Origin of the sequence: Antarcticirhabdus aurantiaca (genome assembly GCF_009765365.1) — a bacterium.
Lineage (GTDB): Bacteria > Pseudomonadota > Alphaproteobacteria > Rhizobiales > Rhizobiaceae > Antarcticirhabdus > Antarcticirhabdus aurantiaca.
On record NZ_VTOM01000018.1, the window covers coordinates 55,639 to 110,940 of the forward strand.

A 55,302-nucleotide genomic window follows, 5' to 3' on the forward strand; every position below is an offset into this window, starting at 1 on the left:
CCCGACGGCGCCTTCGACACGCTCCTGAACCTTCAGGGCGACTTCCCGACCATCTCGCCGGAGACGGTGAAGCGGGCGCTCGCACCGCTGTCGGGGAAGGGGTGCGACATCGCGACCCTGGGCGCCGAGATCCACGACGAGGCCGAGAAGACCAACCCCAACGTCGTCAAGGTCGTCGGCTCGCCGATCGGCGAGCGGCGGCTGCGCGCGCTCTACTTCACCCGCGCCACCGCGCCCTGGGGCGAGGGGCCGCTCTTCCACCACGTCGGCGTCTATGCCTTCCACCGCGCCGCGCTCGGCCGCTTCGTGTCGCTGCCGCCCTCGGTTCTGGAAACGCGCGAGAAGCTGGAGCAGCTGCGGGCGCTGGAAGCGGGCATGCGCATCGACGTCGGCATCGTCGACGAGGTTCCGGTGGGCGTGGACGGGCCGGCCGAGCTGGAACTGGCGCGCCGCGCCTTCGCGTAAAGGACACCACACCGCCATGACGCACGACCCGCGGCCGATCGCCTTCCAGGGCGATCTCGGCGCCAATTCCCACACGGCGATCCTCCAGAAGTTCGGCGACGACGCCCGCGTCCTGCCCTGCGCGACCTTCGAGGACGCCTTCGTGGCGGTGGAGACCGGCGAGGCGCGGCTCGCGATGATCCCGATCGAGAACACGCTCGCCGGCCGCGTCGCGGACGTCCACCACTTCCTCCCCAAGTCCGGCCTGCGGATCGTGGGCGAGCACTTCCTGCCGATCCACTTCCACCTGATGGCGCTGCCGGGCGTCTCGGAGGACGAGATCCGCGAGATCCACACCCACGTCCACGCGCTCGGCCAGTGCCGACGCCTTCTCGGCGAAAAGGCCGAGACGCGCGATCCCGAGACCGGGCGCATCGTCATGCGGCCGCGCTGGAAGGGCGTGACCGCCGGCGATACGGCGGGCGCGGCCAAGCTCGTCGCCGAGCGGGGCGAGCGCTGGATGGCGGCGCTGGCGCCGCGGCTCGCCGCCTCGCTTTACGGGCTCGACATCCTGCGCGAGCACGTCGAGGACGAGGCGCACAACGTGACGCGCTTCGTCGTGCTCTCGCCGGCCTACGCGCCCGCCGAACGGCTCTGGGCGCCGCAGGATACGCCAGGGGGCACCGTCACCACCTTCGTCTTCCGGGTCCGCAACATTCCGGCCGCGCTCTACAAGGCGCTGGGGGGATTTGCGACCAACGGGCTCAACATGACGAAGCTCGAAAGCTACCAGCTCGGCGGCAAGTTCTTCGCCACGCAGTTCTACGCCGACGTCGAGGGTCACCCGGACGACCCCGCCCTGAACCGGGCTCTGGCCGAGCTGCGCTTCTTCGCGGAGGTCGAGATCCTCGGCGTCTACGCCGCGGCGCCGGACCGGGCGCGGCTGGCGGCGGCGGACGGCTGAGCGAGCCGGAGAGCGGGCCGCCGCGCCGCCCGCACGTCTTCGCGGCGAACGGGCGACGGCCCTTGCCTCCCCAGGCAACTCCTTCGGCGGCACGCGAGATCGCCCGCCGGCGGACGAGCAAAAGATTAGGGCCGCCCCCGATCCCGCGAAAGAGCGGGAGGGACACGGCCGCCGCCTGCTTGGGATAAGCGTGAACGAACGGTTAAGCGGCCTTCATCCTCAACGGCAGTCATTGACGCAGAGATAGCGTGTGCCGTCGGCGTTGGTATCGATGCGAAGCGTCTCGATGCTGCGTAGGGGCAAGCACTGCTGGTCGTACTCGAATGCGATGAGGAGGTCGGTCTCGGGCACGGGAATGAACGAGCAGCCCTCTCGATCGCAGAATTCGATTCCGGGCGGCGTATCGTTCCACGAACTCGATCGATCCCCTCGCGCGTTCTTCCCGAGGAAGCAGACGCGCGTTGAGGAATCGGATGTGGATTGCCTTGCGATCCGGTGACCGGGCAGGAGGCGATCCAGCTCGGCAATCGGATCGAAAAGCGCCGCCCTTGTTTCGCTGGCCGCCGCGGCAGGCATCGACGACCAGTGGCAACCGATCACGCCGATGACGATCGCCTGGACCGACGATCGAAGCAAGAACGCCCGACGCGGGGAGAGGGTGGAAGGCATCGTCAGGTTTACCTTCGTTCAGCCGAGGCTCCTGGCGAGAGCCGGCGTCGGCCAGCAGGTTTCCGGCCGTCCGCTCTTCGCCTCGAAGGCGCCGATGGAGCGGCGGGTCTTGAAGCCGGCGAGGCCGTCGACGCTGCCGACGTCGTAGCCAAGCGCCACGAGGCGTTGCTGCATGCGGTAGACGTCGCCGCGCGTCATGGCGCCGCCCGGCGGGGTCTGCCAGGGCGCGCGGAAGGGCTTGGCCCCAGCCATCCGGTCGGCGAGGTGGCCGACGAAGAGGGCGTAGAGGTCGGAGTTGTTGTAGGCCTTGATGACGTAGAAGTTCGGCGTGGCGACAAAAGCGGGGCCGAAGCGGCCAGCGGGCATCAGGACGTGGCCGGTGCCGGCGAGCTCGCGCTCGGGGAAGGGGCGGCCGGACACGCGGGCGGCGCCGGCCGAAACCAGCTGGCGGATGGTGCGCGATACGTCCGGGCCTTCGGTGGCGCAGGACAGGCCGGCGGGAATCGTCGCCTCGAAGCCCCAGTCGCGCCCCGGCTGCCAGCCGGACTGGCGCAGGTAGTTGGCGATCGAGGCGAGGGCGTCGGGCACCGAGTCCCAGATGTCCTTGCGCCCGTCGCCGTCGAAGTCGACGGCGAGCTGGAGGTACTTGGTCGGCATGAACTGCGGCTGGCCGAGCGCGCCGGCCCAGGACGAGCGCATCTTGGAGGCCGGCAGGTGCCCCTCCGCCGCGATGCGCAGCGCCGCCAGAAGCTCCTCGCGGAACATGGCCTTGCGACGCGACAGGTGCGCCTTCGTCGCCAGCACCCGGAAGGCGTCGTGGCGGATGTCGGCGGTGCCGAAGGCGGATTCGCGGCCCCAGATCGCGACGACGATCGGCGCGGGCACGCCGTAGGCGGCCTCGATACGGGCCAGAACGGCGCGGTGCTCGGCGAGAAGAGCGCGGCCGCGGGCGGCGGTGCCGGCGAGCGCCTTTTCCGACATGTAGGCGGCGGGGCTCTTGAACTCGGCCTGGGCGTTGAACTCGGCCACGGCGCCGTCGTCGCCCGGCTTGACGAGGTCGGGAAGGCTCATGTCGGGCGTGAGACCGCCCAGCGCGTCGTCGAGGACGCTGTCGGGCACGCCCTGCGCCCGCGCCGCTGGGCGGATGTCGCGGTCGAGAAAGGCGCGGAAGGAGCGCTGCACGTCGGCGGATTGAGCCTGCGCGGCGGGTGCGGAAACGAGAAGCAGGGCGGCGACAGCAGCCGCGGAGAGCCAGGAGCGGCGGATCATCGTCATGGCGCGTGTCGTCCTCGATCGGTCTCGTTCCCGGACCCATCCCGCCCTGCGCTTGCGGCAGGCTGATGGCGCCGGCTCCCTCACCGAATCGTCATTCCTCGCTCTTCCTCGCAGTCCCTGCCATGTCGCCATCCTGGCCTTGCGCCGGAGTGCATTCCAGACCGCCGGACGTGGCCGGAGCGGCGGATCGGTGGACGCGGGTCACCGGCTGGTTCAGTCATGACGAGCGCGGAAGACATGGACCCCGGGTCGAGCCCGGAATGACGGAGTGGTGGGAGGAGCGGGGCGCCTGAGGTGCTGGAGCCGGCCTTATCGAAGTCTGCAGGAGCCCTGAGCCATCAAACGCTCGTGCGCGCCCGCATCGCGGCCGACAGCGTGCCCTCGTCGAGATAGTCGAGCTCGCCGCCGACGGGGACGCCGTGAGCGAGGCGGGTGACGCGAACGTCCAGGCCCTCGATGCGGTCCATGATGTAGTGCGCGGTCGACTGGCCCTCGACGGTGGCGTTGACGGCGAGCACCATCTCCTTGACGCCGCCGTCCGCCACGCGCTCGACGAGGCGGTCGATCGACAGGTCCTCCGGGCCGACGCCTTCCAGCGGCGACAGAACGCCGCCGAGGACGTGGTAGGCGGCGTTGAGCGCCTTCGCCCGTTCCAGCGCCCAAAGGTCGGAGACGTCCTCGACCACCACCACCGTCGACTGGTCGCGGGCGGGGTCGGAGCAGATCGTGCAAGGGTCGCGCGTGTCGATGTTGCCGCAGTTGGAGCAGACGGTGACGGTGCGCAGCGCCTCGTCCATCGCTGCGGACAAGGGCGCGAGGAGCTGCTCGCGACGCTTGACGAGGTGGAGCGCCGCCCGGCGGGCGGAGCGGGGACCGAGGCCCGGAAGCTTGGCGAGAAGCTGGATCAGCTTCTCGATCTCCGGGCCGGCGATGGGCTTTGCCATGGATGCGGAACGCGTCTTTCGATCAGAACGGGAACTTCATGCCGCCCGGCAGCTGCAGCCCCTCGGTCAGGGCCGCGGTCTTCTCCTGGAGCATCAGGTCGAGGCGCTGCTTGGCGTCGTTGTGGGCGGCGAGAACGAGATCCTCCAGGATCTCCTTCTCCTCGGGCTTGGCGAGGGACCCGTCGATCGCGATGGCCGTCATCTCGCCCTTGCCGCTCAGCGTCACGGAAACGAGGCCGCCGCCGGACTGGCCGGTGACGGTGGCGCTGGCGATCTCCTCCTGGAGACCGGCCATCTTCTCCTGCATGGCTTTCGCCTGCTTCATCATGCCCATCAGGTCTTTCATGGGGGCCTCCTTCTGGAAGGGGGTGGGATGGCGTGACGCGGGATCAGCGCTCGCCATAGGGATCGGGTTCCCAGCCGGAGCCGAACTCGTCGTCGGACTCCTCGACCGGCGCCAGGACGTCGCCGCGGCCGTGAAGCGAAACATTCGCCTCGCCGTCGCCGTCGCCGTCGCCCTCGGCGTCCGTGTCGGTCTCGGCTTCGGCCTCCGCCACGATGTCCGCGATGTCGGCCACGGTCTCCGGCGGAGGCGCGGGGGCGCGCTCGCGAACGTCGCGGATCACCGCGCCGGGAAAGGCGGCGAGGATCGCGGCGACCTCGGGGTCCTCGGCGGCCTTGGCGAGGCGCGCGGCTTTTTCCGCTTCCTCGATCTCGAAGAGCGTCGGCGCGTCGCCGGCCGAGACCGACACCATCCAGTGGCGGCCGGTCCAGTCCCGCAGGCGCCGCTGGAGGTCGCCCGGCAGGGTCGCGGGCGCGCCGTCGGCCAGCGCGATCGACAGGCGGCCGGGCCCGATGGAGACGGGGCGCAGCCAGCGGCGGATCGCGACGCGCATGAAGCTGTCGCGCTTGGTCTCGGCGAGGCGGGCGAGGTCGGCCAGCGAGGCGATGTCCTCAGCCTCCGCCTCGGGCTCCGGCTGCGGCGCGGGACGGGGCGCGCCCTGCGGCTGGGCGCCGCCGCCGATCGCGGCGAGGCGCGGGCGGGTCTCGCCGAGGCGCGGCTGGGGGGCCATGCCCTGCGTCTGCGGCGCCGCGGCGACGCTCGCCTGCAAGGCGGCGCGCGGTCCCGGGCTCGGCGGAGCGGCCATGGCGGGCAGCGGCGCCCCCGCGCCGGCTGCGGCGTTCAGCGGCGGGCGCGGCGGCGCATCGCCGGGCAGGCGTGGGCTCGGGGACGAGCCGCCGCCAGCGGGAAGGTCGGCGAAGGCGTCGGTTTCGCCGGCGCGGTAGCGGCGCAGCAGCTCCTCGGGGCCGGGCAGGTCGGCCGCGTAGGCGATGCGGATCAGCGCCATCTCGGCGGCCTGGCGCGGCGAGGCGGCGCCGCGCGCTTCCTCGATCGCCTTGAGGAGCATCTGCCAGACCTGGCTGAGCGCCCGGATCGAGAGCGTTCGCGCGAAGGCGAGGCCGCGCTCGGCCTCGGCCGGCGAGAGCGAGGCGTCGGTGGCGGCCTCCGGAACGAAGCGGAGCGTCGTCACGAGATGGGTGAAGTCGGCGAGGTCCGCCAGCACCACGATGGGGTCGGCGCCGCCGTTGTACTGGTCGCGCAGCATGGTCAGCGCGCGCGGCGCGCGGCCGGCCATGACCTCCTCGAAGAGGTCGATGACGCGGGCGCGGTCGGCAAGGCCGAGCATATCGCGCACGGGCTGCGCCTCGATGCGCCCCGCTCCGTGGGCGATGGCCTGATCGGTCAGCGACAGGGCGTCGCGCACCGAGCCCTCGGCGGCGCGCGCGATGAGGCGCAGCGCTTCGTCCTCGGCCGGCACGCTTTCCTTCTCGGCGATGCTCTTGAGATGGGCGATGAGGGTGCCGGCCTCGACGCGGCGCAGGTCGAAACGCTGGCAACGCGACAGGACCGTGACCGGGACCTTGCGGATCTCGGTCGTGGCGAAGACGAACTTGGCGTGCTCGGGCGGCTCCTCCAGCGTCTTCAGCAGGCCGTTGAAGGCCTGCGTCGACAGCATGTGGACCTCGTCGATGATCGTCACCTTGTAGCGCGCCGAGAGCGGCTTGTAGCGGACTTGCGCGATGATCTCGCGGATGTCGTCGATACCGGTGTGCGAGGCCGCGTCCATCTCGACGACGTCGACGTGCCGGCCTTCCATGATCGCCTGATCGTGGATGCCAGGCGTCGTCATGTGGATGGTCGGCTGCTTGATCGCGTCCGTCTCGTAGTTGAGAGCGCGGGCGAGGATGCGGGCCGTGGTGGTCTTGCCCACCCCACGCACGCCCGTCAGCATCCAGGCTTGCGCGATGCGGCCGGTCTCGAAGGCATTGGTGAGGGTGCGCACCATCGGCTCCTGGCCGATGAGATCGTCGAAGGAGCGCGGACGGTACTTGCGGGCGAGGACGCGGTAGGAGCCAGTATCGGCGGCGCCGGAATCGCTCATCGGGCGGAGCCTTTCAAGCCGTCGCCTCGGCCCGGGCGCGCCGACGCGGGGGCTTCGTCAGAAACATGCGGAAGGAAAACGGCTCGCCTCATCGGCTCCGGTTGTGACGGCTCGGGGGGCGAGGCGCAAGCCCCGAATCCGCGGGTGGAGACGGGGCAAACGAGCGCGCTAGTCCTCGGACCGGCCGTCGGACGGGCGGTCGCGCTCGTAGCGATGGGCGAGGGGAAAGGGCGGGAGCCAGGTCTCGCGGCGCACCGTCCAGCTCTCGTAGGTGGGCGTGAAGACGTTCGCGGCATCGAGGGCGCCGAGGCTGATCTCGACCTCGTCGCCGGTGCGGGCGAAGACCGAGGAGCCGCAGCGGGGGCAGAAATGGCGGCCGGCATAGGCGCGGGTCTCGCCTTCGATCGCGACGGCGTCCTCGGGAAAGATGGCCGAGGCGTGAAACGGCGCGCCGTTGTGCTTGCGGCAGTCGAGGCAGTGGCACAGGCCGACGCGAAAGGGGCGGCCCGTCGCGACGAAGCGGACCTCGCCGCACAGGCAGCCGCCGGTGAAACGCTCCATGGGGCACCTTCTTCGGCTTCGGATGAGGCGCCGAGGGTATCATCGGCGCGCGCCGCGTCCACGGGGAGGGCGCATCGGTCGCTGGCAAAACCGTTTGACGGCATCCAATAATTTTGGCGCGCAGGCGTCCGGCCGCGCCTTGGCGAGAGGCCCGAACGAGAAGCGCCCGCGCGGGAATGCCGCCGGGCGCTTGTCTCGATCGTCTCGATGACGGGTGGGAGGCTGGCACGATGACCCGTGCCGGAGCTCGTTGGGGCTGCTTCCTTCCGGACCTGACCCGGTTGGCGAGTGGCTCGTCCACCACCAACCTCCCGGCGCTTCATATCGTCTCTCGCGGCCCTAATTGCAAGCACCGCTTTTCTCATGAGGAGGGACGGAGCCGGCATGCGGGCCTTCGAACTCGATTCTCGGCTTGCCGCCGACACGCTTTCCGTCGCCCCGCTCGGGCTTTGCCAGCTCCGGCTGATGAACGACCGGCGCTGGCCCTGGCTGATCCTCGTGCCGCAGCGCGTGGAGATCACGGAATTCCACGACCTCAGGCCGCTCGATCAGGCCATGCTGACCTTCGAGCTGGGCCTCGTGTCGAAGGCGTTCAAGCAGATGGTCCGGGCCGACAAGATCAACATCGGCATGATCGGCAACCGCGTGTCGATGTTCCACTGCCACGTCGTGGCGCGCATGACGGACGATCCCAACTGGCCCGATCCGGTCTGGGGGCATGGCGCGCGCGAGCCCTACGGGGCGGAGGAGGGCGAAGCGCTGGTGCGGCGCGTCGCGGACGCGGTGTTGTCGTCGTGAGCGCGGCGGCGGACGGCGGGCGCATGGGCTTTGCCGGCGCGGGCCCGGTGCGCAATCTGGAGCATCGGCCGGCCGAGGCGCTGACGACCGCGCTGGAGGACACGCGCGCGGCCTATTTCCTGCGCGATGCGGCGGGGCGTTGGCTGACCGGCCGCGGCGGGGCGCGCTTCTCGCGCGGCGAGGCGGAAGGGCTGGGTGCCGACCTTACGGCGACCGACGAGGTGCTGCTTCTCGGCGAAGGGGCGGACGGCGCGCCGCTCCTGGCAACCAGCCTGCCTCGCGAGGTCGAGCGGCTCGATGCGGGCGACTGGAACGGCGGGCCGGAGGCGCGTTCCGGCGCATCCGGCGACGGGCGGGGCGTCGGCGCCCTCGATCTTCGGACGCTGGCCATGCGCGGCCTCGCGCCGGCCGGCGACGAAGCGGCGCTGGGCATCGCGCAGCACCTCTTCAACTGGCATGCCCGCAACCGCTTCTGCGGCACCTGCGGCGGGCGCACCGTGCCGCAGCTCGGCGGCGCGCGGCGGCTCTGCACGGCCTGCAACGAGATCCACTTTCCGCGGACGGATCCGGTGACGATCATGCTCGTCCACGACGGGGCGGGGAACTGCGTCCTCGGACGCCAGCCGCGCTTCGCGCCCGGCATGTGGTCGTGCCTGGCCGGCTTCGTCGAGCCGGCCGAAACGATCGAGGCGGCGGTGCGGCGGGAAACGATGGAGGAGGCGGGGCTCGTCGTGTCGCGCGTCGACTACCGCGCCTCGCAGCCCTGGCCCTTCCCGGGCTCGCTGATGATCGGCTGCATCGCTCTGGCGGAGCCGGGCACCATCGTCTTCGACGCGGCGGAACTCGAGGCCTGCCGCTGGTTCGAGCGAGGAGAGGTGGCGGCGATGCTCGCGGGGACGCATCCCGACGGGCTGACGGCGCCGCTGCCCTTCGCCATCGCCCACCACCTGATCCGCGCCTTCGCGGACGGGGTGGACTGAACGCGAAAAGCGCCCGGATCCGCTTGGACCGGGCGCGCGAACAAGGCCCGCGCGCCTCAGGGGAGGCGGCGCGAGGCCTGGGCGGTCTCAGACCGGGCCGTTACTCGGCGGCGGTCGCCGACGGAGCGCCGGGCGAATCGTTGAAGCGGCGCGGGCCGTTCTGACGAACCTTGCGCTTGGGCGCGGCGATCAGTCCTTCGCGCTGGGCCGCCTTCCGGGCTGCCTTGCGAGCGCGGCGGACGGCGTCCTGCTTGGCGCGGGCGCGGGCCTCGGAGGGCTTCTCGTAGAAGCGCCGAGCCTTCATCTCCTTGAACACGCCCTCGCGCTGCATGCGCTTCTTGAGGACGCGGAGGGCCTGCTCGACGTTGTTGTCGCGAACGATGATCTGCAATTTATCTCCTCGCTGGCTCTCCGCTCGCTTCCGAGCGGATGCCTGTTTGACAGGGGTGGACGGCGCGTTCCGTCAGGTGCGGCCGCGCTTGACGCGCTTGCGCGCCGGCGGCTTCGCCGCCGCCTCCTGCGGCTCGGTCGCCTCGTGAGCGAGGCGAAGCGCCTTCAGCTTGGCCGTCTTCTCGCGGCGGGCTTCGGCATCGGCGCGGATGAGGCCCATCGCCGAGCCTTTTTCGTGCTGGTCGATCTTCGGCAGGAAATGGCCTTCGGCCCGGGTATGGGCCGCATTGGACGACTGCATGGGATCGTGCTTTCCGTCGGCCGAGGGTGTGATCGCATCGCGCGTGGGCGCGGAAAACTCGGCAGCAGGCTGATGTCGGTCGGACCGCTCAGGATCGTCGGTCGATCGACGTTCAGGGATGGGAGCGACATAGGGCACCCAACCCCAAAGAGAATGCGGACCCGGGCCCTCTCCGGTCGGTGGCAAGCCGAGGAGGGCCGGGTCGTAGGCCGGCGGGCTTGTGCAAACGCGCTGACCCGGCCGCCGGTTCATCCGTGGTCGGCCGGGGCGTCGAATGTCGTAGTGTCAGCCGCGCCAGGCGCGCTGATCAGCCGACGAGGCGCAGATTGGCCGCCGAGGCCTTGCCGCTCTTGCGATCGGTCTGAAGCTCGTACTCGACCTTGTCGCCCTCGTTAAGGCCGGAGAGGCCCGAACGCTCGACGGCGCTGATGTGAACGAAGGCGTCCGCGCCGCCCGAATCAGGCGCGATGAAGCCGAAGCCCTTCGTCGAATTGAACCACTTCACGGTTCCAGTAGCCATGCGTCTATCCCTAGACATGGAGGATCGTTCGGCGATCGAAGAGGTCGAAAGCCGGTGAATATCGATGTTTCAGGAGAAGCTAACGGAGCAAAGCGGCTGCAGATAGCGCGCTAGGCCAAAGTTCAGGCCGTCGATCGATATCGACAAGATGGGCGAGACGGCGCCGAAAAGCAAGGGGCGAATCCTCGAAGGGCGGCAAAGCCCGCCCGGAGCAGGCGATACAAGACGGTTAAAGCGCCGGGCAACCGGCGATTTTTTCCGTGCCGGGCGGATGATTTTTCGAGGGCGATCCGGCCGGGTCGGCCGAGAGTTCGGGAAAAAGTGGTAGCAGCGGGCGGAATTGAACCGCCGACCCCCGGGTTATGAGTCCGGTGCTCTAACCAGCTGAGCTACGCTGCCACGACAAGCGGTCGCTCGATGCGTCCGCGATAGGCCGGCGCCACGGCGCCGAGGCTCCGGGCGGCGGCGCCGCCGGAACGATGCGAGCTATAGGAGGCTCGCCCGGTTTTTGTCAATGCCGGCCGATGGCTCTTCAATCGCCGAGATCGGACAGCGCCATGGCGGGGTAGGAGGCCTGCGCGCCCTGGCGCGTGACCGAGAGCCCGGCAAAGGCGGCGCCGTTGCGGATCGCGGCCTCGACGTCGCCGTCATGGACGAAGCGCGCGGCGAAGGCGCCGATAAAGGCGTCGCCGGCGCCGGTCGTATCGAGGGCGCGCACGCGTGCCGCGGGGAAGCGGCGCGGCTCGCCCTCGCCCTCGACGAGAAGGGCGCCCTCGGCCCCGAGCGTGACGACGACGGCGCCGACGCCGCGCGCCAGAAGGGCGCGGGCGGCCGCGGCGAGATCGGCCTCGCTTTCGGTCGGCAGGCCGGTGAGAAGCGCGAGCTCGCCGCGGTTGGGCACGACGAAGCGGAGCGCCGGCCCGATAAGGCCGGCATCGAGCGAATCGGGCGCGGGGGCGGGATTGAGGCAGACGGGCGTGCCGACGCGGGCCGATACGGCGAGCGCCGCCGCGACGGTTTCCATCGGCACTTCGAGCTGGAGAAGGACGAGCCTGGCCTTGGCGATCGTATCCGCCGCGGCCTCGACGTCGGCGGGCGTCAGGGCGCCGTTGGCGCCGGCGACGATCATGATGCGGTTCTCGCCGTCCGGCTCGACGAGGATCGTCGCCGTGCCGGTCGGCTTGTCGGGAAGCTCGCCGACATGGCTCGTGTCGATGCCGGCGGCCCGGAAGTTGGCGAGGGCGTCCGCGCCGAAGACGTCGCCGCCGACCTTGGCGACGAGCGCCACCTTGGCGCCGAGCCTCGCGGCGGCCACCGCCTGATTGGCGCCCTTGCCGCCATGGCTCTGGAGGAAGTCGCGGGCGTGGACCGTCTCGCCGCCGGCCGGCATGCGCTCGAGGATGGTGACGAGGTCGCGGTTGACCGAGCCGACGACGACGATCGATGGGGCTTCCTGGCTCATGGCTCCTCCAGCCGGTAATCCGCCGCCACGCTGGACCCGAGAACGAGCCGGGCGTTGGGCAGGTCGTTGTCGTCGAGCTTGGCGCGCAGCGCCTCGCCCTGGAGATCCGCCCAGCGGTGGCGCAGCCGCGCCTCGACCACCGCCATCGGCTCGTCCAGCATCACCGTCGCGTCGAAGAACCGGCGCAGGCGCGCCCAGTCGGGATCGTCGAGAAGCAGGTAGTTGCCTTCCAGGATGATCAGGCGCGTTTCGGCCGGCACGATGCGCGCGCCGGCCCGGGCGATCTCGATAGCGCGTTCGAAGACGGGAACGGCGACGTCGCGGCCCTCGTCGCGTGCCAGGCGCTCCAGCATGGCCGCGAGGCCGTCGACGTCGAAGGTGAAGGGCGCGCCCTTGCGCGGGCGCTGGCCTCGCGCCTCCAGCACGCGGTCGTCGTAGTGGTAGCCGTCCATCGGCAGGACGGCGGAGAGGCCCGGCCGAGCCGCCTCGATGGCGGCCTGAAGCGCGTCGGCGAGCGTGCTCTTGCCCGCGCCCGGCGGCCCGGCAATGGCCACGATGCGGCGCTCGGGGCCCACCGCGAGGTCGAGAAGGCGGCCGACAAGAACGGCGCGGGTGATCGTCTCGGTCATGGGAAACGGCGATAGCGCAGATCGCGGCGCGCGGCCATGGGCCTGCCGAGGCGGGGACGAGAGGGACGGGTGCCGCACCCCATCTCGCGAAGACCTATGCGGCTAGAGCCGGCGCGATCGCGGAGGCGGCCAGGCGCGCGGTCGCCAGGAGCTGGCCGAGACCATGCCCGCTGCGCGCCTTCGCGGAGAGGCCGAACATCGTCGTCGCGACGAAGTCGGTCACCTGCTCGGCCTCGCGTGGATGGCGCGCGGCGATGTAGGCGCGGATCGCCTCTTCCGCCGCGCGGTTGTAGGCGCGGGCCGCCTCGCGGGCCTCCGCGTCGTTGCAGCGGGTGCCTTCCACGACCATGCAGCCGGCAGCCGCGGAATCGGCCGCGTAGCGGCGCGCGGCGTCCTCCAGGAGCGCCGCGAGACACTCGGCGACGGGCCTGTCGGGGCGCAGGATGTCCGCGAGCGGGATCGCATCCGTGCCGGCGTAGCGCTCCAGGGTCCGGGTGTAGAGGCCGAGCTTGCTGCCGAAGGCCGAATAGAAGCTCGGCGGATTGATTCCGAGCGCTTCGGTCACCTCGCTGACGCTGACGGCGTCGTAGCCGCGGGCGTGGAAGAGCTGCGTCGCGGTGGCGACGGCCTCTTCGGGATCGAAGCGTCGCGGCCGGCCGCGCGGGCGACTACTTTTTGTAGTGTTCATTATAAAATCGTTGACCGCCTGATCGCTGCTGTTTATGTAGCGGCCTCTAACTTAATCCTCAAGGAGGGTCTCATGACGGCGTTTCAGGGCAAGTCCGTGCTGGTCATCGGCGGAAGCCGCGGGATCGGGGCGGCCATCGTGCGGCGCTTCGCTGCGGACGGGGCGAGGGTGACCTTCACCTATGCCGGCTCGCCCGAGGCGGCGGCGCAGGTGGCCGCGGAAACCGGCAGCACGGCCGTGCGCACCGACAGCGCGGACCGCGACGCCGTGATCGCGACGGTTCGCGACAGCGGACCGCTGGATGTCCTCGTGGTGAACTCCGGCATCGCCATCTTCGGCGACGCGCTGGAGCAGGACCCGGACGCGATCGATCGGCTGTTTCGGATCAACGTCCACGCCCCGTATCACGCCTCCGTCGAGGCGGCGCGCCGGATGCCGGAGGGTGGGCGGATCATCGTGATCGGGTCGGTCAACGGCGACCGGATGCCCGTGCCGGGCATGGCGTCCTACGCGCTGAGCAAGTCGGCCCTTCAGGGGCTGGCCCGCGGGCTGGCGCGCGACTTCGGGCCGCGCGGCATCACGATCAACGTCGTGCAGCCCGGCCCGATCGACACCGACGCCAATCCCGCCGAAGGGCCGATGCGGGACCTGATGCACAGCTTCATGGCCATCAAGCGCCACGGGCGGCCCGAGGAGGTCGCGGGCATGGTGGCGTGGCTTGCGGGACCGGAAGCGGGCTTCGTGACCGGCGCGATGCACACGATCGACGGCGCCTTCGGCGCCTGATCGGGATTTGGAGGGGCGAGCGCCGCGCACGGCGCTCGCCCCCGGCTCATTCTGAGCCGACGGCGATCAAGCCGCGTCGTCGGGCTCCCAGCCGATGGAGCGCTGGAGGAAGCGGATGCCGAGGGCCGCGAAGGCGGCGATCTCGGCATTGTCCTTGCCGGATCCGTGGCCGCCGGTGGCCTGCTCGTAGAGCCAGGCGTTCTCGTAGCCCATGGCCTGGAGCTTGCGCGCCATCTTGCGGGCGTGGCCGGGATGGACCCGGTCGTCGCGGCGGGTGGTGGCGATGAGGATCGGCGGGTAGGGGCGGCCGGGCTCGGCGACGTGGTAGGCCGACATGTGCCGGATGAAGTCCCAGTCCGCGGGATCGTCCGGATCGCCGTATTCGGCGATCCAGCTAGCGCCCGCGAGAAGCTTGGAGTAGCGGCGCATGTCGATGAGCGGCACGGTGCACAGGAGCGCGCCGAAGCGCTCGGGGTAGCGCGTCAGCATGTTGGCGATGAGGAGGCCGCCGTTCGAGCCGCCTTCGGCCGCGAGGCGCTCGGGGGTCGTCACGCCGCGCGAGACGAGATCGGCGGCGACGGCCGCGAAGTCGTCGTGCGAGCGCGCCTTGTTCTCGCGCCGGCCGGCCTCGTGCCACCAGGGGCCGAACTCGCCGCCGCCGCGGATGTTGGCGACGACGGTGGTGCCGCCCTTTTCCAGCCAGAGCTTGCCGAGGCCGACCGAGTAGCCAGCGATGTTGGAGACCTCGAAGCCGCCGTAGCCCGAGAGGTGGACGGGCGCGTCGCCCGTTTCGCCGGGCGGGCCGGCCTGGACGTAAGGGATACGCTCGCCGTCGACGGAGACCGCCTCGTGGCGGGTGACGACGAGGCCGTCGGTGCGGAAGAAGGCGGGCGAGCGCTTGAGGATCGTCGGGGCGGGCTGGCCGGGACGGGTCTCGAAGATCGTGGGAGGCGTGACCGGATCCGCGGCATAGGCGAGGAGGTCGCCGTTTTCCTCGTACGGATCGGAATCGAAGGGCCAGACGGCCGCCGGGCCGAGATCGGGAATCCCTTCGATGCGGGACTCGGCCCAGTCGTTCTCCGGGTCGAAGACGGAGAAGACGGCCTTGAGGTCGTCGCGCACCATCAGGATCAGCCGGCCGTCCGACCAGAAGAAGCCTTGTTCCGCGCAGCGCGGCGTTGGGCGGAAAAGCACGCGGAAGTCGCGGCTGCCGGCCAGGAAGTCGTCGATGGCGATGCCGATCACGCTGCCGGAGGGATAGGTCCGCCCCCCGACCGTCCAGTCGCTGCGGGGGCGGAGCGCGGCGTGGCGATTGTCCCACAGAAGCCCGGCGTCGGTCGGCACGTCGACGCGGAACTGCGGACCGGTGTGGTCGCCGACATAAGTGATCGTGTCGTAGAAGCCGACGACGTCGATGAAGACCAGGGGCTCCGGCCCGCCGTCGGTTCGACGGTGAACCTGTCCGGCCGCCCGCATGCTGGCCTCGGGCACCTCGAAGAGAGTGGTCGCCGCGAGCGGGTCTTCGCCGCGGCGCCAGAGCTGGACCGTGCGGGGATAGCCGGACGAGGTCGCGCGGTTTTCGCCGAGGGGCGTCGCCAGGAGAAGGGTGTCCCGATCGATCCAGTCGACGTCGCTCTTGGCCTCGGGTAGCACGAAGCCGCCCTCGACGAAGGTGCGGGTCTCGAGGTCGAACTCGCGCGACGCGATCGCGTCGCCGCCGCCGCGCGACAGAAAGAGGATGGCGCGGTCGTGGGCGCCCGGCTGGAGGCTCGCGCCAGCCCAGACCCAGTCCGCCTCCTCGGCCGATGCGAGCGCGTCGAGGTCGAGGAGGACGTCCCATTCGGGCGCGTCGGTGCGGTAGCTGGATTCCGTGGTGCGACGCCAGAGGCCGCGGGGGTGCTCGGCATCGCGCCAGAAATTGTAGAGAAGGCCGCCGCGGCGGGTGACCATGGGGATCTTGTCGGGGCGGTCGAGGGCCGCGCGCAAGGCGTCGCGGTCGGAGGAGAAGCGCGCGTCGGCGAAGGCGGCGAGGGTGCGCGCGTTCTGCGCCTCGACGTAGGCGAGCGCCTCGGCGCCATCGATCTCCTCGAGGAAGAGGTGCGGATCGTCGTCGGGAGCCTCGACGGTCGGGCGTTGATCGACGGCGGCGTTCGGCATGGAAACCTCGGGCGAAGCGTGATTCGGCGACTCTGCCGAGTGTCGCGCGGGCGTTCGGCTGCAATGTGTCGGGGCGCCCACGGCCGCCGGCCGGCCTCAGGACGGCCGGATGTCGCGATAGGCACGGGAGATCGGATGGCCGAAGAGCGTGACCCAGAAATAGTTGAGGGCGTAGCGGGCGCCCGTGGCGACGACGCCCTCGGCGGCGAGGCGGCGCCCGGAGGCGTGGATGGGAAGGTCGAAGGTCCAGCGGACCTCACCGACCGGGGCGAGGCGATTGGCGACGTCGGTGTCCTCGCCGTAGAAGGCGATCGACTGGTCGAAGCCGCCGACGGACAGCCAGGCTTCGCGCTTCAGGACGAAGTTGCCGCCCTGGACCATCGCCCCCTTCTTGAGAAGGCGGCCGAAGACGGCGTGGATCGCGTAGCCCGCGCCGTAGAAGCACTTGGTGACGAGGCGCTGCGCGGGCGTGAGGTCCGTGTAGACGAACGGGCCCGACAGGACCACGAGGCGCGGCGAGGCGGCGAAGGCGTCGAGCACCGTCGTCAGCCAGCCTGGGGGCAGGCGCGTGTCGGCGTCGATGTTGGCGACGAGCTCGGCCTGCGTCGCCGCCAAACCGGCGGCGCGGGCGTTGACGAGGCCCTTCTTCGGCTCGCGGACGACGCGCACGCCCGGCACTGCCGAGGCGACCGCGCCCGTGGCGTCGGTGGACGCGTTGTCGACGACGATGATCTCCGTGTCCGCCGCGACGCCCGCCCGCTGGATCTCGGCGCGGATCGATTCGAGGCAGCCCCCGATCAGCGCTTCCTCGTTGAAGGCGGGCACCACGAAAGCGAGCTTCATGCAGCGGTCTTTTCGGATGAGGCGGGGCCGAGCTCGTGCTCGACCACGCTGCGATAAAGGGTTTCGAAGGCGCGCGCGACGGCGGTCGGCGTGAAGCGCGCGACGCTTTCCGGCGCGGCGGCAGCGAGGCGCGCGCGCAGCGGCTCGTCGGTGAGGAGCGCTTCGAGGCGCTCCGCGAAGGCGCCCGGGTCCTGCGGCGGGGCGAGGAAGCCGGTCTCGCCGTCCGAGACGTATTCGGGCAGGCCCCCGGCACGGGCGGCGACCACGGGCAGGCCGCAGGCGAGGGCCTGGATCGTCGTCATCGACTGCGTCTCCGAGCGGCTGGCGATGACCGCGACGTCGCAGGCGCCGACGGCGCGGCGCAGGGCGGCGCCGCGCAGCGTGCCGAGGAGGCGGATGCGGGGAATGAGGCCGCGCAGCCTGATCTCCGCTTCGAAGTCCTGGCGCGCCGGGCCGTCGCCGACGACCACCAGCGTCGCACGAAGCTCGCGCGGCAGGCGGGCGAAGGCTTCGAGCGCGACGTCGAGGTCTTTTTCCGCGGCGAGACGGCCGAAAAGAAGGATGGCGGGGCCGTCGAGAGCGAGCTCGGCGCGGGCGTCCTCGCGCTCGGCCGAGGACAAGGGCGCGAAGAGGGCGGTGTCGACGGGGTTGGACACGACGCTGGCGGGGCGGTCGAGACTCTGCGCGCGCAGGGATGCGATGACCGCGGCGCTGGGCGCGGTGACGGCCTCGCAGCGCTTGTAGAAGGAGGCCGCGAGGCGATCGAGACCGTCGCGAAGCGGCGCGAAGTCGAGGCCGGCATAGTGGAGATAGGCTGCGGGATAGGTGTGGTCGGTGCCGACCACGGGAAGCTTCAGGGCGCGGGCGGCGCGCAGCGCGGCGAAGCCGAGGGTCGAGAAGGTGTGGACGTGGACGATGTCGGCGTCGAAGGCGGCGATGGCCGACTTCATGCCCTTCGGCCAGACGACGGACAGGCCGCCCCAGCCGGGCACGGCGAGCGCGGGCAGGCGGGCGACGGCGGGGTCCGGCTCGGCGTCGGGAAACTCGGGCGCGACGATGCGGACGCGATGGCCGAGGCCTTCCAGCTCGCGGCGCAGGATCGAAACGCTGTCGGCGATGCCCGAGAGCTGCGGCAGGTAGATGTCGCTGGCGAGGAGGATGCGCATCGGTCGGCTCACGATCGGGCCTCCTCGGCCTCCGCGGCGAGCTTGCGCCGCGACCAGCCGGCCATGAGAACGGTGACGAGGATGAGGACGGCGACGGCGGCGAGGGCGATGCCGATCCAGGTCCAGGTGTCGGACACCGCCGAGAGCCGGTCGCCGACGACGTAGCCGAGACCCATGAAGACCGCGTATTGCGCGAGCGTGATCGGGACCGCGAGGGTGAGGAAGCGGCGATAGGTCATGCCCGACAGGCCGGCGGTCAGGAGAAACGGCGCGGATAGACCGTAGGACAGCTTGGCGAAGAACATGGTGGCGAAGCCGTGCCGCTCCCAAAGGCGGCGGATCGTGTCGGCGGTGAAGGAGAAGCGCTTGCGCCGCTCCAACCAGCGCCGGACGCGCGAGCTTTCGCCGCCATGCTTGCCGAGCGCGAAGATGCCGCCCTCGAACACGACGTCCTTCGCGAGAAGGATGAGGTAGACGACCGGCATGGAGAACAGGTTCTGGGCGGCGAGCGCGCCCGCGACGAAGGCGACGAGCGGGCCTTCGAGGATCGCCAGCGGAATGATGATCCAGTAGCGATATTCGAGAAGGAGACCGATCAGGTCCGGCATGGGGCGTCGGTCTCGAATCGGAAACGCGCGCCACGGATTGTCGCGCAGGCGGTGAACGGGCGCTCTCATCCTTGGCCCGGTGCCGCTCCGGTTGCAAGCGAAGGGCGGCGCCCGACCTCAAGCCGCCGGCGTTTGTTTCCGTTCGGACACAGCCATCAGGCGAGTTGGACCGTCTCGCGCGGTTCGGCGGCGCGGGCGAGAAGGGCGCGGATCTCCGACCGGCAGGAGCCGCAATTCGTGCCCGCCCGGGTCTGCGCCGCGACGGCCTCGACGCTGACCGCGCCCTTGGCCATGGCCGCGAGGATGTCGTTGGCGCCGATATTCATGCAGGAGCAGACGATCGCGCCCTTGTCCGGCCCGTCTGCGCCGCCGCGGCCGGCAAGCAGGCGGGCGCGGTCGAGGGCGGTGAGCGTGGCGCCGAGCTTCTCGGCGGCGAAGGCGCGGGACACGGCGACGGGCTGCGGCGAGAGCCACAGGGCACCGTCGAGGCGGCCATCGCGAACGAGCGCGAAGCGGTGGGAGCCGGTGGCGGCGTCGTCGTAGCTGAGGAGGCCGGGTTCGGTGGGCTCGGCGCCGAGAAGGGCGGCCGCGACAGCGGCCGGGTCGGCGAGGCGTGTCGCGCCGGCGATCTCGGCGCGCCAGCCACCGCGCGTGCGGGCGAGGGCGTGGTACCCGGCGACGCTAAGCGGTTCCGGCTTTCGGGTCGAGACGAGGAAGCCGTACCAGGCGGCGGGATAGCGCTCCACCGACACGCGGGAAGCCTTGAGGGCGGGCTGGCCGGAGACGGGGTCGGTGCGCGGCTCGACGAGCGCGTCGACGCGGCCGCTCGGGGCGTAGGCCGCGGTCCAGTGCATGGGCGCGAAGACGGCGCCGCGCCGGCCGCGATCCGTGACGAGGCAGCGTAGGGTCGCCTCGCCATGGGGGGAGGACAGGCGGGCGAGGTCGGCGTCGGCGAGCCCGAGGGCGGCGGCGTCCTCCGGGTGGATCTCGAGGAAGGGCTCGGCGATGTGGGCGGAGAGGCGCGGGGACAGGCCCGTCCGAGTCATCGTGTGCCAATGGTCGCGCACGCGGCCGGTGTTGAGGGTGAAGCCGGAGGCGGCGTCGCGCTTCGGCGGGGCGACGGGGACGAGGCGGGCGCGGCCGTCGGCATGGAAGAAGCGGCCGTCGGCGAAGGAGCGGGCGGGCGCGGCGGCCCTGGCGGAGAGCGGCCAGCGGAGGGGGGCGAGCGCCTCGTAGGCCGCCGCGTCGAGGCCGGCGAGGGCGCCGAGGTCGAGGTCGCGGGACGTCGCTGCCTCGTTGCGGAAGGCGGTGAGCGCGGCGTGCTCGGCAAAGATTTCGGCCGGAGTGTGATAGGCGAAGGCGTTCCGAAAGCCCATGCGGCGGGCGACGGCGGACAGGATCCACCAGTCGGGGCGGGCCTCGCCGGGCATGTCGAGGAACGGGCGCTGGCGCGAGATGCGGCGCTCGGAGTTCGTGACCGTGCCGTTCTTCTCGCCCCAGGCCGCGGCGGGAAGGGCGACGTGGGCGAAGGCCAGGGTGTCGGCGGTGGCGGAGGCTTCGGAGACGACGACGAAGGGGCAGGCGGCGAGCGCCGCCTTGATCGCGTCCGCGTCCGGCATGGAGACCACGGGGTTGGTGCCCATGATCCAGAGCGCCTTGATCCGCCCGTCCGCCACGGCGCGGAAGAGGTCGACGGCCTTGAGGCCGGGCTTTTCAGACAGGCTCGGCGCGTTCCAGAAGGTCCGGACGATCTCGCGGTGGGCGGGATTCTCGATCGCCATGTGGGCGGCGAGCATGTTGGCGAGGCCGCCGACCTCGCGCCCGCCCATGGCGTTGGGCTGGCCGGTGATCGAGAAGGGACCGGCGCCCGGCTTGCCGATGCGCCCCGTGGCCAGGTGGCAGTTGACGATCGCGTTGACCTTGTCCGTGCCGCTCGCCGACTGGTTGGCGCCCTGGCTCCACAGGGTGACGGTGCGGGGCGTCTGCGCGACGAGGTCGAAGAAGGCGAGGAGGTCGGGCGCGGACAGGCCGGTCGCGGCTTCGAGGTCGCAGGCCGTCAGGGCGAGAGCTTCGCCGAGGGCGGCGCCGAAGCCGGTGGTATGCGCGTCAAGGAAGGCGGGGTCGGTCGCGCCGGCGCGGTGGAGATGGGCGAGGAGGCCGAGGAAGAGCGGCACGTCGCCGTCCGCGGCCAGGGCCAAGTGAAGGTCGGCGATGTCGCAGGTCGCGCTGCGGCGCGGGTCGATGACGACGACGCGCATGGCGGGGCGCGCAGCCTTGGCGGCGACCAGGCGCTGGTAAAGGACCGGGTGGCACCAGGCGAGGTTGGAGCCGACGAGAACGACGAGATCGGCCGCCTCCATGTCCTCGTAGGACACCGGCACGTGGTCGGCGCCGAAGGCGCGGACGTGACCCGCGACCGAGGAGGACATGCAGAGGCGCGAGTTCGTGTCAATGTTGGCCGAGCCGATGAAGCCCTTCATCAGCTTGTTGGCGACGTAATAGTCCTCGGTGAGGAGCTGGCCGGAGCAGTAGAAGGCGACGGCATCCGGGCCGTGGTCGCGGACGGCGGCGGAGAAGCGCTCCGCGACGGCGGTGAGGGCGGCGTCCCAGGACACGCGCTCGCCCTCGATCGCCGGATGGAGGAGGCGCTCCTCCAGGCCGACCGTTTCGCCGAGCGCCGCGCCCTTGGAGCAGAGGCGGCCGAGATTGGCGGGGTGGTCGGGGTCTCCGGCGATGGAAACGCTGCCGTCCGGCATCGGGCTCGCGAGGACGCCGCAGCCGACGCCGCAATAAGGGCAGGTCGTCCTGGTCGGAGGCGTGGCGTTCTGCGCGAGGTCGTTCATCGGGGCCCCTACTCGGCGGCCTGGGGGAAGCTTGCCGCGAGGTCCGCGGGGGCGAGGCCGAGCTCGATGGTCTCGCCGTCGGCTGCGAGGCGCACGGGGAAGGTGCGAACCTGTCCCTCGTCCGGTCCCTGGACGAGGCCGGTGTCGAGGGCGATCACCTGCGAATGCAGCGGGCAGGTGACGCGCCCGTCATGGACGATGCCCTGGGAGAGCGGCCCGCCCTTGTGCGGGCAGCGGTCTTCGGTGGCGAAGACGCGGTCGTCGGCCGTGCGGAACACGGCGATGCGGCCGAAGGGCACGACCACGCAGCGCGCGCCGCGGCGGGGAATGTCACCGAGCCGGCCGATGGCGAGGAAGCGGAGGGCGGAGGCGGAGGGCTGGGACATGCCGCGTCGGGTCCTTCGGACGAACAAGAATGGAGGTGGAGCCGAAAGGGGCTCCCACCCTCTCCCGCTTCGGGAGAGAGTGGCTGCGCCGCGGAGGCGGCGCGGCCGGGTGAGGGTCCCGTAGGGCGCGAGCGGTTCCGCGGATGACGGACGCTTGCGGTTCGGTTGCGGATGCGCGCCGACGGCAGAGCCGTTTGGAGACCCTCATCCGCCCCTTCGGGGCACCTTCTCCCGGAACGGGAGAAGGGGATGCGGCTTTGGCGTCGCGTCTCCCGAAGCTACTCCGCCGCTTCGCGGAAGGTGAGGTCGGCCATGGGCTTGAACTCGTGGGACGCTGTGCGGCCTTGGGCGCGCTCGGCCCAGGGATCCACTTGCGCGAACTGCTGGGAATAAACGAAGCGGTCGAAGTAGGCGCGGCGCTTGTCCAAGTCGTCGACGATCGCGGTGCGGATCGATTCCATGCCGACGCGCTTCAGCCACTTGTAGATGCGCTCGAGATAGTGGCCCTGCTCGCGGTAGAGCTGGGTCAGCGCGGCGATGACCTCGATCGCCTCTCCTTCCGTGTCGACGTGGCAGAGGACCTGCGTGCCGTGGATGTCGAGGCCGGCGGCGCCGGCGAAGTGGATGTCGTAGCCGCTGTCGACGCAGATGACGCCGATGTCCTTGCAGGTCGCCTCGGCGCAGTTGCGGGGACAGCCGGAGACGGCCATCTTGAGCTTGGCCGGGGTCCAGGAGCCCCACATGAACTTTTCCAGCTTCACGCCGAGGCCGGTCGAGTCTTGCGTGCCGAAGCGGCACCAGTCGGTGCCCACGCACGTCTTCACCGTGCGCAGCCCCTTGGCATAGGCGGCGCCCGAGACCATGCCGGCGGCGTTGAGGTCGGCCCAGACGGCGGGCAGGTCCTCCTTCTTCACGCCGAGCATGTCGATGCGCTGGCCGCCGGTGCACTTCACCGCCGGGATGTCGTACTTCTCGACGACGTCGGCGATGGCGCGCAGCTCCTTGGCCGAGGTCATGCCGCCCCACATGCGGGGCACGACGGAATAGGTGCCGTCCTTCTGGATGTTGGCGTGGACGCGCTCGTTGATGAAGCGGGACTGCTTGTCGTCCTGGTACTCGCCCGGCCAATCGGCGAGGAGGTAGTAGTTCAGCGCCGGCCGGCACTTGGCGCAGCCGCAGGAGGTCTTCCACTCCAGCTCCTGCATGACGGCGGGGATGGATTTCAGCCCCTTCGCCTGGATCAGCCGGCGCACGTCGCCGTGCGAGAGCGTCGTGCAGGCGCACATCGGCTTGACGGCGTTGGGGTTGAACGCGTCGCCCAGCGTCAGGCTCATCAGCTGCTCGACGAGGCCGGTGCAGGTGCCGCAGGAGGCCGACGCCTTCGTGTGGGAGCGCACCTCGTCGAGGCTGGTCAGGCCCTTGGCGGTGATCGCGGAGGTGATCTTGCCCTTGCAGACGCCGTTGCAGCCGCAGATCTCGGCGTCATCGCCCAAGGCTGCAACGGCCGCCATAGGGTCCAGCGGGGACCCTCCCTGGTAGCTCTGGCCGAAGATGAGCGTTTCGCGCATCTCGGCGATGTCGGTGCCCTTCTTCATCAGGTCGGAGAACCAGCCGCCGTCGGCCGTCTCGCCGTAGAGCACGGCGCCGAGCACCTTGTTGTCCTTGACGACGAGGCGCTTGTAGACGCCGGCCGAGGCGTCGCGCAGCACGATCTCCTCGCGGTCGCCCCCTTCCGCGAAGTCGCCGACGGAGTAGAGGTCGATGCCGGTCACTTTCAGCTTCGTCGGCGTGTCGGAGTGCTTGAAGCCGGCGCCGTCGACGCCGGCGAGCGTGCGGGCGGCGACTTCGGCCATCTGGTAGAGCGGCGCGACGAGGCCGTAGACGCGGCCCTCCACCTCGACGCACTCGCCGAGCGCGAGGATGGCGGGGTCGGAGGTGCGCATGTGCGCGTCGACGAGGATGCCGCGGCCGATGTCGAGGCCGGCGTCCTTGGCGAGGCCGGCGGCGGGGCGGATGCCGACCGCCATGACGACGAGCGTCGCGGGAATGACCCGGCCGTCGGCGAGCTCGACGCCCTCGACCTTGGTCTCGCCGAGGATCGCCTTGGTGTTGGCGTTGGTGATCACCTCGATGCCGCGCTTCTCGAGGGCCTTCTGGAGGAGGTAGCCGGCGGCGGGGTCGAGCTGGCGCTCCATGAGCGTCGGCATGAGGTGGAGAACGGTGACGTCGAGCCCTTGCGCGCGCAGGCCCGCCGCGGCCTCGAGGCCCAGGAGGCCGCCGCCGATGACCACCGCCTTGGCGCGGGACTGCGCCGCGAGGATCATCGCCTCGACGTCGTCGAGGTCGCGATAGGCGAGGACGCCGGGGAGATCCTTGCCCGGGACGGGGGGCACGAAGGGCGTCGAGCCCGTGGCGATGACGAGGCGGTCATAGGCTTGCGTCACGCCCTGGTCGGAGGTGACGGTCTTCGCGGCCCGGTCGATCGCGACGATGCGGTGGCCCTTGTAGAGGGTGACGCCGTTCTTCACGTACCAGCCGTCGCCGTGGATGACGATGTCGTCGAAGCTCTTCTCGCCGGACAGGACCGGGGAGAGCATGATGCGGTCGTAGTTGACCCGCGGCTCGGCGTTGAAGATCGTGACCTCGAAGCGGCCGGGCGCCGTTTCGAAGAGGTGCTCCAGCATCCGGCCGGGGGCCATGCCGTTGCCGACGATGACGAGTTTCTCGGACATGGGGGATCGGTCCTCGGGGAGAGGTTGCTCAGAGATCGGCGGCGCGGACGCGGTCGAAGGTCAGGCGGCTTCCACGAAGCGGTTGCGCTCGTAGAGGAACTTGAGGACCGCCTGGCGGCAGCGGAGATAGGTCGGGTCCGTCGCCAGCTTGATGCGGTCGCGGGGGCGGGCGAGGGGCACGTCGAGGATCTCGCCGATGGTGGCGGAGGGGCCGTTGGTCAGCATCACGATGCGGTCCGACAGGAGCACGGCCTCGTCGACGTCGTGGGTGATCATCATGACCGTCGTGCCGAGGTTCGCCTGGATCTGCATCACCTGATCCTGGAGATGGGCCCTCGTCAGCGCGTCGAGCGCGCCGAAGGGCTCGTCGAGGAGGAGGACCTTCGGCTCCATGGCGAGCGCCCGGGCGATGCCGACGCGCTGCTTCATGCCGCCGGAGATCTCGGAGGGGCGCTTGTCCTTGGCGTGGCCCATGTGGACCAGCTCGAGGTTCTTCATCACCCATTCGCGGCGCTGGGGCGCCTTCATGGTGCGCGCGAAGACCTTGTCGACGGCGAGCGCGACGTTCTCGTAGACCGTCAGCCAGGGCAGCAGCGAGTGGTTCTGGAAGACCACCGCGCGGTCGGGGCCGGGCTCGTTGACCTGGCGGTCCTCCAGGAGGACGCCGCCGACGCTCGCGTCCGTCAGGCCGGCGACGATGTTAAGGAGCGTCGACTTCCCGCAGCCGGAATGGCCGATGATCGAGACGTACTCGCCCTTGGCGACGACAAGGTTCACGCCGGTGAGGACTTCCGTCGTGGCGGCGCCGCGGGTGAAGCGCTTGGCGACGCCTTCGATGGACAGGAAGGGCTTGGCGTTTGTCATGTTCGGATCTCCCGTCGCGGTGCTCAGGCGGCCGAGGTGCCGCGGGTGACGAGGCGGCCGACGAATGCGACGATCCGGTCGAGCACGAAGCCGACGAGGCCGACATAGACGAGGGCGAGGATGATGTCGGAGATCAGCGAGGAGTTCCACGCGTCCCAGATGAAGAAGCCGATGCCGACGCCGCCGATCAGCATCTCCGCCGCGACGATGGCGAGCCAGGACAGGCCGACGCCGATGCGAAGCCCGGTGAAGATGTAGGGCGCGGCCGCCGGCAGCATGATCTTGCCGAAGTACTCGAAGCCGTTGAGGCGGAGCACCTGCGCGACGTTGCTGTAGTCCTGCGGGATGTTGCGGATGCCGACCGCGGTGTTGATGATGATCGGCCAGACCGCGGTGATGAAGATCACGAAGATGGCGGAGGGCTGGCCGTCCTGGAAGGCGGCGAGCGAGAGGGGGAGCCAGGCGAGCGGGGGCACGGTGCGCAGCACCTGGAAGATCGGGTCGAGGCCGCGCATGGCGAGCTGCGAGGACCCGACGAGGACGCCGAGCGCGATGCCGACGACCACCGCGATGGCGTAGCCCATGGCCACGCGCTGGAGGCTCGCCCAGATCTGCCAGCCGAGGCCGACATCGTTGCCGCCGTTGACGTAGAAGGGGTTGGCGATCAGCTCCCAGGTGTCGGAGACGACCTGGCTCGGCGGCGGCAGGGCCGAGGTCGGGGAATAACAGAGCAGCTCCCACAGGCCGAGCAGCGCGACCAGCGCGACGAGCGGCGGCAGGGCGTTGGCCCCGGCCTCGCGGGCGAGGCGCGCCGCCTTCGCGGCGACGGGCGTGCCGGCGCGGGGCAGCGCGACGACAGCTCCGGGCGCGGCGGATTTCGGCAGGGCGATCACCGTCGCCGGGGCCTTGGCTGCTGTCTGGGACATGGGCTCGTTTCCGTGTCGTTGGCGGCCGGTCAGGCGATCTTGGTGATGGCGAGGCTGGCGATGTAGCCTTCCGGGTTCTCCGGGTCGAAGACCTTGCCGTCGAAGAAGGTCTCGGGGCCGCGCGACGGCGAGGCCGGGAGGTCGGACAGCCCAAGCGACTTGGCCGCTTCCAGCCAGAGGTCGCCGCGATTGACCTTGGCGACCATGCCCTTGATGTCGGTCGCGGCCGGCAGCTTGCCCCAGCGCACGTCCTCGGTGAGGAACCAGCTGTCGTGGCTGGCGAAGGGGTAGGAGGCGTGGTCGCGCCAGAACTTCATGAAGTGCGGCGAGTCCTCGACGACGCGGCCGGTGCCGTAGTCGATGACGCCCTTCATGCGCGGGCCGATGTCGGCGGCCTTGACGTTGAACCAGGCGCGCTTGGACAGGATGTCGGCGAGCTCGTCCTTGTTGGCCATGTCGTCGGCCCACTGCGCGGCCTCCTGGACCGCCATCAGGAGGGCGAGCGTCGCCTTCGGGTTCTTCTCCACCCAGTCGGCGCGCATGGCGAAGCTCTTCTCCGGATGCTTGTTCCAGAGCTCGCCCGTGGTCAGCGCGGTGTAGCCGATGCCCTGCTCGACGAGCTGGGCGTTCCAGGGCTCGCCGACGCAGAAGGCGTCCATGGTGCCGACCTTCATGTTGGCGACCATCTGCGGCGGGGGGACGACGATGGTCTCGACGTCGGTGTCGGGGTCGATGCCGCCGGCGGCGAGCCAGTAGCGGATCCAGAGGTCGTGCGTGCCGCCGGGGAAGGTCATGGCGACCTTGGCGGGGGCACCTTCGGCCTTCTTCTTGGCGAAGGTCGCCTTCAGCACCGAGGCGTCGAGGCCGACCTTGAGATCGGCATAGGCCGCGCCCACCGAGATGCCCTGGCCGTCGAGGTTGAGGCGGGCGAGGATCGCCATCGGCAGCGGCTGGTTGTTCTGCGTCACCGCGCCCGCCGTCATCAGGTAGGGCATGGGGGTGAGGATGTGGGCGCCGTCGATGCCGGACCCGTCCGAGCCGAGGACGAGATTGTCGCGCGTCGTGCCCCAGGAGGACTGCTTGGCGACCTCGACGTCGGGCATGCCGTGCTTCTCGAAGAAGCCCTTCTCCTTGGCGACGATGAGCGGCGCGGCGTCGGTGAGCGCGATGAAGCCGAGGACGGCCTTCGTCGTCTCAGGGCCGCCGGCCGTCTGCGCGAAGGCGCCGCCGGGAAAGGCGGCCCGCGCCGCGGAGAACAGCGCGGCCGTGCCGAGCGTGGCGGCCGTGGTCTTCAGGAAGGCGCGGCGGTCGAGTCCGACGAGGGTCTTCTCGCTCATGGAGCGTCACTCCGGCAAAGGCGGGCGGGCAAAAAAGGGGCGGAAACGAAAAACGTCGCGAAGCCTGCCGGATGGATCGATCGGACGCCTGACAAAGGCGGCGGATCGAGCCGGCGGTTTCGCGACGTCGTTGTCGACAGCGGGCGGGAGAGAACCCGGAGGCTTGCGGCCGCATCATCGTTGATCGGCCGCACTGCAATAATCGCCGGATTTAGAGCCTTTTGAAAGTCCAAATGTTGAGCATCTGGGCAGTGGTCAAAATTCAGGCAATTCGACAATTGTTTCTATGTGGATCAAGAGCTTGAGGGGCGTTTTCACGACGGCGCACTTTGCGCCAGCGCCTGTTCAATCTTCGAGCGCACCGCTGCAATTTGCGGCGTCACTCTCCGGCGAGGGCCTGACGCTCGCGCAGAGACGTGCGGACGGAGAAGCCGGACACGTAATCCTCGATCCGATCGGGATCGAAGGGGCGATCGTCGCCGAATCGGTCGGGCGGGAGAACCAGCGGTCCGCCGGAGAGGGTCGGGATCTCGGCAGGAGCGGCCAGGGCACCTTCGACGCGGCGATCCTGCGCGGGGATCGGCACGCCCGAGCCGGCGAGCGCCTCGCGCCAGACGTCGGGCCGAAAGGCGCGGGCGGCGGCGGCTTGCGCCTCTTGGCTCGGCGCGACCTGACCCCAGCGCAGCATCTGGGCGTAGATCCAGAGCGCCTGGCTGATCCAGGGAAAGGTCGCCGCGCCTTCCGCGAAGCGCAGGTAGTCCGGGATGCGGCGCACCGTGCCGGCCGGGTCCACCGTGACTTCGCCGTCGAGGAGGCGGCGCACGACGTCGCCGGGCACGTCCATGCGGTCGGGGCGGGCGAGGATGGCGGCAAGGTCGCTGCGGTTCGCCGGGTCGTCGCACCAGCGCGCGGCGGCGTGCATCGCGACCACGAGCCGGCAGGCGGTGTCGCGATCCTCGTCGAGAAGGTCGGGCCGCATGCCCAGCACCTTTTCGGGCGAGGCCGGCCAGATGTCGGCCTTCACCGCCACGATCCGCCCGGCGCCTCGCTCGACGGCGAGCATGTTCCAGGGCGCGTTGACGCAGAAGCCGTCGACGGCGCCGGCCATCAGCGCGTCCGCCATCAGCGGCGGGGGCACGACGGTCATCCTCACGTCGCGGTCGGGGTCGATGCCGGCCGAGCCCATGAAGAAGCGGAACTCGTAATTATGCGCGGAGAAGGGGTAGACGACGGCGAAGACGAGCGGTGGGCGCCCGTCCGCGCGGCGCGCGTCGACGACGCGCTTCAGGGCGCGGGCATGCGAGGCGGCGTCGCCGGCCGAGACGTCCTCGCCGCTCGCCTCCATGGCGGCGAAGAGCGCGGTGGAGAGGGTGATGGCGTTGCCGCCGCGCCCGAGGGCGACGGGGGTGACGACGGGATAAGGGTTCGAGCCGATGCCGAGCTGCGAGGCCACCGTCATCGGCGCCAGCATGTGGGCGACGTCGAACTGGCGGAAGGCGAGCCGGTCGCGGATGTTCGCCCAGGACACTTCCTTGACGAGGCGAAGGTCCAGCCCCTCGCGGGCGGCGAAGCCGATCTCGGCCGCGGCGATCGGCACGGCGGCGTCGATGAGCGGGATGAAGCCGAGGGTGACGGTCCGGGTCATGGATCCTCCCGGCCGCCGGCCGGCTTGGCGAACAGCGAGGCGGCCGTGACGACCGAGCGGGCGATCTCGACCATCTTGCGCTTCTCGTTCATCGCGGTCTGGCGGAGCAGCGCGTAGGCTTCCTCCTCCTTCAGGCCGCGATGGCTCATCAGGATGCCCTTGGCACGGTCGATCACCTTGCGGTCGGCGAGTTCGCTTCGCGCCTCGGCGAGCTCCCGCGTCAGGCGCGAGAAGGTGTTGAAGCGCGAGATCGCCATGTCGAGGATGGGCTTCACCCGCTCCTTCTTCAGCCCGTCGACCACGTAGGCCGAGACGCCGGCCTCGACGGCGGCCTGAATCGAGGCGGAGTCGGAGCGGTCGACGAACATGGCGATGGGGCGCTGTACGGAACGCGACACCTCGAAGAACTGCTCCAGACTGTCGCGGCCGGGGTTCTCGATGTCGACCACGATGACGTCGGGCTTCAAGCGCTCGATCTCGCGCACGAGGCCGGTCATCTCGGTGACGACGGCGACGTGGGCGTGGCCGGCCTCGCGCAGGCCGTCCTCGATGATCGCCGCGCGGGCGCGGTTCTCGTCCACCACCAGAATCGAGAGCGTCGATGCCATATCGGCGATATTGCACCTGCGAAGGGCGATCCGGCAATCGAACGATGCGGGATTTCAGGCCGCGAGCGGCAGGCGCACCACCTGGCTGAGGCCCTTGGGCGCCCGGTTGGCGAGCGTCAGCGTGCCGCTGGCGCGCTCGACGATCTCCTTGGCGATGGCGAGGCCGAGGCCGGCGCCCGGGCCGATCTTGCGCCGCGCCGGATCGACCCGGAAGAAGGGCTCGAAGGCGCGGTCGATGAGGTCGTCGGGAATGCCCGGCCCGTCGTCCTCGATGGCGATCACGGCGGTGTCGCCGGCCCGATCGAGCGAAATCCGCGCGCCGCCGCCGTGGATCGCGGCGTTCTCCACGAGGTTGCGCAAGGCCCGCTTGATGGCGAGCGGCCGGGCGAGGACGGTCGAGGGGGCGTCGAGAGAGCCGAGCGCGACGGGGCGGCCGATCTCGGAGAGCTCGGCGGCGATGTCGCGCAGCGTGTCCGAGAGTTCCACCGGCTCGGCGGCGCCGGGCTCGACCTCCTCGCGCACGAGGCGGATGGCGCTGTCGGCGATGGCGTCGAGCTCTTCGAGGTCCTTCAGCCAGACCTCGCGCTCCTCGTCGGGCAGGAACTCGGCGCGAAGCCGCATGCGCGTCATCGGCGTCCTCAGGTCGTGGCCGGCGGCGGCGACGAGGCGCATGCGGCTCTCGACGGCGATGCGCACGCGCGCCGTCAGCCGGTTCAGCGCGCGGGCAGCGTGGCGCATCTCGGCCGGGCCGCTTTCCGGCACGGGGGCGGGCAGGCCGTCGGGGCCGAGGTTGGCGACGGCCTCGTCGAGGATGCGAAGCGGTCGCGTCATCTTGGTCGCGACGAAGAGCGACACGGCGACGGCGCCGACGACGACGAGCACGAGATAGGACACGAAGGCGAAGTGGTTGCGCGGCGGAAAGCCGGGATAGGGGAGATAGGCCCAGCGGCCCGGCTCGAACTCGAAGGCGAGCTGGCGCGTGCGGGCCTCGAGATCGCCGACGATGCGCACGGGAAGGTCGAGGCCGCCGTCCGCGAGCTGGCTGGCTATGCCGTCGGCCTCGCGCACCTTGGCGCCGTCGCCGCGCTGGGGCTCGGGGCCGAGCTCGATGCCGAAGCGCTCGGCGGCGCCGGGCTCGGTCGTCAGCAGGCGGTGGACGATGCGCACCTCTTCCGCGAAGGCGGCGGCGAAGCTTTCGCGATTCGGCCGGTCGAGGACCTGGACCGAGACGAGGGCGGACAGGCCGACGACGCCGACGATGGCGAGGACGAGCAGCAGCGCCAGCCGCGAGCGCAGCGAGGTCATGCGGTCGGCGAGGCGGCTCACGGGCGGGGCTCGTCGCGGCGCTCGACGCGGGCGGCGAACTGGTAGCCGCCGTTGCGCACCGTCTTGAACAGGCGGAACACGCCGGCATCGTTCAGCTTGCGCCGCAGCCGGCTCATGGTGACGTCGACCGAGCGGTCGAAGGGGTCGGCGGTGCGCCCGTGCAGGAGATCCATCAGGACGTCGCGCGAGAGCACCCGGCCCGGTCGGTCGAGGAAGATCATCAGGAGGTCGTATTCGGCACCGGTCAGGTCGACCTCGTTCCCCGCGGCGTCGGTGACGGAGCGGCGCTCGGGATCGACCTCGTAGTCGTCGAAGCGGTAGCGGGCCGTCGTCGGGCGGTCGGGCGCGGCGCTCGCGCCTTCCGATCCGCCGCGGCGCAGCACGGCGCGGATGCGGGCGACGAGCTCGCGCGGGTTGAAGGGCTTGCCGAGATAGTCGTCGGCGCCGAGCTCCAGCCCGACGATGCGGTCGACGTCCTCCTTGAGGGCGGTGAGGAGGATGATCGCGATGCTCGGATTGCGCTCCTTGGTCTCGCGGCAGATGTCGAGGCCCGAGCCGTCCGGCAGCATGACGTCGAGAACGACGAGGTCGACCTCGGCGTCCGCGAGCTTGGCCTCGAAGGCTCGGCGGCTGGCGGCGAGCGAGCAGCGGAAACCCTGGCTCTCCAGGTAGCGGCCGAGGAGCTTGCCGATCTCGGGATCGTCGTCGACGACGAGGATGTGGGGCTTGTGCATCGGCTTGGGCATCGGCGTTTCGGGGGCGGCTCCAGCTCTACGCGCGCGCTTGCGGGGTGAAAACGAACGAAACGTATCAATGCGTTGCCGGGGCGGGGCGCGCAACGATGCGTAACAAATCGGCTGTCCGTCGCAACCTTGCGAAATGTTCGGCGATAGAGCTGCAACCAGGACGGCCTATCCCTGTTCTCGGACCAACGGTTCAACGAGGACTGACATGCACGGACATCACCGACACCCTTCGCGCCGTCGCCGCGCGGCATTCGCGGTCTTGCTGGCGGGCGCCGCGGCCTCGCTCATGCCGACCGGCGCGTCTTTCGCGCAGGAACCGCCGCCGCCGCCTCCGCCCGGCGCGTCCGCCGGTCCCGAAGCCGGATCGCCGCCGCGCCCGGAGCGTGGCCCGCGCGGCGAAGGCCGCGAGGGACGCCGCCACCACGACCGCGAGCGCGGCCCGCGCGGCGGACCGGAGTTCTCGACGCTGCGCCTCGCCGAGGCCCTGGCGGGCATGGAGGTCGCGCTCGGAATCCGCTCCGACCAGATGGACGCCTGGCGCAACTTCACCGGCGCGCTCATCGCCTTCGCCGACTCCATGCGCCCGCCGATGCGCGGGCCGGGCGGCCCCGGTGGTCCGGGCGGCCCGGGCGGACCCGACGTGCCGCCCCCGGCGACTGTCGGACCGGACGGCGTGCCGAGCCCGGCGCCGGGCGCGCCCGGCGGGGACGATGCGGACGAGGCCGGCGATCCGGAAGCGCGGATCCCGCCGCTGGACCGGCTCGAGCGCTTCGCCGATCGCGCCATCCAGACGGGCGAGCGGGCCGAGCGGCTGAAGGCGGCCATCGACACGCTTCGCACCACGCTGACGCCGGAACAGGCCGAGCTCGCCACCCGCCTCGCTCGCGACTTCATGCGCGACATGCATCGCGGCGACGGTCCGAAGGGGCCGCGCGACCGCGACGACGACCGAGGCCCGCGCGGCGATCGGGATCGGGATCGTGACCGCGCCGAGCGCGGCGACCGCGACGGCGATCGGGATCGCGACCGTGAGGAGCGCGACGACCGTGGCGATCGGGGTGACCGCGACGAGCGGGGTGGCGACCAGGATCGCTGATCGCCCGCTCGGCTAAACCCAAGCGACATGAATGGGCCCGGTGCCGCTCGCGCGGCGCCGGGCCTTGTGCTTGAAGGGGCTCGGGATCGGGATGACGGGAGAGGGCGGGATGACGCAGCGGGGATCGGTGGTGGCCGTCGCCAGGGACGGGGAGCATCGCTTCGGCAAGGTGCCGCAGGATGCGATCCAACTGGTGGAGGGGCTCGGCGTCGAGGGCGACGCGCATTTCGGGCGCACCGTCCAGCACCGCTCGCGCGTGCGCCGCGATCCGACGCAGCCGAATCTGAGGCAGGTGCACCTGATCCACGCGGAGCTGTTCGCCGAACTGGCCGGCCGGGGCTTTTCGGTCGAGCCCGCGCAGCTCGGCGAGAACGTGACGACGCGGGGGCTGGCGCTCCTCGACCTGCCGACGGGCGCGCGGCTGAGGCTGGGCGCGGAGGCCGTGGTCGAGGTGACGGGCCTGCGCAACCCCTGCGCCCAGATCGACGCCTTTCAGGACGGGCTGATGAAGGCGCTTCTCGGCCGCTCGCCGGAGGGCGAGCTGATCCGCAAGAGCGGCGTCATGGCCGTGGTGCTGCGCGGCGGCGCGGTGCGGCCGGGCGACGCGATCGTGGTCGAGCGGCCCGAGGGGCCCTTCGCGCCGCTGCAGCCGGTCTGAGGCCGCTCAGACGGTGAGGTGACGGCGCACGGCCGGGTCGTCGAGGCTTTCCGCGGGGCCGGCATGGACCACCTCGCCGCGATCCATGACGTAGACCTGGTCGGCGAGCTCGCGGCAGAAGTCGAGATACTGCTCGACGAGGAGGATGGCGAGGCCGGCCTGCTCCTTCAGGGTGCGGATGGCGCGGCCGATGTCCTTGATGATCGAGGGTTGGATGCCCTCGGTCGGCTCGTCGAGAACGAGGAGGCGCGGACGCGTGACGAGTGCGCGGCCGATGGCGAGCTGCTGCTGCTGGCCGCCCGACAGGTCGCCGCCGCGCCGGCCGAGCATGTCGGCGAGCACCGGAAACATCTCGAAGACGTAAGGAGGGATGGTGCGGTCCTTCGGCTTCAAGGGCGCGAAGCCGGTCTGGAGGTTCTCCTTGACGGTGAGGAGCGGGAAGATCTCGCGCCCCTGCGGCACGAAGCCGATGCCGCGCCGGGCCCGCGCATAGGGCGCCTCGCGCTTCAGATCCTGGCCGTCGAGGGTGATGGTGCCGCCGCGGATCGGCTGCTGGCCGACCACGGCGCGCATCAGCGACGTCTTGCCGACGCCGTTGCGCCCGAGGACGCAGGTGATCTGGCCGGGCTTGGCCTCGATGGACACCCCGCGCAGCGCCTGGGCCGCGCCGTAGAAGAGGTCGACATTGGTGGCGCTCAGCATAGGGCTTCCTTCAGCGGGTAGGGTCGGCGCCTGCGTCCGGCACCAGCGTATTGCGCAGGCGGCGCAGGGCGTCCGCCTGGGCGGGCGCTTCCACGGCCGGCCGCGACAGAGAGGCGGCGACCTCGACGAGCTGCGCCCGTTCCTCAGCCCCGAGCCGGTTCCTGAAGAGCGGTGCGAGACGCCGTTGGACTTCGTTGACGTCCACGACTTCCCGGCAGGCCCAGCGCGCGAAGGTGATGGCCTCCTCCGGCTCCTCCTCCTCCGCCACGTCGCGCAGCCATCGAGCGATGATGGCCTCGTCCTCGCGCGTCATGGGACGCCCGGCCTCGACCAGCGAGACGAGCATCACGGCGGCGCCGAGTCGCGGGTCGTCGATACCGGTCAGTGTCGAGCCTTCCACCTTACGGCGAAAACGGGCCCGGTTGATCTTGCCGCGCAGGCGCCCGGCGGCATCGCCGATCTCGCCGGCGACCTCCGCCACCGCCTTCATCCGCCAGTACCAGAAGGCCGCCGCGGCGACGATGCCGACGATCGCGATCAGGATGTGCATGAGCGGCTCCCTTTCCTCATCCTGTAACCGGAAGTTGAAATCGGAAGAATTCGGCAATCCCGTGGCCGGCTGAGCGTCGAGCCTCATCCGGCCCTCATCGGCCGAGATAGACCTCGACCACCCGCGGGTCGGCCGAGACGTGGTCGAGGGTGCCTTCGGAGAGGACGGAGCCTTCGTGAAGGCAGGTGACCTTGACGCCGAGCTCGCGCACGAAGTGCATGTCGTGCTCGACGACGACGACCGAGCGTGTCTCGGCGATCTCGCGCAGGAGCCGCGCGGTCTCGGCGGTCTCCGCGTCGGTCATGCCGGCGACGGGCTCGTCGACGAGGAGGAGCTCCGGGTCCTGGGCGAGGAGCATGCCGATCTCCAGCCACTGCTTCTGGCCGTGGGAGAGGTCGGCGGCGAGGCGGTGGCGCTTGTCGGTCAGACGGGTGGTCGCGAGGATCGCCTCGATCTTGGCGGCTTCCTCGACGGTCCGCTTGTGGCGCAGCGCCGAGAAGACCGAGCGCGAGCCGGCGAGCGACAGGCGCAGGTTCTCATCGACGTCGAGGCTCTCGAACACGGTCGGCTTCTGGAACTTGCGGCCGATGCCCAGACTCGCGATCGCCGCCTCGTCGTGGCGGGTGAGGTCGACGTCGCCGCGGAAGAAGACCTCGCCGGAATCGGGCTTGGTCTTGCCGGTGATGATGTCCATCATCGTTGTCTTGCCCGCGCCGTTCGGGCCGATGATGGCGCGCATCTCGCCCTTCTGGAGGACGAGCGAGAGCTTGTTGATGGCCTTGAAGCCGTCGAAGCTCTTCGTGACGCCGTCGAGGTAGAGGAGCGTTTCGCGGCGGGCACCGTCGGCCGTTTGCTTGGCGCGCCGCTCCAGGGCGCGCTGTGTGGCGTAAGGGTGGGGCGAGACGAAGGGCTCGGCCGGGCCGGGCTCGATGGGCTGCTGCATCATGGCGGTCACTCGGCGGGGCTCGGCAGGTCTCCGGGGCTTTGCGGCGGCGCGGCGGGCGGGGCGCCGGCGCCGCGCTCGGCGGCGCGGGAGGCCTTGAGGCGCTCGCGCCAGCCCGTCCAGCCGTGGTCGATCGTGCCGATGATGCCGCGGGGCAGGAACAGGGTAACGAAGACGAAGAGCCCGCCGAGGACGAAGAGCCAAGTGTCGGGTGCGACGGCGGTGAAATAGCTCTTGGAGGAGGCCACCAAGAGGGCGCCGACCACGGGACCGAGGATGGTGCCGCGCCCGCCGATGGCGGCCCAGACGACGACCTCGATCGAGTTCACCGGCGCGAACTCGCCGGGATTGATGATGCCGACCTGCGGCACGTAGAGGGCGCCGGCGATGCCCGCCATGACGGCCGAGACGGTGAAGGCGAAGAGCTTCACGTATTCCGGACGCCAGCCGATGAAACGCGTGCGGCTCTCGGCGTCGCGCACGGCCGTCATCAGGCTCCCGAGCTTGGAGCGGGTGACCGCGCCGACGAGGAGGACGCCGAGGGCGAGGGCCACGCAGCTCGCGGCGAAGAGCGCGGCGCGGGTGGTGCCGGCCTGGATGGGGAAGCCGAGGATGTCCTTGAAGTCGGTGAGGCCGTTATTGCCGCCGAAGCCCATGTCGTTCCGGAAGAAGGCGAGGAGGAGGGCGTAGGTGAGGGCCTGCGTGATGATCGAAAGGTAGACGCCGGTGACGCGTGAGCGAAAGGCGAACCAGCCGAAGACGAAGGCGAGAAGGCCGGGCACGAGCACGACCATCAGGGCGGCGAACCAGAACTGGTCGAAGCCGTGCCAGAACCAGGGCAGCTCTCCCCAGTTGAGGAAGACCATGAAGTCGGGCAGCACCGGATTGCCGTAGACGCCGCGCGGGCCGATCTGGCGCATGAGGTACATGCCCATCGCGTAGCCGCCGAGGGCGAAGAAGGCGCCGTGGCCGAGGCTGAGAATGCCGACATGGCCCCAGACGAGGTCGAGCGCGAGCGCGAGCAGCGCGTAGCACACGTACTTGCCGAGCAGCGGCACGATGTGGCTCGGCACGTGCAGCGGGTGGTCGGCCGGAAGCCAGAGGTTGGAGAGCGGAACGAGGACGGCGGCCGCCAGGAGCGCGGCGACGAGCAGCCAGACGCGGGGGCCGAGGAAGCGGGCGAGGATCATGCGTCGACGAAGCGTCCCTTCTGGGCGAAGAGGCCGCGGGGCCGCTTCTGGATGAAGAGGATGATGAGGACGAGCACCACGATCTTGCCCAGCACCGCGCCGGCATAGGGTTCGAGGAACTTGTTGACGATGCCCAGCGTCATGGCGCCGACGAGCGTACCCCAGAGGTTTCCGACGCCGCCGAAGACCACCACCATGAAGCTGTCGATGATGTAGCTGCCGCCGAGGTCGGGCGAGACGTTGTCGATCTGGGAGAGCGCGACGCCGGCGATGCCCGCGATGCCGGATCCGAGCGCGAAGGTCATGGCGTCGACGAAGGGCGTGCGGATGCCCATGGCGGAGGCCATCTTCCGGTTCTGCGTGACGGCGCGCATCTGGAGGCCCATGGGCGTGCGGTTCAGCGCGAAGAGAAGCGCGGCGAAGACGGTCAGCGCGAAGACGATGATCCAGAGTCGGTTCCAGGTGATCGCCATCTGGCCGAACTGGAAGGCGCCGGACATCCAGTCGGGATTGCCGACCTCGCGGTTGGTCGGCCCGAAGATCGTGCGCACCAGCTGCTGGAGGATGAGCGAGACGCCGAAGGTGGCGAGCAGCGTTTCCAGCGGCCGGCCGTACAGGAAGCGGATGAGGCCGCGCTCCATGACGAGGCCGACCGAGCCCGAGACGAGGAAGGCGAGGGGCAGCGCGATGGCGAGCGACCACTCGAAGAGCCAGGGCACCTGCGTCCGGATCGCCTCCTGGACGACGAAGGTCGTGTAGGCGCCGAGCATGACCATCTCGCCGTGCGCCATGTTGATGACGCCCATGACGCCGAAGGTGATGGCGAGGCCGATGGCGGCGAGAAGAAGCACCGAGCCGAGCGAGAGGCCGTACCAGATGTTCTGGGCCTGACCCCAGAGGGCGATGGTCTGCTCGATCTGGGCGGCACCCCTGGCGGCGGCCTCCTGCGCCTCGCCGGCGGGAGCCGCGGCCGCGAAGGCGGTCAGCGCGTTGAGGGCCGGCCGGTCACCGCGGGCCGTGAGTGTCGTAACGGCTGCTTCCTTGTCGGCGCCCGGCCGGTCGGACTTCAGGATCGCGGCGGCGCGGGCCTGTTCCATGACGGCGCGCACGTTGGCGTCGGTCTCGGCGGCCAGCGCCGCGTCGAGGACATCGATGCCCTCCGGATCGGCGGCGGCGAAGAGGTTCTCGGCGGCACGGCGGCGCATGGCCGGATCGTCGGCGCGCAGCGTCAGACCGGCCAGCGCATCGTCGACGGCGGTGCGGATCGAGTTCTTGATGCGGATCTTGTTGAGCTGGTCCTTTGGCGCCGTGCCGGCATCCGCGCCGGTGACGGGGTCGAGGAGGGGCGTCGGCTCGGCGCCGGAGGTCGCGATGAAGACGGCCTCGTCGCCGTCGCGCCAGACGAGCTGGCCGGCCGCGAGGGCGCGCAACGGACGTTCGGCGGCCGGGTCGCCGGTGGCGGCGAGCTCGGCGATCACGGCCTCGGTATCGGGAAAGGAGATCTTGCCGCCGAGCTTGGCGACGATGGCGGCGATGTCCGGTCCTTGCGCGTGAGCCGGTGCGGCGAGGGCCAGCGCGGCGAGAAGGAGCGCGAGGCAGAGGCGAAGCTGGCGGAGCATGCCGCATCCTTGGAAAGAGCGTCGGGTGGACGGGCGCGGCCGCGTGCCCGGCGGCCGCGCCCTGAGCCGGCCGGTCCGAAGGGAGGTCGGACGGGCCGGCGCGACGTCGAAGGGCGAGCGCCCGGCGCGGCGGCCGGGCGCGGGCTGTCGCGTCAGTTCGAGGTGGCCGGGGCGGTGGCGCCGCCGCAGGTCTTGGTCTCGGTGTTGTAGTTTCCGCAGTTGACCGGGTCGGTCCAGTCGGCGGTGAGCATCTTCGATTCCGGCAGGAAATCCGACCAGGCATCGCCCTCGACGAGGCCGTCGGTCTCGTAGACCACGTCGAACTGGCCTTCCGCGTTGATCTCGCCGATCAGCACGGGCTTGGTGATGTGGTGGTTCGGGAGCATCTTGGAGATGCCGCCGGTGAGGTTCGGAACCTCGATGCCGGGCAGGGCCGCGATCACGGCGTCCGGATCGGTGGTGCCGGCCTTCTCGACCGCCTTCACCCACATGTTGAAGCCGATGTAGTGGGCTTCCATCGGGTCGTTGGTGACGCGCTTGTCGTTCTTGATGAAGGCGTGCCACTTGTCGATGAACGCCTTGTTCTCCGGCGTGTCGACCGACATGAAGTAGTTCCAGGCGGCGAGGTGGCCGACGAGCGGGGCGGTGTCGATGCCGGCCAGCTCCTCCTCGCCGACCGAGAAGGCGACGACGGGGATGTCGGTGGCGGCCACGCCCTGGTTGCCGAGCTCCTTGTAGAAAGGCACGTTCGCATCGCCGTTCACGGTGGAGACCACCGCGGTCTTCTTGCCGGCCGAGCCGAACTCCTTGATCGCGGCGACCTCGGTCTGCCAGTCGGAGAAGCCGAAGGGCGTGTAGTTGACCCTGATGTCCTCGGGGGCGACGCCCTTGGACTGCAGGTAGGCTTCGAGGATCTTGTTGGTGGTGCGCGGGTAGACGTAGTCGGTGCCCTCGAGCACCCAGCGCTCGACGCCCTCTTCCATCAGGTAGTCGACGGCGGGGATCGCCTGCTGGTTCGGCGCGGCACCGGTGTAGAAGATGTTCTTCGAGGACTCTTCGCCCTCGTACTGCACCGGATAGAACACGACCGTGTTCAGCTCTTCGGCGACCGGCAGGATCGATTTCCGCGAGACCGAGGTCCAGCAGCAGAACACGACGTCGACCTTGTCGGAGGAGACGAGGGTGCGCATCTGCTCGGCGAAGAGCGGCCAGTCGGAGGCGGGGTCGACGACCACCGGCTCCAGCGGCCGGCCGAGGAGGCCGCCCTTGGCGTTCTGCTCCTCGATGAGCATCAGCATGACGTCCTTGAGGGTCGTCTCGGAGATGGCCATCGTGCCCGAGAGCGAGTGAAGGACGCCGACCTTGATCGGCTCGCCGGTCGGCTTGGCCGCGTCCTGCGCGAGCGCGCCGGACAGCGTGGTGGACGCGACCATCAGCGCCGCGACCGCGCTCCTGATCCATTGAGTGGGCTTGAACATCAGATCCCCGCGAAACGTATCGCCGCGCCCCCCGGCGCGGTCATCAAAATGTTACGCAACGTTCGTGCCAAGTGCGGAGCCGGGGCTGCCGCGGCCGGCCGGGCGGGCGGGGAGGCCGGCGCGCGAGGCCGGGCAGCGGCCGCACGGCCGCCGCCTCTGGTTTGCCGGCAAAGGGATCGGCGCGCGTCCTGATCAATCCTTGGGCGCGCCGATCCGGCGATGATGAAAGATTGGGCGGCGCTCAGCGGTCGGACAGAGCGGCGACCAGTTCTTCGGCAAGGGCCAGGCGTTCCGGCGGCGTTTCGCTGGCACGGGACACGATGAGCCGGTTGTTCTTCCAGGCCGAGTCCGGAACCGGGGCGTCGTCTTCCGGCTCCATGCCCGGCCGGAAGGTCACGGCGAGCGCTGCGGGCCCGCCCTCCAGCTTGGAAATGCCAGCCGCCGCGCAGGCGGCCCGCAGCCGGGCGCGGGACAGGAGAACCTGCAGCTCGTGCGGCGGCGTGCCGAAGCGGTCGGCGATCTCGGCCTCCAGCCGCGCGACCTCGGCCGCGTCGCTCAGCCGGTCGAGGCGGCGGTAGAGCGCGATGCGCTGGCCCGCGTCGGACACGTAGTCCGGCGGAATGCGGCCGGACAGACCGAGCGCGATCTCCAGGCGCCAGTCGCCGTCGTCGCGGCCGGTCTCCGCCTTGGCGAGGGCGAGGTCGAGATAATGGCGGTAGAGGTCGAGGCCGAGAAGCTTCATGTGCCCGGCCTGCGTCTCGCCGAGAAGGTCGCCGGCACCGCGCAGGTCCAGGTCGCGGGCGGAGATCGCGAAGCCCGAGCCGAGCGCCGAGAGCTCGGTGAGGCTGGCGAGGCGGCGCTCGGCGCCTTCCGACAGGCTTTCCTTCGGATCGGTGAGGAGGAGGGCGAGGCCGCGTCGGGCCGAGCGGCCGACGCGGCCGCGCAGCTGGTGGAGCTGCGACAGGCCGAAGCGGTCCGGACGCCAGACGACGAGGGTGTTGGCGGCGGGCACGTCGATGCCGCTCTCGACGATGTTGGTGGCGAGCAGCACGTCGCCTTCGCCCTCCGCAAAGCCGAGCATCACGCGGTCGATCTCGTCGGGCGGCAGCTTGCCGTGGGCGACGACGGTCTTGAGCTTCGGCACGATGCGGGCGAGGCGCGCCGCCATCGGCTCGATGTCCTCGACGCGCGGGCAGACCATGAAGGAGCGTCCGCCGCGGGCGGCCTCGCGCGTGAGCGCCTCGCGCACGAGATCGTCGTCGAAGGAGCGCACCTCGGTGCGAACGGCCTGCCGGTTCGTCGGCGCGGTGGTGATGACGCTGACGTCGTGAAGGCCGACGAAGGCGGACTCCAGCGTCCTCGGGATCGGCGTCGCGGTGAGAGTCAGGACGTGCCCGCCCCGGGCCTTCTCGCGCAGCTTGTCCTTGTCCTTGGTGCCGAAGCGCTGCTCCTCGTCGACGACGAGGAGGGCGAGGTCGCGGAAGGTCACGGCGTCCGCGGCGAGGGTGTGGGTGCCGACGACGATCGGGATCGAGCCGTCGGCGAGCCCCGCTTTGACCCGCGCCTGGTCGGCGCGCTCGGTCATGCGCGACAGCTCGGCGACCTCGATGCCGAAGGGCGCGAAGCGGCGGGACAGGTTGCGCAGGTGCTGGCGGGCGAGAACCGTGGTGGGGGCCGCGAGCGCGACCTGCCCGCCGGCGAAGACAACGGCCGCGATGGCGCGCAGCGCGACCTCCGTCTTGCCGAAGCCGACGTCGCCGCAGAGCAGCCTGTCCATCGGGCGGCCGGAGCCGAGATCGGCGAGGATCGCGTCGAGGGCGGCGGCTTGTCCGGCCGTCAACTCGTAGGGGAACCCTTCGGCGAAGCGTTCCAGCCGTTGGCGCGGGGCCTCGACGACGCGGCCCTTGGCGCGGGCGCGCTTCAGGCCCAGCTCGGCCATGGCGCGGGCGGCCTCCTCGATCTCGCGCAGCATGGCGTTGCGCCGCTTCAGCCAGGCCTCGCTGGCGAGGCGGTCGAGCGTCACCGCCTCCTCCTCGCCGCCGTAGCGCCAGAGCGCGCCGATCTCGCCGACCGGCACCATGAGCTTGGCGCCGTCGCGGTAGCGCAGGGACAGGACGTCGCGCGCGCCGCCGTCGGCCTCCACCGTCTCGATCCCGTCGAGAACGCCGAGGCCGTGATCCATGTGGACGACGACGTCGCCGGGCGAGAGCGCGTCGATGCCGAAGGCCGCCGCGGCTTCGTCCTGGGCGTCGCGGCTGCGGGCGAAGGAACCGAGCAGATCGGCCGCCGCGACGATCACGGTGCCGGTCTCGGGCGCGACCGAGCCGCGATCGACCGGCAGGATCATGGACAGGAGGGCGCCGGGCTCGGCGGCGCGCACATCCTCCCATCTCGCCGCCTCGACGATGTCGCGCTTGAGGATGCGGCGCGCCCGGCGGCGCAGCTCGGCGGCGATCGGTGCGCTCGGGGCTGCGAGGACGAGGTGCTTGTCGGCGTGGGACGCGGCGAAGGCGGCGAAGGCCTTGTTCGGGGCGCGTTCGGCCGCGAAGCGGGGCACGTGGCGGTCGGCGCCCTTGGACACGACGGGCGTCACCGCGTGGCGGGCGAAGCGCTCGCCGCGCTCCTCCTTCGTGAGGAAGACCGATTCGAGCTTGGGCGGGCGCCGCCCGCGCCCTTCGGTCCGAAGGCTCAGGGCCTGAGCCTCGCGCGCCTGCTCCAGGAAGACCTCGACGCGGCGGCCGGCGCCTTCCTCGACGAAGAGTTCGGCGTCCGGGAGATAGTCGAAGACCGAATCGAGGGTGCCGTAGAAGTCGGCGAGCCGGTTCTCCCGCTCGGCCGGGGCGCGCCCCGCGCGCGCGTCGGTGGCATCGGCCAGCACGATCTCGGATGCGGGGTCGACGATGAGGTGCTCGGTCGGCTCCAGGCTGCGCTGCGTGGCTGGATCGTAGGACAGGATCTGGGTGACGCGGCCGTTCTCGAACTCGACGCGGCAGGGCCGGGGCGCCGCGGCGGGGAAGATGTCGACGACCCGCCCGCGAAAGGCGACTTCGCCGGCCTCGTCGACGCGCCCGTCGAAGCTGTAGCCGATGCGCAGGAGCGTATCCTCGAGCGCCTTGAGGTCGATCGGATCGCCGACGCGGAACTCGACGTGGTGGGTCGTGTCCCAGAGGGAGCGGGGCGGCACGCGGCGCAGGATCGCGTCGGTGGTGGTGACGGTGATGGCGGGGCGGTGCTTCGGATCGGTGAGCCAGCGCAGCACGCTCATGCGTCGCCCGGTGACGGCGCGCGAGGGCTCGACGCCCTCCAGCGGCGGCACGTCCCAGGGCGGCAGGTAGGCGACGCGATGGCCCTCGTGCAGGGCTTCGAGAATGGAATGGAGGCAGACGGCCTCGGAGGCGGAGCGCGACACGTAGAGGATGGGCTTGGCACCCGGGCGACGCGCGCGCTCGGCGAGGATGCCGGCGATGGCGCCGTTGAAGCCCAGCGCGGCGATGGGGCCGGCGGGAGCGATGGTCGCTTCGGGTGGCGACGACGAGGACCCGGTCGTGGACTCGGCGACCAGGCGCTTGCGCGCGCGGCGCTCGGCGGCAGGCTCGGCCTTCGCCTTCTTCGGCGACGGCTCGGCCGTCTTTGCCTTTGCCTCGGGCTCCCGGCTCTCGCGCGCGGCGGTTCGGCTCATGTCGTCATGCACTCCCTGCGGACACGGCTCCGCCGAGGCGACGGGAGCGGCGATCCCCCGGCGCCGTGTCGGGCCGGCAGGTCAACGGCCGCCCGCCGCTTTCGTTGCGGCGTGCGGCGCGGTGTCCACAGGCGAAGTCCGGCTCGCTTGAGGGCGCGAGGCGGGCAACTCCTTGGGCGCGACCTAAGTGGACGGGGCGGGATCGTGGAGATGCGGGAGACGGAAATGAACCGGATCGTTCGGACGATCGCCGCGATCGGCGGCTTGTGGATCGGAAGCGCGTCGGCCACCGACAGGGTGCCGCTCGGCATCATGAATGCCACGCAGGCCTTCGACCCGATGAGCAGCGCGCCCGTTGTCAACATCATGCTCGACAGGGCCGGCGGAGCCGCCATGGCCGAGTTCTCGGCCGAGAACGTCGGGCGGGTGGTCGACGTCTACATCGACGACGAAATCGTGTCCTCGCCGCTCGTCCGCGAGCCGATTCTCGGCCGCAGCCTCCAGATTTCCGGATCCTACAGCGTCGAGGAGGCGACGGCATTGGCGGTGCGTCTGCGCAATGCCGAAGCGATCATGTCGATCGCGGCGCGTGAGTGAGGGGCGCGGCATTCGCGTCCACGTCGAGGGTGGTGCGCGGCGCCGCGGAAACGTACCGACCCCCTCACCGCCGCGGCAGGCCCTGGCCTCGGCGATGGAGGAGGCGGATGGCTTCGCCGACCAGGCCGCGGCGGAAGACGAGAACGCACAGGACGAAGATGCAGCCGATGACGACAGTGACCGGCAGGCCGGACGCGGCAAGGTAGTTCTGGAGGGTGACGACGAGTCCGGCGCCGACGCTGGGACCGAGGATCGTGCCGAGGCCGCCGAGGAGGGTCATCAGGATCACCTCGCCGGACATCTGCCAGGCAACGTCAGTGAGGGTGGCGATCTGGAAGACGAGCGCCTTGGTGCCGCCCGCGAGCCCGGCGATGAAGGCCGACATGACGAAGGCGCCGAGCTTGTAGCGCTCGACCCGGTAGCCGAGCGAGACGGCGCGGTTCTCGTTCTCGCGGATCGCCTGGAGGACGTGGCCGAAGGGCGAGTGGACGATGCGCCAGACGGCGAAGAAGCCGAACACGAAGACCATGAGCACGAAGTAGTACATGGTCAGCGTGTCGGAGAGGTCGAAGAGGCCGATGAGACGGCCGCGCGGCACGTTCTGGATACCGTCCTCGCCGTGGGTGAAGGGCGCCTGCAGGAAGACGAAGAAGACCATCTGCGAGAGGGCCAGCGTCACCATCGAGAAGTAGATGCCCTGGCGGCGGATGGCGAGAAAGCCGATGACGAGGCCGATCACCGCCGCGCCGGCCGCGCCGAAGAGGACGGCGAGGAGCGGCTCGAAGCCCCAGACCTTGGCGGCGTGGGCGGTGAAGTAGGCCGCGCCCCCGAAGAAGGCGGCGTGGCCGAAGGACAGGAGCCCGACATAGCCGAGGAGGAGGTTGAAGGCCGTCGCGAAGAGCGCGAAGCATAGGATCTTCATCAGGAAGACGGGATAGACCGCGAGCGGCGCGACGAGGAGCCCGAGGAGGACGATCACCGCGAGGGCGCTGCCGAGGCCCGTCAGGCGGTGCTGGCCGCGGGGCAGGCCGACGCCCGCGGCGGTGGGATCGGAGGCGGAAGCAGGTGCGCTCGACATGGGTCTCACGCCTCCTTGCCGAAGAGGCCGGCGGGGCGGGCGAGCAGCACCACGGCCATGATCACGAAGACGACGATGTTGGAGGCCTCGGGGTAGAAGACGCGGGTGAGGCCCTCCAGGATGCCGAGGAGGTAGCCCGACACGATCGCGCCGACGATCGAGCCCATGCCGCCGATGACGACCACGGCGAAGACGATGATGATGAGGTTGGTGCCCATCATCGGGTTGACCTGGTAGATCGGCGCGGCGAGCACCCCGGCAAGCGCGGCGAGGCCGGCGCCGAGCGCGTAGGTGAGGGTCAGGAGGAGCGGCACGTTGACGCCGAAGGCCTGGACGAGCTGCGGGTTCTCGGTGGCGGCCCGCAAGGTGGCGCCGAGGCTGGTCTTCTCGATCAGCGCCCAGACCGCGATGCAGACGACGAGCGAGGCGACGACCACGAAGCCGCGATAGTTCGGCAGGAACATGAAGCCGAGGTTGGTGCCGCCGGCGAGTTCCGGCGGGCTCGGATAGGGCTGGCCGGCCGCGCCCCAGTAATGGCGGAAGAGGCCCTCGAGGATGAGGGCGAGGCCGAAGGTGAAGAGCAGGCCGTAGAGGTGATCGAGCCGGTAGAGGCGCGACAGCATGGTGCGCTCGATGATCGCCGAGACGAGGGCGACGGTCAGCGGCGCGAGGATCAGCGCCCACCAGAAGCCGATGGCACCGAAGCGCAGCAGCAGGAAGGCGACGAAGGCGCCGACCATGTACTGCGCGCCGTGGGCGAAGTTGATGACGCGGAGCAGGCCGAAGATCACGGCGAGGCCGAGCGACAGGAGCGCGTAGAACGAACCGTTGATGAGGCCGATGAGGAGCTGGCCGTAGAGCGCGGGAAGGGGCACGCCGAGGAGAGTTGTCATGGGCTCCGTCAGACTCCGACGACGTCGTGCAGGCGCTGCATCTTGGATTCGATCTCGGCGGTGCGGAAGCTGTCGACGATGTGGCCGTCCTCCATGAGGAAGAAGCGGTCGGCGACCTTCTGGGCGAAGCGGAAGTTCTGCTCGACGAGGAGGAGCGTCAGGCCTTGGGCCTTGAGCTTCAGGAGAACGTCGCCGATGCGCTGGACGATGACGGGAGCGAGGCCTTCCGTCGGCTCGTCGAGGAGGATGATGCGCGCGCCGGTCCGCAGGATGCGCGCGATCGCCAGCATCTGCTGCTCGCCGCCGGACAGCTTGGTGCCGGGCGAGCGGCGGCGCTCGGCGAGATTGGGGAACAGCTCGAAGATCTCCTCGACGCTCATGCCGCCGGGGGCGACGCGCGGGGGCAGGAGGAGGTTCTCCATGACCGAGAGGGTCGCGAAGATGCCGCGCTCCTCCGGCACGTAGCCGATGCCGGCATGGGCCGTGCGGTAAAGCGGCACGCTGCTCATGTCGCGGCCGCCCACGATCACGGTGCCCTCGCGGCGCGGCAGGAGGTTCATGATGGCGCGCAGCGTCGTCGTCTTGCCCGCGCCGTTGCGCCCGACGAGGGCGATCGTCTCGCCCGCCGAAATGTCGAGCGAGACGCCGTGAAGGACGTGGCTCTCGCCGTACCAGCCGTTGAGGCCGCGGACTTCGAGGGCAGCGGCGGAAGGGGCGGGGCCGTCACGCATGCTCGCTTCCCATGTAGGCCTCGCGCACGCGGGGATCTGCGGAGACCGCCGCGTAGTCGCCATCCGCGAGGATCTCGCCGCGGGCGAGAACGGTGACGCGGTCGCACAGGTCCGAGACCACGTTGAGGTTGTGCTCGACCATCAGGACCGTGCGGCCCGCCGCCACCTTGCGGATGAGGGCCGAGATGCGGCCGATGTCCTCGACGCCCATGCCGGCCATCGGCTCGTCGAAGAGCATGACGGGCGGGTCGAGGGCGAGGGTCGTCGCGATCTCCAGGGCGCGCTTGCGACCGTAGGGCAGGTCGCCGGCCAGGGTGTCCGAGAAGCTCGACAGGCCCACGGCCTCGATCAACTCGGCGGCGCGCGCGTCGAGCCGCGACAGGACGGCGTTTGAGCGCCAGAACTGCGTGGCGAGCCCGTTCGGCCGCTGGAGCGCCACGCGCACGTTGTCGAGGACGGTGAGCTGGGCGAAGACCGCCGAGATCTGGAAGGAGCGCACGAGGCCGAGCCGCGCGACGTCGGCGGGCCTGGTCCGCGTGATGTCGCGGCCTTCGAAGCGGATCGTGCCGGCGGTGGGGTTGAGGAACTTGGTGAGCAGGTTGAAGACGGTGGTCTTGCCCGCGCCGTTCGGCCCGATCAGGGCGTGGATCGTGCCGGGGTAGACGTCGAGGTCGACGCCGTTCACGGCCTTGAAGCCGAAGAATTCCTTGGTGAGGCCGCGCGCCGACAGGATCGGCTCGGAACGCGGGGCGGGCATGGGGGCGGCTGGCATCTCGCGTGTCGGCTCCGGGTGTCGGGTCGGGGTCGGCAGGAGGCGTGCGCCGGCAGCAAGGCCGCCGGCGCTGTGCGCCCTCAGTTGGCGGCGAAGCTCGCGGTGTCGCAGCCGCTCTGGTCGACGGGCAGGTAGGCCTCGGCGCCCGGGACGGTGGCGACCTGGTTGTAGTAGTCCCACTCGCCCTTCGAATCGCCGGGCGCCTTCACCTGGAAGAGGTACATGTCGTAGACCATGCGCCCGTTGGCCTGGACGGTGCCCTTCTTGGCGAAGACGTCCTCGACCGGCAGCTCGTGAAGCTTGGCGGCGACCGCCTTCGTCTCGTCGGTGCCGGCGGCCTGAACGGCCTTCAGGTACTGCAGGACGGCGGAATAGGTGCCGACATGGATCATGTTCGGCTTGACGTTCGCTTCCTTCTGGAAGCGCTCGGCGAAGGCGCGGTTCTCGTCCGACTGGTCCCAGTACCAGCCTTCCGTCAGGTTGATGCCCTGCGCGGCGTCGAGGCCGAGGCCGTGAACCTCGGCGAGGGTGAAGAGGAGGGCGGCGAGCTGCTGCCCGGACTGGACGAGGCCGAACTCGGCCGCGGCCTTGATGGTGTTCTGCGTGTCGAGGCCGGCATTGGCCATGCCGACGACCTTGGCGCCGGAGCTCTGGGCCTGGAGCACGAAGGAGGAGAAGTCGGTGGTCGAGAGCGGGTGGCGCACCGAACCGAGCACCTGGCCGCCATTGGCCTTCACGAAGTTGCCGGTCTGCTCCTCCAGCGAATAGCCGAAGGCGTAGTCGGCGGTGAGGAAGAACCAGGTGTCGCCGCCGGCCTTCACCAGCGCGCCGCCGGTGCCGACGGCGAGGGCATGGGTGTCGTAGGCCCAGTGGAAGCCGTAGGGGCTGCACTGCTTGCCGGTGAGCTCCGTCGTCGCGGCGCCCGTGGTGATGGTGATCTTCCCCTTCTCGCGCGACAGGCCCTGCACGGCCAGCGCCACGGACGAGGTCGTCAGCTCCATGATCGCGTCGACGTTCTGCACGTCATACCATTCGCGGGCGATGTTGGAGGCGATGTCGGCCTTGTTCTGATGGTCGGCGTCGACCAGCTCGATCGGCTTGCCGAGAACCGTGCCGCCGAAGTCGGCGATCGCCATGCGGGCGGCCGCGACCGAGGAGCGCCCGCCGAAATCGGCGTAGACGCCCGACTGGTCGTTGAGGATGCCGATCTTCACGACGTCGCCGGACACCTCCTGCGCCATTGCCGGCGCGGCGAGGGTTGCGGCGATGACGGCCGATAGGGCCGTCGTGCTCATGGCGTTGAAGCGCTTCACCTGTGTCGGTCCTCCCGAGATCCGGTCCAGCTTCTCGCCGCAGCGCGGGATTCGCGCCCTCCACGCGGCGAAGCGGGGCAAGCCGAGTTGAGCGAGGCGCGCGCAACCTGTCAAGGCAACGGTGGCTCGGCATCGCCGCATCCGCCCAGCCATCGGCGCAGCCGCGCGACGGCGAGGTGGCGGTTGAGGTCGTAGCGCGGGTCGCGACTGCGCCCGAGCCGCGACAGGCGCTGTCCTTCCAGCTCGGCCCGCGCGGCGAGGCGCCGGCGCGCGTCCTCCGGCAGGACGGCGGGCGCCGCGGCGCCTCGCAGCCGGGCTGCCAGCACCGGGGCGAGACCGAGGCGAAGCGCCGTGAAGGCGAGGTTGCTGCCGTCCTCCGCGCGAAAGGCGCGAATGCGACGGCGAGAGGCGGGCGGCCAGGAGCGGCCGTGCGTGGAAAAGTCGTGGGGTTGCAAAAGCTTCGGCTCCCGAGAGTGGCGGGGCGAAGCATCGGCGAGGCGGGGCGGGCGGTGGACATCTGCGCCTGCGCGCGGCAGGATCGCCTCGCGTTCCGGTGGTGTTCGGCACCCGTTGCCTCCCATGATCCACCGGAAAGTGAAAGGAAAGTTTTCCTACGACGGGTTGAGAATATTATCCTCGGTGGCCGACTCAGTCCCCGAAGGAGGCTTCTCCCGTGCCGCATCCCGCATCCCAAGCCGCCGGTTTTCGTGGCCGGCCCGAACCGCCGGCCCGGTCTGGCCGCTCGCCCGACCCTGCGGCGCGGGTGCGCTGCGACGTCGCGGCGGAGCTCGCCGGGGCGTTTCTCGGCGTGCCGGTGGAGAAGATCCGGCATCCTCGCCGTCAGCGCGCGGCGATCTGCCGGGCGCGGCACGTCGCCATGTACATCGCCAACGTGTCCTTCCGCGTCAGCCTGACGGCGATGGCGGCGGAGTTCGGGCGCGACCGGTCGAGCTGCTCGCACGCGGTGGGGCGGATCGAGGACGGACGCGACGACCCGGCGCTCGATGCGCTTCTGGAACGGCTGGACGGGCTGACGAGCGTCCTCGACGCGGCGCTGCCGCCCTTGCGCGAAACGAGCGACGGGGAGCATCGGCGATGAGCGGCGGGCCGGGATTCGACGAGGCGGAATCGCCGCTGGCGCGGCTGGCGAGCCGAAAGGGCAAGGGCGGCGAGCCCTTTCTGGCCGAGGCGGAGGCGATGGCGGGCGAGCGGCTGCGCGCCGACTTCACCCGCGGCAGCCTGATGCCCTCGGTCACGCAGCGCTGGGACGGCCCGCCGCGGGCCGGGCGCCAAGCCGCCGGCGCCGGAGACCTCGGCGATTCGGCGCTCGACGCGCGGGCGCGGGTGAACGCGGCGGCGGAGGCGGTGGGGCCGGAGCTGTTCGGTCTCCTCCTCGACGTCTGCTGCTTCCTCAAAGGGCTGGAAACGGTGGAACGCGAGCGGCAATGGCCGGCGCGCTCGGCCAAGGTGGCGCTGAAGGCAGGGCTCGGGATCCTGTCTCGGCACTACGGCTTCGCGAGCCGGGCGGCGGCCGACGACGGCCGCATCCGCCGCTGGGCGGCGCCGGACGCGAAGCCGCGGGTCGGCGGATAGGCCGTAGCGAAGAAGCGGGCGGTGCAGGCGCCGCCCGAAGCGCGTCAGTTCTTCATCACCACGCAGGAGCCGCCGGCGCCGCGGAGCTTGGCGCAGAGGGCGTTGGCCTCGCCGCGCGTGTCGGCGCCGACGCGCACGGCGACGATGCGGCGGGGGCCGGAGATCGGGCGCACGCGCATGACGATCGGGTCGATGCCGGCCAGAACGCCGGTGTATTCGCTCTGGAGGCGCCGATACATCTTGAGGGCGATCGCCTCGTTGGGGTGGCCCGCCACCTGGACGCCCCAGGGGCGCATCGGCGCGGTCTCGGCGATGGCGAAGACCGAGCGCGTCGGCATGATCGGCAGGCGGCGGCAGGCGGCGGAAAAGTCGAGCTTGGCGTCGAGCGGCTTCGCCTCGACCTCGCGGCCGTCTTCGAGGAACCAGTCGGCGGTCTGGGCGGTGATCGAGAGGACGTAGTTCTCGGTCTCGTAGGGCAGGCTGCCGCCGCCGTTCGCCTTCCAGCGCTTCACCCGGTTGATGCCGCCATTGTAGGCGGCGGCGGCCAAGCCCCAATTGCCGAGCTCGGCCTTGAGGTCGCGCAGGTACATGGCGGAATGCCGGAGCGCCTCGGCCTTGTCGTAAGGGTCGGAAAGGCCGCGCTCCTTGGCGGTGTAGGGCATGAACTGCGCGATGCCCTGCGCGCCGACGGGCGAGAGCGCCTTCTCGTCGAAGCGGCTTTCCTTCCAGATCAGGCGCGCGAAGAAGTCCGGCGACATGCCGGCGGCGTCGGCCTGTTCCGCGATGATGTCGCAGATCTCGCCGACGCGCGGATCGGTCTTCTGCGGCTCCTCGCCCCGCGCGGACGGCGCCAGGGCGAGGAGCGCAGCGAGGAGGCCGGCCGCGACGCGGAACCGCATGGGAGCCCTTATTCCGCCGCAGCGGCGGGCGAGGAGGCGGCGGCTGGCGCGCCCGCGCCGAAGCGCCGCTCGATGTAGTCGGCGACCATGAGCTGGAAGTCGGCGGCGATGGCCGGGCCGCGGAGCGTGGCGACCTTCTTGCCGTCGACGAAGACGGGCGCCGCAGGGCTCTCGCCCGTTCCGGGCAGCGAGATGCCGATGTCGGCGTGCTTGGATTCGCCGGGACCGTTGACGATGCAGCCCATCACGGCGACCGACAGCGCCTCGACGCCCGGATACTTCTCGCGCCAGACCGGCATGTTGATGCGGATGTCGTTCTGGATCGTTTCGGCGAGTTCCTGGAACACCGTCGAGGTCGTGCGCCCGCACCCCGGGCAGGCGGCGACGACGGGCACGAACTGGCGGAAGCCCATGGTCTGGAGCAGCTCCTGCGCGACCTGGACCTCCCGCGTCCGGTCGCCGCCGGGCTCGGGGGTCAGCGAAACGCGGATCGTGTCGCCGATGCCTTCCTGGAGAAGGATGCCCATGGCGGCGGACGAGGCGACGATGCCCTTGGTGCCCATGCCGGCCTCGGTCAGGCCGAGATGCAGCGAATGGTTCGAGCGGCGGGCGAGGTCGCGATAAACGGCGATGAGGTCCTGGACGTTGGAGACCTTGGCCGAGAGGATGATCTTCTCGCGGGCGAGACCCGTTTCCTCGGCGAGTTCGGCCGACATCAGCGCCGACTGGATGATCGCCTCGCGCATCACGGCCCGGGCCGAGAGCGGCTCGGGCGAGCGGCTGTTCTCGTCCATCAGGCGGGTCAGCAGGTCCTGGTCGAGCGAGCCCCAGTTGACGCCGATGCGCACCGGCTTGTCGTATCGGATCGCGGTCTCGACGATCTGGACGAACTGCCGGTCCTTCTTGTCCTTGAAGCCGACGTTTCCGGGATTGATGCGGTACTTCGCCAGCGCTTCCGCGCAGGCCGGATGATCGGTGAGGAGCTTGTGGCCGATGTAGTGGAAGTCGCCGACGAGCGGCACCGTGACCCCGAGGCGGTCGAGGCGCTCGCGCACCTTCGGGACCGCCGCCGCCGATTCGTCGCGGTCGACCGTGATGCGCACGATCTCCGAGCCGGCTCTTGCGAGGGCCGCGACCTGCGCGACCGTTCCGTCGACGTCGGCCGTGTCGGTGTTGGTCATGGACTGGACGACGACCGGCGCCGGCCCGCCGACGAGAACGCCGCCGACGTCGACCCCGACCGAGAGCCGCCGCGGCAGCGGGTCGGCGAGAACCGGGGGAAGGCAACCCTCGTCCGGCATGGTCTGGTGGATGGTCATCGCCCCTCGCCCTTGTCGCTCGTCGGATCGGAGGTGGCGCCTCCTCCGCCGCTTGTCAATTCGGTCGAAACGGCGCGCCTCCGGCCGCTGCGGTCTTGATCGCCGGAACGGGTATTTCTATGGCTCTCCTGCTGCAGGAGGAGAAGCCCACGTGTCCGCCGGATTCGCGCCCTACGCCGTGCTGATCGCCTTCCTGGTGCTCGTCGCCGTCATGCCGATCTGGCCCTGGTCGCGGGGCTTCGGCGCCCGGCCGGCGCTCTCGCTCGGCATCATCTTCACCCTTGTCGCGGTGTTCGCCGCGATCGGCGGCTTCGACTCGCCGGCTTGACGGCACGTTCCGCCCCGCCCGACCGATCCCCATCACGCCCCTTCAGCCTGCGCCACAACGAACGGATCCCATCCCACATGACCATCAGCGCCATCCTGCTCATCCTCGCGATCGTCGGTCTCATCGCCACGCTTCCGGCCTGGCCGTACTCGCGCAGCTGGGGCTACCTGCACACGGGCATTCTCGGCCTCGTGATCGTGTTCCTGCTGCTCGCCCACCTCATCGGCTCGTTCTGACGAGCCGCCTCAGCCGCGGGGCCGGTCGGCCCCGCGCAGGTGCTTCGAGCCGATGAAGACGACGACGAGCAGCAGCGTCAGGCTCCCGAACACGACGGGATAGCCGAAGTGCCGCGCCGCGAAGCCGATGGCGGAGGGCGCGACGAGGATGCCCGAATATCCGAAGCAGGTGGCGATCGCGATGCCGACGCCGGGCTTGAGGCCGGGCACGTTGCCCGCCGCCGAGAAGGCGACGGGGACGAGGTTGGCGAGGCCGACGCCCAGTACCGCGAAACCCGCGATCGCGGACCATTCGTTCGGCGCGAGAGTGACCGTGGCAAGGCCCGCGATGCCCGCGACGAGCGACAAGCGGACGGTGCGCACGGCGCCGAGCCGGTCGCGGATGCCGTCGCCGAGAAACCGCAGGATCGCCATGGTCGCCGAGAAGGCGGCGAAGGCCCAGCCCGAGACCTGGACGTCGGCTTCGAAGGCCCGCACGAGGTATTCCGCGCTCCAGTCGATCGCCGCGCCCTCGGGGATCATCGAGAAGAGCGCGAGGACGCCGATGCCGACGGCCGCGAGCACCGGCGCGCGGTCGCGCCGCAGCGCCTGACGCAGGCCCGCGAGGCCGCCGGAGCCGGGCTCGACGGGCGCGGAGGCCGCCTCCGGCGCGTCACGCAGCATGAAGGCCGCGACGGGCACGAGGAACAGGAGCACCGCGGCCGCGACGACCAGCGAATGGCCGAGCGGCCCGAGGGCGGCGATCAGCGGGCCGCCGAGCCCCGCGCCGACGAAGCCGCCGACCGACCAGAACCCGTGCGCCGAGGACATGATCGCCCGGTCCATGCCGCGCTCGACCGCGACGGCGTTGGCGTTCATCGCGACGTCCATGCCGCCGACCATCGCGCCGAAGAACAAGGCGGCGGGGAAGGCGAAGGCGAGGTTGCCGGTCAGCACCATCAGCGGCAGCGCCGGGGCGAGGAGCACCTGGAGGAGGATCACCGGCGCGCGCGAGCCGCCGCGCGACACCGCAGCCCCGACCAGCGGCATGGCGATCAGCGAGCCGATGCCGAAGGCGAGGATCACGAGGCCGAGCGTCGGCTCGTCGATGCCGAGCCGGCTCCTCAGGATCGGAATCTGCGGCGCCCAGCCGCCGATCACGAAGCCGTTGGCGAAGAAGGCGGCGGATACCGCGACCCGGCTCGAGGGAAAGGACGGGCTGATGGTGGACGCGAGAGCCATGGGCCTCGGCCTCCTCTTGCTGCGATGGAGCGGGAAAATCGGCGGTTCGGGCCGGACGGTCGGAGCCGAGCGGCGTCAGGCGGCGGGAAAGGGCACGCGGGTGACCGTCGTTCCGTTCGCCTCGAAGCGCGACAGGACGTCGTCGTCGGCGGCCGACGGGGTCACGAGGTGGCCGAGCCGGCCGGCGGGCAGGACCACGAAGGGCGCGCCGAGGCCGAGCTTCTCGGCGCTCGCCACCACCATGACGGTGCGCGCGGTTCCCGCCACGCAGCGCTTGATCTCCGCGTCCTCGAAGGAGAAGGCGGTGATGCCGGCGAGCGGGTCCGCCCCGCAGGCGCCGAGGATCATGATGTCCGGCCGCAGGC

The 55,302-nt window shown here is 70.7% G+C and carries 55 protein-coding genes, 1 tRNA gene and 1 other RNA gene (2 of these 57 cut by a window edge); 12 read left to right on the forward strand and 45 right to left on the reverse strand.

Annotation, left to right across the window (positions count from 1 at the left end):
- Both FZN60_RS19935 and FZN60_RS19940 read left to right on the forward strand, forming a co-directional pair.
- A protein-coding gene (locus FZN60_RS19935) for a 3-deoxy-manno-octulosonate cytidylyltransferase (RefSeq protein ID WP_422570287.1) crosses the window boundary here: on the forward strand, positions 1-465 show its 3' portion. Its footprint begins 270 nt before the window's first position; 465 of the gene's 735 nt are visible here — the last part of the coding sequence; the start codon falls outside the window, past its left edge; its stop codon occupies positions 463-465.
- A gap of 16 nt (positions 466-481) precedes the next feature.
- Positions 482-1,408: a prephenate dehydratase gene (locus FZN60_RS19940; protein ID WP_158875267.1), complete on the forward strand. Its 927-nt coding sequence runs from the start codon at positions 482-484 to the stop codon at positions 1,406-1,408.
- Between the two features lie 219 nt (positions 1,409-1,627).
- On the opposite strand, the gene FZN60_RS19945 is transcribed toward FZN60_RS19940, so the two are convergent.
- The 7 genes from FZN60_RS19945 to ffs all read right to left on the reverse strand — a co-directional run bounded on the left by FZN60_RS19945 (position 1,628) and on the right by ffs (position 7,613).
- Positions 1,628-2,077, reverse strand: a complete 450-nt coding sequence (locus FZN60_RS19945; RefSeq protein ID WP_158875268.1) for a hypothetical protein — start codon at positions 2,075-2,077, stop codon at positions 1,628-1,630.
- 18 nt (positions 2,078-2,095) lie between these two features.
- On the reverse strand, positions 2,096-3,346 hold the full coding sequence (locus FZN60_RS19950) for a lytic murein transglycosylase (protein WP_158875336.1): 1,251 nt from the start codon (positions 3,344-3,346) through the stop codon (positions 2,096-2,098).
- Between the two features lie 344 nt (positions 3,347-3,690).
- Complete coding sequence (gene recR / locus FZN60_RS19955; RefSeq protein ID WP_158875269.1) at positions 3,691-4,296, reverse strand: recombination mediator RecR; 606 nt, start codon at positions 4,294-4,296, stop codon at positions 3,691-3,693.
- A gap of 22 nt (positions 4,297-4,318) precedes the next feature.
- Positions 4,319-4,642, reverse strand: coding sequence for a YbaB/EbfC family nucleoid-associated protein (locus FZN60_RS19960; protein ID WP_158875270.1), 324 nt, complete (start codon positions 4,640-4,642; stop codon positions 4,319-4,321).
- 43 nt (positions 4,643-4,685) lie between these two features.
- On the reverse strand, positions 4,686-6,740 hold the full coding sequence (locus FZN60_RS19965) for a DNA polymerase III subunit gamma/tau (RefSeq protein WP_158875271.1): 2,055 nt from the start codon (positions 6,738-6,740) through the stop codon (positions 4,686-4,688).
- A gap of 168 nt (positions 6,741-6,908) precedes the next feature.
- A complete protein-coding gene (locus FZN60_RS19970) occupies positions 6,909-7,301 on the reverse strand; it encodes a GFA family protein (protein WP_158875272.1) in 393 nt (130 codons plus the stop codon).
- Between the two features lie 214 nt (positions 7,302-7,515).
- An RNA gene (ffs, locus tag FZN60_RS19975) (signal recognition particle sRNA small type) lies at positions 7,516-7,613 on the reverse strand.
- Between the two features lie 72 nt (positions 7,614-7,685).
- On the opposite strand from ffs, the gene FZN60_RS19980 reads away from it, so the two are divergent.
- The gene (locus FZN60_RS19980; protein ID WP_158875273.1) at positions 7,686-8,099 is read left to right on the forward strand and encodes an HIT domain-containing protein; all 414 of its coding nucleotides are present in this window, start codon (positions 7,686-7,688) and stop codon (positions 8,097-8,099) included.
- Complete coding sequence (nudC, locus tag FZN60_RS19985) at positions 8,096-9,079, forward strand: NAD(+) diphosphatase (protein ID WP_246727007.1); 984 nt, start codon at positions 8,096-8,098, stop codon at positions 9,077-9,079. Before FZN60_RS19980 ends, nudC begins: the two co-directional genes overlap by 4 nt.
- Before the next feature lie 100 nt (positions 9,080-9,179).
- Here the strand turns inward: nudC and rpsU are convergent, their stop codons facing one another.
- From rpsU to FZN60_RS20020, 7 genes are all read right to left on the reverse strand, one after another.
- Entirely contained in the window at positions 9,180-9,470 is a 291-nt protein-coding gene (gene rpsU / locus FZN60_RS19990; RefSeq protein WP_158875274.1) for a 30S ribosomal protein S21, read from the reverse strand.
- Between the two features lie 72 nt (positions 9,471-9,542).
- Entirely contained in the window at positions 9,543-9,770 is a 228-nt protein-coding gene (locus FZN60_RS19995) for a hypothetical protein (RefSeq protein ID WP_158875275.1), read from the reverse strand.
- Between the two features lie 307 nt (positions 9,771-10,077).
- Positions 10,078-10,290, reverse strand: a complete 213-nt coding sequence (locus FZN60_RS20000) for a cold-shock protein (protein ID WP_158875276.1) — start codon at positions 10,288-10,290, stop codon at positions 10,078-10,080.
- 322 nt (positions 10,291-10,612) lie between these two features.
- Positions 10,613-10,689: transfer RNA gene (locus FZN60_RS20005), tRNA-Met, on the reverse strand.
- Between the two features lie 133 nt (positions 10,690-10,822).
- Positions 10,823-11,752, reverse strand: a complete 930-nt coding sequence (gene rbsK / locus FZN60_RS20010) for a ribokinase (protein ID WP_158875277.1) — start codon at positions 11,750-11,752, stop codon at positions 10,823-10,825.
- A complete protein-coding gene (locus tag FZN60_RS20015; RefSeq protein ID WP_158875278.1) occupies positions 11,749-12,381 on the reverse strand; it encodes a nucleoside/nucleotide kinase family protein in 633 nt (210 codons plus the stop codon). Before FZN60_RS20015 ends, rbsK begins: the two co-directional genes overlap by 4 nt.
- Positions 12,382-12,475: 94 nt before the next feature.
- Positions 12,476-13,069, reverse strand: a complete 594-nt coding sequence (locus tag FZN60_RS20020; protein ID WP_158875279.1) for a TetR/AcrR family transcriptional regulator — start codon at positions 13,067-13,069, stop codon at positions 12,476-12,478.
- Positions 13,070-13,141: 72 nt separating this feature from the next.
- Here FZN60_RS20020 and bdcA point away from each other — a divergent pair, with 72 nt between their 5' ends.
- The gene (bdcA, locus tag FZN60_RS20025) at positions 13,142-13,855 is read left to right on the forward strand and encodes an SDR family oxidoreductase (RefSeq protein WP_158875280.1); all 714 of its coding nucleotides are present in this window, start codon (positions 13,142-13,144) and stop codon (positions 13,853-13,855) included.
- Positions 13,856-13,921: 66 nt separating this feature from the next.
- Here bdcA and FZN60_RS20030 read toward each other — a convergent pair whose 3' ends face one another.
- From FZN60_RS20030 to FZN60_RS20095, 14 genes are all read right to left on the reverse strand, one after another.
- Positions 13,922-16,012: a prolyl oligopeptidase family serine peptidase gene (locus FZN60_RS20030; protein ID WP_158875281.1), complete on the reverse strand. Its 2,091-nt coding sequence runs from the start codon at positions 16,010-16,012 to the stop codon at positions 13,922-13,924.
- A gap of 96 nt (positions 16,013-16,108) precedes the next feature.
- Positions 16,109-16,855: a glycosyltransferase family 2 protein gene (locus tag FZN60_RS20035; protein WP_158875282.1), complete on the reverse strand. Its 747-nt coding sequence runs from the start codon at positions 16,853-16,855 to the stop codon at positions 16,109-16,111.
- Positions 16,852-18,033, reverse strand: a complete 1,182-nt coding sequence (locus tag FZN60_RS20040) for a glycosyltransferase (RefSeq protein WP_158875283.1) — start codon at positions 18,031-18,033, stop codon at positions 16,852-16,854. Before FZN60_RS20040 ends, FZN60_RS20035 begins: the two co-directional genes overlap by 4 nt.
- Positions 18,030-18,629: a DedA family protein gene (locus FZN60_RS20045; RefSeq protein ID WP_158875284.1), complete on the reverse strand. Its 600-nt coding sequence runs from the start codon at positions 18,627-18,629 to the stop codon at positions 18,030-18,032. The genes FZN60_RS20040 and FZN60_RS20045 overlap by 4 nt, the downstream gene beginning before the upstream one ends.
- Before the next feature lie 155 nt (positions 18,630-18,784).
- A complete protein-coding gene (locus FZN60_RS20050) occupies positions 18,785-21,472 on the reverse strand; it encodes a nitrate reductase (RefSeq protein ID WP_158875285.1) in 2,688 nt (895 codons plus the stop codon).
- 8 nt (positions 21,473-21,480) lie between these two features.
- Entirely contained in the window at positions 21,481-21,858 is a 378-nt protein-coding gene (gene nirD / locus FZN60_RS20055) for a nitrite reductase small subunit NirD (RefSeq protein ID WP_158875286.1), read from the reverse strand.
- 278 nt (positions 21,859-22,136) lie between these two features.
- On the reverse strand, positions 22,137-24,590 hold the full coding sequence (gene nirB / locus FZN60_RS20060) for a nitrite reductase large subunit NirB (protein ID WP_158875287.1): 2,454 nt from the start codon (positions 24,588-24,590) through the stop codon (positions 22,137-22,139).
- Positions 24,591-24,650: 60 nt separating this feature from the next.
- Positions 24,651-25,454 carry an ABC transporter ATP-binding protein gene (locus FZN60_RS20065; protein ID WP_158875288.1) on the reverse strand — a complete coding sequence of 268 codons (804 nt, stop codon included), beginning with the start codon at positions 25,452-25,454 and terminating at the stop codon, positions 24,651-24,653.
- 23 nt (positions 25,455-25,477) lie between these two features.
- Positions 25,478-26,380: a nitrate ABC transporter permease gene (gene ntrB / locus FZN60_RS20070; RefSeq protein WP_158875289.1), complete on the reverse strand. Its 903-nt coding sequence runs from the start codon at positions 26,378-26,380 to the stop codon at positions 25,478-25,480.
- 29 nt (positions 26,381-26,409) lie between these two features.
- Positions 26,410-27,717: a CmpA/NrtA family ABC transporter substrate-binding protein gene (locus tag FZN60_RS20075; protein WP_158875290.1), complete on the reverse strand. Its 1,308-nt coding sequence runs from the start codon at positions 27,715-27,717 to the stop codon at positions 26,410-26,412.
- 379 nt (positions 27,718-28,096) lie between these two features.
- Positions 28,097-29,362, reverse strand: a complete 1,266-nt coding sequence (locus FZN60_RS20080; protein WP_158875291.1) for a CmpA/NrtA family ABC transporter substrate-binding protein — start codon at positions 29,360-29,362, stop codon at positions 28,097-28,099.
- Positions 29,359-29,970, reverse strand: coding sequence for an ANTAR domain-containing response regulator (locus FZN60_RS20085; protein WP_158875292.1), 612 nt, complete (start codon positions 29,968-29,970; stop codon positions 29,359-29,361). Before FZN60_RS20085 ends, FZN60_RS20080 begins: the two co-directional genes overlap by 4 nt.
- Before the next feature lie 54 nt (positions 29,971-30,024).
- Positions 30,025-31,296, reverse strand: coding sequence for an ATP-binding protein (locus tag FZN60_RS20090; protein ID WP_369413059.1), 1,272 nt, complete (start codon positions 31,294-31,296; stop codon positions 30,025-30,027).
- Entirely contained in the window at positions 31,293-32,030 is a 738-nt protein-coding gene (locus FZN60_RS20095; protein WP_158875293.1) for a response regulator, read from the reverse strand. The genes FZN60_RS20090 and FZN60_RS20095 overlap by 4 nt, the downstream gene beginning before the upstream one ends.
- Before the next feature lie 217 nt (positions 32,031-32,247).
- Here FZN60_RS20095 and FZN60_RS20100 point away from each other — a divergent pair, with 217 nt between their 5' ends.
- Both FZN60_RS20100 and FZN60_RS20105 read left to right on the forward strand, forming a co-directional pair.
- Positions 32,248-33,138 carry a hypothetical protein gene (locus FZN60_RS20100; RefSeq protein ID WP_158875294.1) on the forward strand — a complete coding sequence of 297 codons (891 nt, stop codon included), beginning with the start codon at positions 32,248-32,250 and terminating at the stop codon, positions 33,136-33,138.
- Between the two features lie 109 nt (positions 33,139-33,247).
- Positions 33,248-33,796 (forward strand): MOSC domain-containing protein, encoded by a 549-nt coding sequence (locus tag FZN60_RS20105; RefSeq protein ID WP_158875295.1) that lies wholly within the window; start codon positions 33,248-33,250, stop codon positions 33,794-33,796.
- Between the two features lie 6 nt (positions 33,797-33,802).
- Here the strand turns inward: FZN60_RS20105 and urtE are convergent, their stop codons facing one another.
- The 7 genes from urtE to FZN60_RS20140 form a co-directional block, all read right to left on the reverse strand.
- Positions 33,803-34,498 carry an urea ABC transporter ATP-binding subunit UrtE gene (gene urtE, locus FZN60_RS20110; RefSeq protein ID WP_158875296.1) on the reverse strand — a complete coding sequence of 232 codons (696 nt, stop codon included), beginning with the start codon at positions 34,496-34,498 and terminating at the stop codon, positions 33,803-33,805.
- A 10-nt stretch (positions 34,499-34,508) separates the two neighbouring features.
- A complete protein-coding gene (locus FZN60_RS20115) occupies positions 34,509-35,048 on the reverse strand; it encodes a hypothetical protein (RefSeq protein WP_210253428.1) in 540 nt (179 codons plus the stop codon).
- A 94-nt stretch (positions 35,049-35,142) separates the two neighbouring features.
- Complete coding sequence (gene urtD, locus FZN60_RS20120; RefSeq protein ID WP_246727009.1) at positions 35,143-35,994, reverse strand: urea ABC transporter ATP-binding protein UrtD; 852 nt, start codon at positions 35,992-35,994, stop codon at positions 35,143-35,145.
- 5 nt (positions 35,995-35,999) lie between these two features.
- Complete coding sequence (gene urtC / locus FZN60_RS20125) at positions 36,000-37,181, reverse strand: urea ABC transporter permease subunit UrtC (protein WP_158875298.1); 1,182 nt, start codon at positions 37,179-37,181, stop codon at positions 36,000-36,002.
- Positions 37,178-38,800: an urea ABC transporter permease subunit UrtB gene (gene urtB, locus FZN60_RS20130; RefSeq protein ID WP_158875299.1), complete on the reverse strand. Its 1,623-nt coding sequence runs from the start codon at positions 38,798-38,800 to the stop codon at positions 37,178-37,180. The genes urtC and urtB overlap by 4 nt, the downstream gene beginning before the upstream one ends.
- 152 nt (positions 38,801-38,952) lie before the next feature.
- Entirely contained in the window at positions 38,953-40,278 is a 1,326-nt protein-coding gene (gene urtA / locus FZN60_RS20135) for an urea ABC transporter substrate-binding protein (protein WP_199266606.1), read from the reverse strand.
- A 241-nt stretch (positions 40,279-40,519) separates the two neighbouring features.
- On the reverse strand, positions 40,520-43,957 hold the full coding sequence (locus tag FZN60_RS20140; protein ID WP_158875300.1) for a DEAD/DEAH box helicase: 3,438 nt from the start codon (positions 43,955-43,957) through the stop codon (positions 40,520-40,522).
- Positions 43,958-44,182: 225 nt separating this feature from the next.
- Here FZN60_RS20140 and FZN60_RS20145 point away from each other — a divergent pair, with 225 nt between their 5' ends.
- Positions 44,183-44,554 (forward strand): SecDF P1 head subdomain-containing protein, encoded by a 372-nt coding sequence (locus tag FZN60_RS20145; RefSeq protein WP_158875301.1) that lies wholly within the window; start codon positions 44,183-44,185, stop codon positions 44,552-44,554.
- A gap of 64 nt (positions 44,555-44,618) precedes the next feature.
- On the opposite strand, the gene FZN60_RS20150 is transcribed toward FZN60_RS20145, so the two are convergent.
- From FZN60_RS20150 to FZN60_RS20175, 6 genes are all read right to left on the reverse strand, one after another.
- The gene (locus FZN60_RS20150; protein ID WP_158875302.1) at positions 44,619-45,632 is read right to left on the reverse strand and encodes a branched-chain amino acid ABC transporter permease; all 1,014 of its coding nucleotides are present in this window, start codon (positions 45,630-45,632) and stop codon (positions 44,619-44,621) included.
- A 5-nt stretch (positions 45,633-45,637) separates the two neighbouring features.
- Positions 45,638-46,525 (reverse strand): branched-chain amino acid ABC transporter permease, encoded by an 888-nt coding sequence (locus tag FZN60_RS20155; RefSeq protein WP_158875303.1) that lies wholly within the window; start codon positions 46,523-46,525, stop codon positions 45,638-45,640.
- Between the two features lie 8 nt (positions 46,526-46,533).
- Positions 46,534-47,256 carry an ABC transporter ATP-binding protein gene (locus FZN60_RS20160; protein ID WP_158875304.1) on the reverse strand — a complete coding sequence of 241 codons (723 nt, stop codon included), beginning with the start codon at positions 47,254-47,256 and terminating at the stop codon, positions 46,534-46,536.
- The gene (locus tag FZN60_RS20165; protein ID WP_158875305.1) at positions 47,249-48,028 is read right to left on the reverse strand and encodes an ABC transporter ATP-binding protein; all 780 of its coding nucleotides are present in this window, start codon (positions 48,026-48,028) and stop codon (positions 47,249-47,251) included. Before FZN60_RS20165 ends, FZN60_RS20160 begins: the two co-directional genes overlap by 8 nt.
- Positions 48,029-48,108: 80 nt before the next feature.
- Complete coding sequence (locus FZN60_RS20170) at positions 48,109-49,323, reverse strand: ABC transporter substrate-binding protein (RefSeq protein WP_158875341.1); 1,215 nt, start codon at positions 49,321-49,323, stop codon at positions 48,109-48,111.
- 128 nt (positions 49,324-49,451) lie between these two features.
- Positions 49,452-49,796 (reverse strand): hypothetical protein, encoded by a 345-nt coding sequence (locus FZN60_RS20175; RefSeq protein WP_158875306.1) that lies wholly within the window; start codon positions 49,794-49,796, stop codon positions 49,452-49,454.
- A 218-nt stretch (positions 49,797-50,014) separates the two neighbouring features.
- Between FZN60_RS20175 and FZN60_RS20180 the strand changes: the two genes are divergently transcribed.
- Together FZN60_RS20180 and FZN60_RS20185 are read left to right on the forward strand one after the other, a co-directional pair.
- Complete coding sequence (locus FZN60_RS20180) at positions 50,015-50,440, forward strand: helix-turn-helix domain-containing protein (protein WP_158875307.1); 426 nt, start codon at positions 50,015-50,017, stop codon at positions 50,438-50,440.
- Positions 50,437-50,934 (forward strand): DUF6456 domain-containing protein, encoded by a 498-nt coding sequence (locus FZN60_RS20185; protein WP_158875308.1) that lies wholly within the window; start codon positions 50,437-50,439, stop codon positions 50,932-50,934. The genes FZN60_RS20180 and FZN60_RS20185 overlap by 4 nt, the downstream gene beginning before the upstream one ends.
- A gap of 44 nt (positions 50,935-50,978) precedes the next feature.
- On the opposite strand, the gene FZN60_RS20190 is transcribed toward FZN60_RS20185, so the two are convergent.
- Both FZN60_RS20190 and ispG read right to left on the reverse strand, forming a co-directional pair.
- Positions 50,979-51,833, reverse strand: coding sequence for a transglycosylase SLT domain-containing protein (locus FZN60_RS20190; RefSeq protein WP_246727011.1), 855 nt, complete (start codon positions 51,831-51,833; stop codon positions 50,979-50,981).
- 8 nt (positions 51,834-51,841) lie between these two features.
- Positions 51,842-53,134, reverse strand: coding sequence for a flavodoxin-dependent (E)-4-hydroxy-3-methylbut-2-enyl-diphosphate synthase (gene ispG / locus FZN60_RS20195; RefSeq protein ID WP_158875343.1), 1,293 nt, complete (start codon positions 53,132-53,134; stop codon positions 51,842-51,844).
- 169 nt (positions 53,135-53,303) lie between these two features.
- Between ispG and FZN60_RS20200 the strand changes: the two genes are divergently transcribed.
- Positions 53,304-53,480: a DUF3309 family protein gene (locus FZN60_RS20200; protein WP_158875309.1), complete on the forward strand. Its 177-nt coding sequence runs from the start codon at positions 53,304-53,306 to the stop codon at positions 53,478-53,480.
- A 77-nt stretch (positions 53,481-53,557) separates the two neighbouring features.
- A complete protein-coding gene (locus tag FZN60_RS20205; protein ID WP_158875310.1) occupies positions 53,558-53,716 on the forward strand; it encodes a DUF3309 family protein in 159 nt (52 codons plus the stop codon).
- 9 nt (positions 53,717-53,725) lie between these two features.
- Here the strand turns inward: FZN60_RS20205 and FZN60_RS20210 are convergent, their stop codons facing one another.
- Positions 53,726-54,937, reverse strand: a complete 1,212-nt coding sequence (locus tag FZN60_RS20210) for an MFS transporter (RefSeq protein ID WP_158875311.1) — start codon at positions 54,935-54,937, stop codon at positions 53,726-53,728.
- Between the two features lie 75 nt (positions 54,938-55,012).
- On the reverse strand, positions 55,013-55,302 hold the end of the coding sequence (locus FZN60_RS20215) for a DeoR/GlpR family DNA-binding transcription regulator (protein ID WP_158875312.1). It continues 499 nt past the right edge of the window; the window shows 290 of its 789 coding nt (coding positions 500-789); its start codon lies beyond the right edge, outside the window — the gene reads right to left on this strand; its stop codon occupies positions 55,013-55,015.

Coding starts and splice junctions, on each gene's coding strand:
- FZN60_RS19945 (WP_158875268.1), bottom strand. CDS start 2,077: ATGCCTTCCACCCTCTCCCCGCGTCGGGCGTTCTTGCTTCGATCGTCG.
- FZN60_RS20205 (WP_158875310.1), top strand. CDS start 53,558: ATGACCATCAGCGCCATCCTGCTCATCCTCGCGATCGTCGGTCTCATC.
- FZN60_RS19940 (WP_158875267.1), top strand. CDS start 482: ATGACGCACGACCCGCGGCCGATCGCCTTCCAGGGCGATCTCGGCGCC.
- FZN60_RS19970 (WP_158875272.1), bottom strand. CDS start 7,301: ATGGAGCGTTTCACCGGCGGCTGCCTGTGCGGCGAGGTCCGCTTCGTC.
- urtB (WP_158875299.1), bottom strand. CDS start 38,800: ATGCTCCGCCAGCTTCGCCTCTGCCTCGCGCTCCTTCTCGCCGCGCTG.
- FZN60_RS19965 (WP_158875271.1), bottom strand. CDS start 6,740: ATGAGCGATTCCGGCGCCGCCGATACTGGCTCCTACCGCGTCCTCGCC.
- FZN60_RS20170 (WP_158875341.1), bottom strand. CDS start 49,323: ATGAGCACGACGGCCCTATCGGCCGTCATCGCCGCAACCCTCGCCGCG.
- FZN60_RS20185 (WP_158875308.1), top strand. CDS start 50,437: ATGAGCGGCGGGCCGGGATTCGACGAGGCGGAATCGCCGCTGGCGCGG.
- FZN60_RS19950 (WP_158875336.1), bottom strand. CDS start 3,346: ATGATCCGCCGCTCCTGGCTCTCCGCGGCTGCTGTCGCCGCCCTGCTT.
- urtC (WP_158875298.1), bottom strand. CDS start 37,181: ATGATCCTCGCCCGCTTCCTCGGCCCCCGCGTCTGGCTGCTCGTCGCC.
- FZN60_RS20100 (WP_158875294.1), top strand. CDS start 32,248: ATGCACGGACATCACCGACACCCTTCGCGCCGTCGCCGCGCGGCATTC.
- urtE (WP_158875296.1), bottom strand. CDS start 34,498: ATGCTGAGCGCCACCAATGTCGACCTCTTCTACGGCGCGGCCCAGGCG.
- FZN60_RS20075 (WP_158875290.1), bottom strand. CDS start 27,717: ATGAGCGAGAAGACCCTCGTCGGACTCGACCGCCGCGCCTTCCTGAAG.
- FZN60_RS20050 (WP_158875285.1), bottom strand. CDS start 21,472: ATGAACGACCTCGCGCAGAACGCCACGCCTCCGACCAGGACGACCTGC.
- rbsK (WP_158875277.1), bottom strand. CDS start 11,752: ATGAGCCAGGAAGCCCCATCGATCGTCGTCGTCGGCTCGGTCAACCGC.
- FZN60_RS20155 (WP_158875303.1), bottom strand. CDS start 46,525: ATGACAACTCTCCTCGGCGTGCCCCTTCCCGCGCTCTACGGCCAGCTC.
- FZN60_RS20160 (WP_158875304.1), bottom strand. CDS start 47,256: ATGCGTGACGGCCCCGCCCCTTCCGCCGCTGCCCTCGAAGTCCGCGGC.
- FZN60_RS20115 (WP_210253428.1), bottom strand. CDS start 35,048: ATGCACATCCTGATCGCGATCGTCGGCATCGTCGCCGCGGCGGCCTTC.
- FZN60_RS20085 (WP_158875292.1), bottom strand. CDS start 29,970: ATGGCATCGACGCTCTCGATTCTGGTGGTGGACGAGAACCGCGCCCGC.
- FZN60_RS20015 (WP_158875278.1), bottom strand. CDS start 12,381: ATGACCGAGACGATCACCCGCGCCGTTCTTGTCGGCCGCCTTCTCGAC.
- nirB (WP_158875287.1), bottom strand. CDS start 24,590: ATGTCCGAGAAACTCGTCATCGTCGGCAACGGCATGGCCCCCGGCCGG.
- FZN60_RS20150 (WP_158875302.1), bottom strand. CDS start 45,632: ATGTCGAGCGCACCTGCTTCCGCCTCCGATCCCACCGCCGCGGGCGTC.
- FZN60_RS19960 (WP_158875270.1), bottom strand. CDS start 4,642: ATGAAAGACCTGATGGGCATGATGAAGCAGGCGAAAGCCATGCAGGAG.
- FZN60_RS20140 (WP_158875300.1), bottom strand. CDS start 43,957: ATGAGCCGAACCGCCGCGCGCGAGAGCCGGGAGCCCGAGGCAAAGGCA.
- FZN60_RS20105 (WP_158875295.1), top strand. CDS start 33,248: ATGACGCAGCGGGGATCGGTGGTGGCCGTCGCCAGGGACGGGGAGCAT.
- FZN60_RS20095 (WP_158875293.1), bottom strand. CDS start 32,030: ATGCACAAGCCCCACATCCTCGTCGTCGACGACGATCCCGAGATCGGC.
- FZN60_RS20080 (WP_158875291.1), bottom strand. CDS start 29,362: ATGACCCGGACCGTCACCCTCGGCTTCATCCCGCTCATCGACGCCGCC.
- ntrB (WP_158875289.1), bottom strand. CDS start 26,380: ATGTCCCAGACAGCAGCCAAGGCCCCGGCGACGGTGATCGCCCTGCCG.
- FZN60_RS20045 (WP_158875284.1), bottom strand. CDS start 18,629: ATGCCGGACCTGATCGGTCTCCTTCTCGAATATCGCTACTGGATCATC.
- FZN60_RS19980 (WP_158875273.1), top strand. CDS start 7,686: ATGCGGGCCTTCGAACTCGATTCTCGGCTTGCCGCCGACACGCTTTCC.
- FZN60_RS20210 (WP_158875311.1), bottom strand. CDS start 54,937: ATGGCTCTCGCGTCCACCATCAGCCCGTCCTTTCCCTCGAGCCGGGTC.
- bdcA (WP_158875280.1), top strand. CDS start 13,142: ATGACGGCGTTTCAGGGCAAGTCCGTGCTGGTCATCGGCGGAAGCCGC.
- FZN60_RS20035 (WP_158875282.1), bottom strand. CDS start 16,855: ATGAAGCTCGCTTTCGTGGTGCCCGCCTTCAACGAGGAAGCGCTGATC.
- FZN60_RS20030 (WP_158875281.1), bottom strand. CDS start 16,012: ATGCCGAACGCCGCCGTCGATCAACGCCCGACCGTCGAGGCTCCCGAC.
- nirD (WP_158875286.1), bottom strand. CDS start 21,858: ATGTCCCAGCCCTCCGCCTCCGCCCTCCGCTTCCTCGCCATCGGCCGG.
- FZN60_RS20000 (WP_158875276.1), bottom strand. CDS start 10,290: ATGGCTACTGGAACCGTGAAGTGGTTCAATTCGACGAAGGGCTTCGGC.
- ispG (WP_158875343.1), bottom strand. CDS start 53,134: ATGCCGGACGAGGGTTGCCTTCCCCCGGTTCTCGCCGACCCGCTGCCG.
- urtA (WP_199266606.1), bottom strand. CDS start 40,278: ATGTTCAAGCCCACTCAATGGATCAGGAGCGCGGTCGCGGCGCTGATG.
- FZN60_RS20065 (WP_158875288.1), bottom strand. CDS start 25,454: ATGACAAACGCCAAGCCCTTCCTGTCCATCGAAGGCGTCGCCAAGCGC.
- FZN60_RS20145 (WP_158875301.1), top strand. CDS start 44,183: ATGAACCGGATCGTTCGGACGATCGCCGCGATCGGCGGCTTGTGGATC.
- FZN60_RS19995 (WP_158875275.1), bottom strand. CDS start 9,770: ATGCAGTCGTCCAATGCGGCCCATACCCGGGCCGAAGGCCATTTCCTG.
- recR (WP_158875269.1), bottom strand. CDS start 4,296: ATGGCAAAGCCCATCGCCGGCCCGGAGATCGAGAAGCTGATCCAGCTT.
- FZN60_RS20020 (WP_158875279.1), bottom strand. CDS start 13,069: ATGAACACTACAAAAAGTAGTCGCCCGCGCGGCCGGCCGCGACGCTTC.
- FZN60_RS20165 (WP_158875305.1), bottom strand. CDS start 48,028: ATGCCAGCCGCCCCCATGCCCGCCCCGCGTTCCGAGCCGATCCTGTCG.
- urtD (WP_246727009.1), bottom strand. CDS start 35,994: ATGATGCAGCAGCCCATCGAGCCCGGCCCGGCCGAGCCCTTCGTCTCG.
- FZN60_RS20190 (WP_246727011.1), bottom strand. CDS start 51,833: ATGCGGTTCCGCGTCGCGGCCGGCCTCCTCGCTGCGCTCCTCGCCCTG.